This window comes from Nonomuraea aurantiaca, from assembly GCF_020215705.1.
GTDB classification, from domain to species: Bacteria; Actinomycetota; Actinomycetes; order Streptosporangiales; family Streptosporangiaceae; genus Nonomuraea; species Nonomuraea aurantiaca.
Genome location: NZ_JAIWNB010000030.1, coordinates 57,672 through 115,342, shown reverse-complemented (window position 1 = coordinate 115,342; position 57,671 = coordinate 57,672). Strand labels below are relative to the sequence as shown.

Sequence of the window (57,671 nt, the reverse complement as noted above, 5' to 3'; positions counted from 1 at the left end):
CAACCTCGCGCCGGACGGCGCGGTGATCAAGCCCGCCGCCGCCTCGCCCGAGCTGCTGAACCACCGCGGCCGGGCCGTCGTGTTCGACAGCGTCGAGGATCTCAACGCCCGGCTCGACTCGCCGGACCTGGACGTCGACGAGACGTCGGTCCTGGTGCTGCGCGGCTGCGGGCCCAAGGGCTACCCCGGCATGCCCGAGCTGGGCAACCTGCCACTGCCCGCGAAACTGCTGGCCAAGGGCGTGCGCGACATGGTCCGCATCAGCGACGCCCGGATGAGCGGCACCGCGTACGGCACGGTCGTGCTGCACACCGCGCCCGAGGCGGCGGCCGGCGGGCCGCTCGCGCGGGTGCGGACCGGCGACATCATCGTGCTGGACGTCGCGGCCAGACGGCTCGACGTCGACGTCCCCGCCGCCGAGCTGGCCGCCAGGGAGCTGGTCGTCAACGGGCACGCCGCCCCGTCCCGCGGCTGGGAGCGCCTGTACGTCGACCACGTCATGCAGGCCGACAAGGGGGCGGACCTGGACTTCCTCACAGGTTCGAGCGGCGATGCCGTGGGCAGGGAATCCCACTGACCTGGAGTCCCGCGCGATATCTTGCCCGGTACGGGATTAGTGTGATCGTTTGACGGCACGAGGAGGACGAGTGGGCGGCGACATCACCCAGAGCCAGGAGTGGGCGGCACTGGACAAGCACCACGGGGAGCTGGCGGGCAAGCAGCTGCGCGAGCTGTTCGCGGAGGATCCCGGCCGCGCCGAGCGGATGACGCTGACCGCCGGTGACCTCTACCTCGACTACGCCAAGCACCGCGCCACGGACGAGACGATCGACCTGCTCGTCCAGCTGGCCGAGCGGGCCGGGCTGCGCGACCGGATCGCCGCGATGTTCCGGGGCGAGCACATCAACGTCAGCGAGGACCGGGCCGTCCTGCACGTCGCGTTGCGCATGAGCCGCGAGGCCAAGCTGGAGGTCGACGGCCAGGACGTCATCGCCGACGTGCACGCCGTGCTCGACAAGATGAGCGCCTTCGCCGACCGGGTCCGCTCCCGGGACTGGACGGGCGCCACCGGGCAGCCGATCACCACCGTGGTCAACATCGGCATCGGCGGCTCCGACCTCGGCCCGGCCATGGCGTACGAGGCGCTGCGCGACTACGCCGACGCCGGTATCACGGCCAGGTTCGTCTCCAACATCGACCCGGCCGACATCACCGGCAACCTGGCCGGCCTGGACCCGGCCAGCACGCTGGTCGTGGTCAGCTCCAAGACGTTCACCACCCTGGAGACGCTGACCAACGCCAAGGTCGCCCGCCAGTGGCTCGTCGACGCGCTCGGCGAGGACGCCGTGTCCCAGCACTTCGTGGCCGTCTCGACCAACGCCGAGAAGGTCGCCGCGTTCGGCATCGACACCGCGAACATGTTCGGCTTCTGGGACTGGGTCGGCGGCCGCTATTCCTACGACGGCGCCATCGGCCTGTCCCTGATGATCGCGATCGGGCCCGAGCGCTTCCGCGAGATGCTGGCCGGGTTCCGCGCCATGGACCAGCACTTCCGCACCTCGCCGTTCAAGGCCAACATGCCGGTGCTGCTCGGCCTGCTCGGCGTCTGGTACAACGACTTCTTCGGCGCCCAGACCCGGGCCGTCCTGCCCTACAGCCAGCGGCTGCACCGCTTCCCCGCCTACCTGCAGCAGCTCACGATGGAGTCCAACGGCAAGTCCGTACGCGCCGACGGCACACCCGTCACCACCGACACGGGCGAGATCTTCTGGGGCGAGCCGGGCACCAACGGCCAGCACGCCTTCTACCAGCTGCTGCACCAGGGCACCCGGCTGGTGCCCGCCGACTTCATCGGGTTCGCCGAGCCGTTCGAGGACCGCGAGGGCATGCATGACCTGCTCAACGCGAACCTGTTCGCGCAGACCTCCGCGCTGGCGTTCGGCAAGACGGCCGAGGAGATCGCCGGCCAGGGCACGCCGCCCGAGATCGTGCCGCACAAGGTGATGCCCGGCAACCGGCCCACCTCCACGATCCTGGCCCCCAAGCTCACCCCGTCCACGCTCGGCCAGCTCGTGGCCCTGTACGAGCACGCGACGTTCGTCGAGGGCACCATCTGGGGCATCGACTCCTTCGACCAGTGGGGCGTCGAGCTGGGCAAGAAGATGGCGCTCGACCTGGCGCCCGCGCTCACCTCGGAGGAGCCGCCGGAGGCCTTCCCGGACGCCTCCACCGAAGGGCTCGTCCGGCGCTACCGCGAGCTGCGCGGAAGGCGGGTCTGACGTGGGAGCGACCAAGACCGCGGGCGCGCTCGTCCTGTTCGGCATCACCGGCGACCTCGCGCGCAAGATGGTCCTGCCCGCCCTCTACCAGCTCACCGTCAAGGGCGAGCTCGATCTGCCGATCATCGGCGTGGCCAAGACCGACCTGGACCTCGACGGGCTGCGCGAGCACGCCCACGCGGCCTGCGGCGGCGTGCGCGACGCGGCGTTCGAGAAGCTGGCGGGCAACCTGCGGCTGGTGTCGGGCGACTACCGCGACCCCACCACCTACACCCGGCTCCGCGAGGAGCTGGAGGGCAAGGGTTTCCTGGTCCACTACCTGGCCGTGCCGCCCGCGCTGTTCGCGGTCGTGGCCGAGGGGCTGGCCGCGGAGGGCCTCAACCGGGACGCCAGGCTCGTCGTGGAGAAGCCGTTCGGCAGCGACCTGGACTCGGCCCGGGAGCTCAACGCCGAGCTGCTGAAGTATTTCGACGAGGACCACCTGCGCCGGGTCGACCACTTCCTCGGCAAGGAGCCGGTCGAGGACCTTCTCGTGTTCCGGTTCGCCAACATGCTGGTCGAGCCCCTCTGGAACCGCAACTACGTCCGCAGCGTGCAGATCACCATGGCCGAGGACTTCGACGTGGCCGACCGGGGCGCCTTCTACGACGCCAACGGCGCCATCCGCGACGTCGTCCAGAACCACCTGCTGCAACTCCTCGCCATTCTGGCCATGGACCCGCCGCCGTCCAAGGACGCCCGCGCCCAGCTGGACGAGAAGTGGCGGGTGCTGCGCGCCGTCGAGGCCATCAAGCCCGTCGACGTGGTCCGCGGCCAGTACGAGGGCTACCTCGACACCGAGGGCGTCAAGGAGGGTTCGACCACCGAGACGTTCGTCGCGCTGCGCGCCTACATCGAGAACTGGCGATGGGCCGGGGTGCCGTTCTGCATCCGCGCCGGCAAGGCGCTGCCGGTGACCGACCTGGAGATCGTCGCCGAGCTGCGCAAACCTCCGATCTCGCTGTTCCCGCACGACCCGGACCTGAATCCCAACCTGATCAGGTTCCGGCTGCAGCCCGACGCCGGGGTGACCTTCGACGTGCTGGCCAAGGAGCCCGGCGAGCAACGCACCCGGCAGGTGCCGGTAAGCGTCGACTTCACCAAGGTGCTCGGCCCGATGGAGGCCGCCTACCAGCGGATCCTGGCCGACGCGGTGAGCGGCGATCCTCTGCGGTTCGCCAGGTTCGACCTGGTGGACGAGTCGTGGCGGATCGTCCAGCCGATCCTCGACCTGCCGGACCCGCCGCTGCCGTACGCGAAGGGCACCTGGGGGCCCAAGGAGGCCGAGAAGATCGCACCCGGCGGGTGGCACGAGATCTCGACCACCTTCGACTGATCCCGCGCGGGCGGGCACCGGTGGATGGCATTGACTGCGGGGCCGATAGGTCCGACGATCGCAGGCATGCCCCTCCTCCCTGTTCCCGCCCACGCGCACACATGGGCGGCAATCACCCGCGACACCTCCTATGTCTTCGGGGTCGAAACCGGCGACGACACTCGCGTCGTGCAGTGGTACTGGGGGCCCCGGTTACCCGCCGGGGCCCTCGGCCAGGTCGCCGAGCACGCCCCCGGCTGGATCGTCACCGGCTTCCTCGACCCAGACGACGCGACGGAAATGCTGCCTGTCGACGGCGGCCGCCGCTGGGGCGTCCCCTCGCTGCAGGCCGTCTACGAGGGTGAGGTCCGCTCCGTCGAGCTCGGCTTCGAGGACGCCGTCCTCGGGGAGAACGAGGTGGAGGTGGTCCTGCGCGACCACGCCTACGGCCTGCGGGTGGGCCTGCACGTGCGGGTCTTCGACGACTGCGACGTCATCGAGCGCTGGGTGAACGTCACCAACGAGTCGGCCGCGCCCCTGCGGCTGCGGCGGCTGGACTCGGGCAGCTGGGTGATCCCCGAACAGGCGGGCTTCCGCTACACCGGCGCCGCCGGCGGCTGGGGCCGTGAGACTCAGCTCCAGAGCGGCGAGCTGCCGGCGGGGGAGACCACGTTCGGCAGCAGGACCGGCACCACCTCGCACAAGGCCAACCCGTGGATCATGCTCGGCGACGCCACCGAGGACACCGGCGACGTCTGGACCGTCGCGCTCGCCTGGAGCGGCTCGTGGCGGCTCACCACGCAGCGCCGCCCCGAGGGCGACGTCGCGGTGAGCGCCGGATTCGGCCACGAGGGCCTGACCTGGCCACTCGGCCCCGGCGAGTCGCTGCGCACCCCCTCCGCGCTCGGCCTGCACACCTCCGGCGGCTACGGCGCGGCCAGCCGAGCCTGGCACGACTACGCCCGCAAGCACGTGCTGCCCAGGCCCGGCGAGGAACGGCCCGTCCTGTACAACTCGTGGGAGGCCACCGGGTTCGACGTCACCGAGGCCGGCCAGCTGGAGCTGGCCCGCCGGGCCGCCGACCTCGGCGTGGAGCTGTTCGTGGTGGACGACGGCTGGTTCGGCGCCCGCACCGACGACACGCGCGGGCTCGGCGACTGGTGGCCCAACCCCGAACGCTTCCCGCACGGCCTGCGCCCCCTCTTCCAGGGTGTACGCGATCTCGGCCTGCTCGCCGGGCTCTGGGTCGAGCCCGAGATGGTCAACCCCGACAGCGACCTGTACCGGAAGAACCCCGACTGGGTGCTGCACTACCCGGAACGCCGCCGCGACACCATGCGCAACCAGCTGGTGCTCAACTACGCCCGCGACGACGTGCGCGAGTGGGCGCTCGGCTGGCTGGACCGGCTCGTCCGCGAGTACGGCCTGGACTACCTCAAATGGGACATGAACCGCAGCTTCAGCCAGGCAGGCTGGGCCGAGGGCGGCGACCTGCTCTGGATCGAGCACACCAGGGGCGTCTACGCGGTCATGGACGAGCTGCGCGGGCGCCATCCGGGGCTCCGCATCGAGTCGTGCTCGGGCGGTGGCGGCCGGGCCGACTTCGGCATGCTCCGCCGTACGGACCAGGTGTGGACCTCCGACAACACCGACGCCCGCGACCGGCAGGTGATCCAGCGAGGCTTCTCCTACCTCTATCCGGCCGGGGCCATGTCGTGCTGGGTGACCGACAGCCCCAACCCGATCACCCACCGCGAGGTGCCGCTGCGCTACCGCTTCCACGTGGCCATGGCGGGCACGCTCGGCGTCGGCGGCGACCTCACCGGCTGGAGCGCGGCGGAGCTCGACGAGGCCAGGCAGCTCATCGCCGACTACAAGGCCGTCCGCCCGGTGATCCAGCACGGCGCACTGCACCGGCTGGCCGGCCGGCCCGGCGAGAGCGCCTCCGCCGTCCAGTACACGCTCGGCGACCAGGTGGTCGTGCTCGCCTACAACCCCTTCGCGCTGGACAAGCAGCCGCCCCGGCGGCTCCGGCTGGCCGGGCTCGACCCGTCGGCCGTCTACGAGGGGCCCGGCGGCTCCTGGTACGGGGCCACGCTGATGCACCACGGCCTCACCCTGTCCACGTGGTTCCACTCCGGCGCCGACTACCGCAGCGAGATGGTGGTGCTGCGCCGGGTCTAGGGCCAGCATGTGGGGATGGACATCATGGAATTAGTTGAACGCGCGAAGGACTCCGCCACCGTCAAGCGGGTCTTCGGCGACCCGATCCAGCAGGACGGCGTCACGGTCATCCCCGTCGCCCGGGTCGTCCAGGGCGGCGGCGGGGGCATGGGCAGGCAGGAGGTCTCCGTGGATCCGGACGCCGCGCCCGGCGGCGAAGGCAGCGGCGGCGGATTCGGCCTCAGCGCCACTCCCGCCGGGGTGTTCGTGGTCAAGGACGGCGACGTCCGCTGGCAGCCGGCGGTCGACGTCAACCGCATCGTCATCGGCGGCCAGATCGTGGCCGTCGTCCTGCTGCTGACCATCCGATCGATCCTCAAAAAGAGCCGCAAGCGGTGATTTTTACCTGTTTTTAGTAGCGTGAGCGTCATGACCTCTGTGACGCATGTGCTGGCTTTCGGCGGTGTGGTGATGCTCGGGGCCATGTCCCCCGGGCCCGACTTCGCCGTCGTGGTGCGGCGCTCGGCGATCTCCGGTCGCCTCTACGGCATGGCGGCGGCCCTGGGCATCTCGATCGGCGTGTTCGCCTGGGTGGTGGCCGCGGCGACCGGCGTCGCCGCGCTGCTGGCGGCCTCGGCGATGGCGTTCACCGTGGTCAAGGTCGTCGGGGCCGCCTACCTGCTGTACCTCGGCGTCAAGGCATGGCGCGCCGCCCTGCGCAAGGGCGGCGGGCCGGAGCCGGCGGCGCCGGACCCGGAGAAGCGGAGTGCGTGGGCGGCCTTCGTCGAGGGACTGCTGACGAACGCGCTCAACCCCAAGGCGGCGCTGTTCTTCGTGGCGCTCGTGCCGCAGTTCGTCAGGGAGGGCGCGTCCCTGGGCGACACGCTCACGCTGTCGGTCATCGCGCTGGCGGGGACCGTGCTGTGGTTCCTGCTGGTGGCCAACATCGTGGGGGCGCTGCGCAAGGTCTTCGCCAGGCCGGCGGTACGGAAGGCGGTCGACGGGCTGACCGGCGCGGCGCTCATCGCCCTCGGCGTCAACCTGGCCGCCGCCGGCCGCCCGTAGCTCGCCGGGATCTTCTACCCGGCCGCTCTATGAGACGGTGACGCCCAGCAGGTGGCCCAGGCCGAACGTCACGGCGGCGGCCCCGGCGCCCAGCGCGAGCTGGCGCAGGCCGCCCAGCCACCACGGGCGGGCCGTCATCCGCGCCACCGCCGCACCGAACACGAACAGCGCCACCAGGCTCAGCACCAGCGCCATCGCCAGCCCCGACGCCCCGAACAGGAACGGCGCCAGCGGCACCACCGCCCCGGCCGCGAACGCGCAGAACGACGACCCGGCCGCGACGTACGGCGACGGCAGATCGTCGGGATCGACGCCCAGCTCCTCACGCACATGCACCCGCAACGCCTGCTCCGGGTCCGCCGACAGCCCGGCCGCCACCCGCGCCGCCAGGTCGGCGTCCAGGCCACGGGCACGGTAGATCGCGGTCAGCTCGGCCAGCTCCCCTTCGGGGTCGCGGGCCAGCTCACGGCGCTCCACGGCGATCTCGGCGCGCATCAGCTCCGTCTGCGACTTCACGGACGTGTACTCGCCCGCCGCCATCGAGCACGCACCCGCGATCAACCCCGCGAACCCGGCGAGCACCGCCCCGCGCCCCGCACCGGCCGCTCCGACGACTCCGGCGATCAATGCGAAATTGGACACCAGCCCATCCATCGCCCCGAACACCGCCGGCCGCAGCCAGCCACCGGTCACGTCGCGGTGGCTGTGGTGCCTCTCGGGAGAGTACGGCCGGTCGAGCTCGATGGTCATGAACATCCTCCGCTTCAATAACGCCTTAATACGAAATTTAGGCAGATGTCACGATGATCCGCAACGAAGGGGAGGCTTCCCTGGCCTGCGACGGAGCAGCGGGTTGCGAACGTGTGTGCGGGCCCTCAGAAGGGAGCGGCGGTGAATCTCTCGAACTCCTGTTGTGGAAAGCCAGGGGAAGGTAATGTCATTCCGTCACTCGGTGTGATCGTACGGCTGCGTTATGGCTGGGGCCGGGTTGGCGTGCGAGACTCGGTCCTATGGAAGGCGGCGATGACATGAGCGCTCTGCCCGACGAAGGCTGGCTAGCCGCGCATCGCCCGCCCAGGCGTACGAGACTCTTCCCGCTGGCCCATGCCGCCGGTTACACCGTCGATGACTGGCTCAAGCTGCCCGACTCCGGGGAGCGCATCGAGTTGATCGACGGGAGCTTCGTCGTGAGCCCTGCGGCCATGGGCCTGCACGCATTGTGCGCGGGTGGTCTGCGGACGGTCCTTGCGTCGGCGGCGAAGGCGGCCGGATCCGAGCTCGTGGTGGTCGAGGCGGTCAACGTGGCCGTCGGGGGAGACGGCCTTATTCCCGACATCGTGGTGCTGCCCCGAGACCTGGTCATGTCCCGGATGGTGATTTTTCCCGCTTCGGAGGTCGCCGCCGTGGCGGAGATCGTGAGTCCCGGACCGGGCAATCGTCGGCGCGACTACGAGATCAAGCCGCTCAAGTACGCGGAAGCCGGCATACCGGTCTTCCTGCGGGTCGAGCTCGAAGGGGCGGGCGGTCCGTGGGTCGAGGTGCTGGAACTGGGAGCGGGCGGCTACGAGGTGACTGCTCGGGCCGGGGCGGGGGAGAAGGTGGCGATCTCTGATCCGTTCGCCGCGTCCTTCGACCCGGCGCACCTGCTCGACACCTGATCCGATGGACGGAGGCGCGGCGCCTCCCCAGGCCCCGGGCGGACAGAGACTCTAGGCCCGGGCAAGAGCCCCAGGCCGCACAGAGCCCCGGGCCGGACAGAGGCTCTAGGTCCGGACAGGGGCCCAGGTCGGACAGAGGGCGGGTCGGGTCAGATGCGGGCCGGGGTGATCGGTTCCGGGACCGCCTGGGTGTCGGTGCCGCGGATCAGGGCCGTGCAGTCCGCGATGGCGCCCGTCAGCAGGTCGCGCAGCAGGGTGTCCGGGTCCGGGATGCAGGCCTGGACGATGCCCACCACCGAGAGCTGCACCGCGTTCGGCGCCGCGTACCGGCGGAAGCCCTTCTCCGTGATCCGGGCCGCGCGGCTGAAGCGCCTGGCCTGCTCCGCCGCGTGCGGGACCAGCGCCATCGCGCGCTGGCTCGCCTCGCTCAGCGGGACCGAGGCGAACCGGCCCGCGCCCGGCTGGCCGGGCGGGATGCCGTCGAGCCTGGCCAGCATCTCCTCGGCCGCCAGCACCGACACCGCGAGCGCCAGCTGACGCTCGGCCGCCGAGACCGGCAGCGCGGTCGTCGCGCACCGCAGGGCGATCCGGGCGTCCACCCGCAGGTCGTCGGCGTTCAGGTCGATGATCGAGGGAACGAGGCCCACGAGGCGGGCCCGGTTCGCGTCACTGGTGTTGTCGTTGACCAAGCGGGCGAGTGCGGCCAGCAGCGGGTGCGTGCAGGCCGGGTGGTCGCTCCACCGCTCTCCGGCTAGGTAGGACGCCAGCTCCATGAAACAGGCGCCGCGCTTCGGGTTGCGATGCCTGCCGCGTGACAGAACCGGCATGTGATCAAGCTGATTGTCCACGGGGTGCTCCACTGCTCCACGGGATGCTGCTCTACGGGATCGCCGTCTTTCCAGTCTGCGCTGATAACAGCAACAACGCCAGTGATGGGGGATTTTGCCTCCCCAGCAGCCTGCCCGATGGTCGCGGACGCACACCTCAGGTAAGAGGGATGCCACCTTCGTGGATCAGTTCGGTCGCCGGAAGCCGCTGAAATTATTCTTTAGTTCATCGTCAAGTCTTGAAAGTTATAACCGCGAACGATTGAGTTCGGTCGTGCAGACCCTCCGCTACGCGGCCGTCGCGGCCGCGCTCGTCTTAGGGATCGCCGCCCCCGCGCAGGCCGATCCCCAACCCCCCGTCGAGGACGCGCTGAAGGCGTCGTCCTATCCGCCCCCCTCCACGCTGCTGACCCAGGCCGTCACCGGCAAGCAGCTGGAGACGGCCAAGAAGACCCGGCCGGTGGCCCCCGGCATCTCGCTGACCTCGTTCGACCGCTACGACGAGCTCGGCTGGCTGCGGGCCGACGCCGTCACCGCCGACCTGGGCGCCGCGAAGGCCGACTACGTCTACTCCGGCGAGGTGTCCAAGACCGAGCCGCTGTCCGGGCCCGCCAAGCGCGCCCACGCCGTCGCGGCCGTCAACGGCGACTTCTTCGACATCAACAGCTCCGGCGCCGCCCTGGGCATCGGCGTCCAGAACGGCACGCTCATCCAGTCGCCCGCCGCCGGCCATGACAAGGCCGTCGCGATCACCGGCGACGGCCTCGGGCGGGTGCTGCGGATGTACTTCGAGGGCACCGCCACCCCCGCGGGCGGCGCGCCGATCACCCTGACCCAGTTCAACCAGATCGTCCAGGCGGGCGGGGTCGGCCTGTTCACGCCGCTGTGGGGCTCCTACAACCGGGCCCGCGCCGTCGAGGGCGCCACCGCCGTGACCGAGGTCGAGCTGGTCGACGGCGTGGTCTCGGCGGTACGCCAGGCGCCGGGCACCGGCCCGATCCCCGCGGGCACCACGATCCTGCTCGGCCGGGACGCCGCGGCCGCCACGCTGGCCGGGCTCAAGCAGGGCGACAAGATCGATGTGAAGTACCAGCCGAAGTCGTCGGACGGCGACGCCGTCAAGGCGGCGGTCGGCGGCAACTACGTCCTGGTCAAGGACGGCGCTGTGCAGAGCTCCACCGACCCGGCCGCGCACCCGCGCACCGCGGTCGGCTTCTCCGCCGACGGCAGGAAGATGTACCTGCTGACCGTCGACGGCCGCCAGGCCGACAGCCGCGGCGTCACGCTCAACGAGCTGGCCGCCATGATGGTCGAGCTCGGCGCCGCGAACGCGCTCAACCTCGACGGCGGCGGCTCCTCCACGATGCTCGCCCGCGAGCCGGGCTCCGCCGACGTCCAGGTCGAGAACAGCCCGTCCGACGGCGGCGAGCGCCACGTGCCGAACGGCCTGGCCCTGTTCGCCCCCGAGGGCAGCGGCAGGCTCAAGGGCTTCTGGCTGGAGACGGCCGGCGACCCCGACAAGGCGCCCGGCGCGTCTCCCATCGCCGGCGGCCGCCCCGACCGGGTCTTCCCCGGCCTCACGCGGCGGCTGACCGCGGCCGGATACGACGAGACGTACGGCCCGGCCGCCGGCACCCCGTCCTGGCGCGCCGAGCCGATGGTGCACGGCGTCGTCCGCGACGGCAGGTTCCACGCCCTGGTCCCCGGCCAGACGACGGTCACCGCCTCCCGCGGCGCCGCCAAGGGCACGCTCCAGCTCACCGTGCTCCAGCCGCTGCAGCGGCTCGGCGCCACCGTGGACCGGGTCGGCCTGGCCGGCACGGACGCCACGGCCACCTTCGGCGTCGTCGGCTACGACCACAACGGCAACACCGCGCCCATCGAACCGGCCGACCTCACCCTCGACTACGACCACGACTCCTTCGAGGTGACGCCCGCCGACCAGGGCTACTTCACCGTCAAGTCCAAGAAGGCGACCACGTCCGGCCTGATCACCGCCAAGGTGGGCAAGATCAGCACCGCCGTGCCCGTCACCGTGGGCTTCGAGGACAAGCCGGTCGCCGACTTCGAGAACGCGGCCCAGTGGAGCTTCGCCGCCGCCCGCGCCACCGGCTCGCTGTCCGCCGCGCCCGGCCAGAGCGGGGGCGGCCTCAAGCTGTCGTACGACTTCACCCAGTCCACCGCGACCCGCGCCGCCTACGCCAGCCCGCCGCAGCAGATCGAGGTGGCGGGGCAGCCGCAGGCGTTCGGCCTGTGGATCAACTCAACCGGCAAGGGCGAGTGGCCCAGCCTGGAGTTCTACGACGGCCAGGGGCAGTCGCAGATCCTGCGCGGCCCGTACATGACCTGGACCGGCTGGAAGTACGTCGAGTTCGCCGTGCCGCCCGGCGTCAGCTACCCGCTCAAGCTGCGGCGTTTCTACGTGGCCGAGACCAAGGCCGACGCGAAGTACACCAACGAGATCCTCATCGACGGCCTCGTGGCCAAGGTGCCGCCGTCGGTGACGGCGCCGCCCGCCCAGAAGGTCGCCGACCCGGTCGTCAAGCCCGAGGTGGCCAAGATGCCGTGGCGGTTCGCCGTCATGTCGGACGCCCAGTTCGTGGCCCGCGACCCGGACAGCGACATCGTCAAGAACGCCCGCCGTACGCTCCAGGAGATCAAGGCCGCCAAGCCCGACTTCCTGCTGATCAACGGTGACCTGGTGGACGAGGCGTCGCCCGAGGACTTCGCGCTGGCCAAGAAGATCCTCGACGAGGAGCTCGGCGGGACGCTGCCGTACCACTACATCCCGGGCAACCACGAGGTGATGGGCGGCAAGATCGACAACTTCAAGGCCGTCTTCGGCGACACGTACCAGACCTTCGACCACAAGGGCACCCGGTTCGTCACGCTGGACACCTCGCGGCTGAACCTGCGGGGCGGCGGCTTCGACCAGGTCGCCCTGCTGCGGGCCCAGCTCGACGCGGCGGCTCGGGACGCGTCCGTCGGCTCGGTGGCGGTGCTGTTCCACGTGCCGCCGCGCGACCCCACCCCCGGCAAGGGCAGCCAGCTCGGCGACCGCAAGGAGGCCGCGCTGGTCGAGGGCTGGCTGGCGGACTTCCAGCGGACCACCGGCAAGGGCGCCGCCTACATCGGGGCCCACGTCGGCACGTTCAACGCCTCGCACGTCGACGCGGTGCCGTACTTCATCAACGGCAACTCCGGCAAGAACCCGGCCACCGCGCCCGACGACGGCGGCTTCACCGGTTGGTCGCTGTGGGGCGTGGACCCGGTCACCGCGCAGGAGGCGGAGCACGTCAAGCGCAACTGGTTCGCCGACGCGCCCAGCTGGCTCGGCGCCCAGGTCCGGCCGCACGTGGACGACCTCGCGCTCGCGGCCCCCGCGGCCGTAGGGGTCGGCAAGACGGCGGCCGTGTCGGCGACGGTCAAGCAGGGCCCCCGGGTGGTGCCCGCCGCCTACCCGGTGTCCGTGGTGTGGTCGGGCTCGCCGAACCTGCGCATCGGGTCGCGGCAGAGCGCCAAGCCCTGGGACGTCGCCGTGCTCGACCCCGCGACGGGGACGCTCACGGCGCTGCGGAAGGGCCAGGTGACCGTCGCGGTGACGGTCAGCGGCGTCACCCGCCAGGCGACGATCGCGCTGACGGCCAACGCGGCCGCCTGACATAACAGGCGCCGACACACGGCGGTGGGGGTCACCACACCCGGCCCCCGCCGCCGGACACAATGGGGTTCATGACGGACCTCGTCGAGACCATCGAACGGCTCGAGCTGGTCGACCACCACGTCCACGGAGCCACCGCGCACGACCTGACGCGCACCGCGTTCGAGGAGCTGATCACCGAGTCGGACCGGCCGGTGCCGCACTGGATGACCCAGTTCGACTCCCAGGTCGGCCACGCGATCCTGCGCCACTGCGCGCCCGTGCTCGGCCTCGACCCGCACCCCACGCCCGAGGAGTACCTGGCCAGGCGGGCCAGGCTGGGCGCGGCCGAGGTCAACATGCGGCTGCTGGCGGCCTCCGGTGTGGGGCGCTTCCTCGTCGAGACCGGCTACCGGGGCGAGGAGATCCTCAGCCCGGCGGGCATGGCCGAGGTCAGCGGCCGGCCCGCCGACGAGATCGTCCGCCTGGAGTCGGTGGCCGAACAGGTCGCCGAGGGTGACGCGGCCGGGTTCGCCGACCGGTTCGGCGCGGCGCTCCACGAGCGCACCCGTGCGGCCCGCGGCCTGAAGACCATCGCCGCCTACCGCCACGGCCTCGACTTCGACCCCGCGCGGCCCGGCCCGGCCGAGGTCGCCGAGGCGGCGGGCCGGTGGCAGGCGGAGGGCGGCCGGCTCCGGGACCCGGTGCTGCTGCGCCACGTCATCTGGGCCGGTCTCGACCGCGGGCTGCCCCTGCAGTTCCACACCGGGTTCGGCGATCCCGACCTCGATCTGCGCCGGTCGGACCCGCTGCTGCTGCGCGGGCTGATCGAGCTGGCCGAGCCGACGGGGGTGCCGCTGCTGTTGCTGCACTGCTACCCGTACCAGCGCCATGCCGGGTTCCTCGCCCAGGCCTATCCGAACGTCTACTTCGACGTCGGCCTCGGCGTCACCTACACGGGCGCGCGCGGCGCCGAGGTGGTCGCGGAGAGCCTGGAGCTGGCGCCGTTCGCCAAGATCCTCTTCTCGTCGGACGCGTGGGGGCCCGCCGAGCTGCACCATCTCGGGGCCGAGCTGTGGCGGCGGGCGATGGCGCGAGTGCTCGGCGACCTCGTGGCCGACGGCGAGTGGTCGGCCGCCCAGGCGGCGCGCGTGGCGGCCATGGTGGGGGCCGAGAACGCCCGCCGCGTGTACGACCTGGGCCCGGACGGGTGAGGACGGCGGCGAAATGGGCACCGGGGAAAGGAGGTTGACGAGAATGGAGTGACGAGAGGAGTAGGTGAGTGAGTCCGGGGGAACTGCTGCGCGAGGCACTGCTGGCCGAACTACCCGCCGCCATGAAGCTCAGGCGGGAGCTGCACGCGCAGCCGTGCGTGTCGGGGGAGGAGGGGCCGACGCTCAAACGGGTGCTCGACGCGCTGTCCGGCGGCCTCGTGGAGTACGTGGCGGGCACCGGCGCCGTGATCAGGATCGGCTCTCCCGGCCCCGCGGTCGCCGTACGCGGCGAGCTCGACGCGCTGCCCATCGCCGAGCGCACCAGCGTCCCGTGGGCCGCCACCAGCGGCGCCATGCACGCCTGCGGTCACGACGTGCACCTGGCCGCCGTCGTCGCGCTGGCCCGCGCGGTGGCCAGGGTCCGCGCCGTCGTGGACGCCGGGGTGGAGGAGGCCGGGGACCCGGGATCGACGGGGCTGTCCGCCTGGAGCTGGGACGAGATCGCGCCGCTGGTCGTGGTGCTGCAGCCGCGCGAGGAGAGCTACCCCTCCGGCGCCTTCGACGTGGTCGAGTCCGGCGTGCTCGACCGGCACCAGGTACGCGCCATGATCGGGGCGCACGTCCAGCCCGTGCTCGCCGCCGGCGTGGTGTCCTGCACGCCGGGGGCGGTCAACGCCTCGGCCGACGAGTTCGAGCTGACCGTCAGGGGCGCCGAGGGCCACGCCGCCTACCCCCACCTGGCCCGCGACCCCGTCGTGGCCATGTCCCAGATCATCGTGGCCGCCCAGCAGATGGTCAGCCGCGTCGCCGACCCCATGGTGCCCACCGTGGTCACGTTCGGCATGGTCAACGCGGGCACGGCACCGAACGCCATCCCCGGCGAGGCGGTGGCCAGGGGGACGCTGCGGACCATGTCCGAGTCGTGGCGCCGCGGCCTGCACGACCGGTTCACGCAGCTGGCCGAGGACGTGGCCAGGGCGCACGGCTGCCACGGCGAGGTGCGTGTCCTGCCGGGCGAGCCGGTGCTGGCCAACGACCCGGCGCTGGCCGTACAGACCGGGGAACTGCTGCGGCACCAGGGATGGACGGTCACCGAGGAGCTGCGCTCGTGCGGCGCGGACGACTTCGCGGCCTACGCGTCGGTGATGCCGTCGCTGATGATGTTCGTCGGCGTCGACACGGCCGCCGGGCTGCACAGCCCAGAGTTCCTGCCGGGAGACGACGACGTGGCGGCCACGGCGGAGGCGCTGCTGGCCGGATACCTCACGGCGGGGGGCCGGCCGGCGCGCGCGAGATGACGCCACCGGCCGATCGCACCGGGACGGACAAGAAACTCACCAATACTCATCAATGACGAAACCGCCCAGAACCTTTAGGCTCGGCGGCGATGGATCTCGAAAACTTCGCACCCGGTTCGGGCCGCCTCGAACCCAGGGCCGCACTACGTTCTGACGCCCCTTCCCTCGACCTGAACGGCGACTGGCGCTTCCGCCTCTCGCCGTCCGCCGGACTGGCGGACGACTTCGCCGATCCCGGCTACGACGACTCCGCCTGGGATTCCCTGCCGGTGCCCTCGCACTGGCAGCTGCACGGGCACGGCTCGCCCGCGTACACCAACGTCCTCTACCCCTTCCCCGTCGACCCGCCGCACGTGCCGAACGAGAACCCGACCGGCGACCACCGCCGCGTGTTCGACCTGCCCGAGGGCTGGACCGGCGGGCGGCTGCGGTTCGAGGGCGTCGAGTCCTTCGCCCGGGTCTGGCTGAACGGCCACGAGCTGGGCCACTCGACCGGCAGCCGCCTGCCCGTCGAGTTCGACGCCGGACCGTGGCTGGTGCCGGGCCGCAACGTGCTCGCCGTCCGCGTCCACCAGTGGTCGGCCGCCAGCTACCTGGAAGACCAGGACATGTGGTGGCTGCCCGGCATCTTCCGGGACGTGTCACTGACCCGCTCGGCCGCCGACGTCTTCGTCCACGCCGCCTATGCCGACGGCCGTGGCACGCTGAGCTTCGACGGCCCCGGACGGCTGGCCATCGCCGAGCTCGGCGTCGCCGACCTGGCGCCCGGCACCGAGATCAGCGTCGACGCCGAGCCGTGGACCGCCGAGACGCCCCGCCTGTACGAGGCCGTGGTCACGCTGCCTGATGAGTCCGTACGGGTGCGCGTCGGGTTCCGCACGATCTCCATCGAGGACGGAGTGCTCCTGGCCAACGGCCGTCCGCTGCTGCTCAAGGGCGTGAACCGGCACGAGTTCCACCCGGAGCACGGCCGCGCCGTCTCGTACGAGACCATGCGCGCCGACGTCCTGCTGATGAAGCGCCACAACGTCAACGCCGTCCGGACCAGCCACTACCCGCCGCATCCCGACTTCCTCGACCTCTGTGACGAGCTCGGCCTCTGGGTGATCGACGAGTGCGACCTGGAGACGCACGGCTTCGGCGAGGTCGGCTGGCGCGGCAACCCCACGGACGACCCGCGCTGGGAAGAGGCGTTGCTGGACCGGATGCGCCGCACGGTCGAACGGGACAAGAACCACCCGAGCGTGTTCATGTGGTCCCTCGGCAACGAGGCCGGAGTCGGCCGCAACCTGGCCGTCATGGCCGGCTGGACCCGGCAGCGCGACCCGTCGCGGCCGATCCACTACGAGGGCGACCGCTCGTGCGCCGACACCGACGTGTACTCGCGGATGTACGCCTCGCACGCCGAGGTGGAGGCCATCGGGCAGGGGGTGGAGGACCCGCTGCCCGACCCCGAGCTCGACGCGCGCCGGCGGGCGATGCCGTTCGTGCAGTGCGAGTACGCCCACGCGATGGGCAACGGGCCCGGCGGCCTGGCCGAGTACCAGGAGCTGTTCGAGCGCTACCCGCGGCTGGCCGGCGGGTTCATCTGGGAGTGGATCGATCACGGGCTGGCGCACCCGTCGTTCGAGTACGCCTACGGCGGCGACTACGGCGAGCCGGTGCACGACGGGAATTTCGTGATCGACGGGCTGGTCTTCCCCGACCGGACGCCCTCGCCGGGGCTGCTGGACCTGAAGAAGGTGTTCGAGCCGGTCCGGTTCGCCTTCGACGACCAGGCCCAGGTCGTGCGGGTAACCAACCACCACGGGTATCGCGACCTGTCGCACCTGGAGTTCGTCGCGGTGGTCGAGGAGGAGGGGGTGCCGGTCGCCGAGATCCCGCTCGACGTGCCCGCGACGGGTGGCGAGGTCAAGCTGCCCGACCTGCCCGGCGGGGAGGGGGAGCGCTGGCTGACGGTACGGGCGGTGCTCGCCGCCGACCAGCCGTGGGCCGCTGCCGGTCACGAGGTGGCGTGGGGCCAGACCCGCCTGTCATCCGGAGCCGGCCTGTCATCCGGCGTCCAGGACGGCCTGTCATCCGGCGTCCAGGACGGGGCTCGTCCGGCGTCCGGTGGCCGGGGCGTCGGTTCTGGGGCAGACCTGGAGTTCGATCCCGCCACCGGGCGGCTCACCCGCCTGCTCGGGGTCGAGGTCGAGGGGCCGCGGCTGGAGCTCTGGCGGGCGCCGATCGACAACGACACCTACGGCGGGCTGGCCGGCCGGTGGCGAGAGCTCGGCCTGCACCGGCTCACCCACCGAGTGGACGCCGTGGAGACCGTCGACGGGCTGACCGTCCGCGCGAGAGTCGCACCGGCGGCCACCGACCTGGGCCTGCACGTGGTCTACCGGTGGACCGCCACGGACGGCGGGCTGGAGCTGACCGTGGACGTCGAGCCGGACGGGGAGTGGACCTTGCCCCTGCCGAGGCTCGGCGTCGTGATGGCGCTGCCCGCGGCGTTCGGCGACGTCACCTGGTTCGGCCGGGGCCCCGGCGAGGCGTACCCCGACACCGGCATGGCCGCCAGGGTCGGCCGCTGGTCCGCCACCGTCGAGGACCTGCAGACGCCGTACGTCTACCCGCAGGAGAACGGCCACCGGGCGGATGTCCGCTGGGCCGAGCTGGCTGGCCCGTCCGGGGGCATCAGGGTGACGGGCGAGCCGGTCTTCGGCCTCACCGCCCGCCGCTGGACCACCGCGGAGCTGGAGGCGGCCCGCCACCGGCCCGACCTGAAGCCGGGTGACCGGGTGCACGTCAACCTGGACCTCGCCCAGCACGGCGTGGGCACCGCGGCATGTGGGTCGCCCACACTGCCGCAGTACGAGCTCCACGCGCGTCCGGCCACCTTCCGTCTCTGCTTCACCCCGACGGGAGCGCCCGGCGCCTGACGGCCGGAGATTCTGACGGCCCGGGGCCTTACGGCCTCGGGCCCGATGGCCGGCGCCCGCCGCGAACCCCTTTCTCACCGCAACTCCTCTCCCCCCTCCTCTGTCGCTAAGGAGTCGTCATGGATGCCAAGCAGTACATGGCCGGTGTGTTCGACCGTGCGTCCGGCACCTACGAACAGGTCGGCGTGCCGTTCTTCGGCCCGGTGGCCGCCGAACTGGTCCGGCAGGCCGCGCCGGAGCCGGGCGACCGGGTGCTGGACGTCGGATGCGGGACCGGTGCCTCGCTCGTCCCGGCGGCAGGGGCGGTGGGGCCGACGGGCCGGGTGGTCGGGCTGGACCTCGCGCCAGGGATGGTCGCCGCCACCACGGCCGAGATCGAGCGGCGCGGCCTGACGCACGCGACGGTCCTCCAGGGCGACGCGGAACGGGCCGAGGAGCTGCTGCCCGGAGAGCGGTTCGACGTCGTACTGGCCGGGATGATGCTGTACTTCCTGCCCGACCCGCTGGCCGCCGTACGCTCCATGACCGGCCTCCTCCGGCCCGGCGGGCGGCTGGCCGCCAGCCTGCTGGCCCAGGCGAGCCCGGCCGAGACCGAGCTGCTCGGCCTCGTGGCGCGGGCACTGGCCCCGTACACCGCCGACGCGGGCACCGCCCCCTTCCACCGCACCCTCAACACGGCCGAGGAGCTGACCGAGCTGCTCGTGGCGGGCGGCCTGGAGGGGGTCCGCTGCGAGGACGTGGTGTTCGAGGTCGTCGTCGAGGCCGGACAGGTATGGGACTGGCTGTGGTCGGCCGCCCGCCGCGCCTCCCTGGAGACGATCCCCGACGCCCTGCACCCGGAGGCCAGGGCGGCACTGGAAGACGCCCTGGCCTACGGAAGATTCGTCCTGCCCCGCACGGTCCGCTTCGCGACCGGGACCCGCCCCTGACGGGACCCGGCCGCGCGCCTCAAGCGGGCACGTCCAGTACGGTGCCCGCGCCGACCGTCAGGCCGCCCTCGCGGATCGCGAAGCCGAGGCCCGGCTCCAGAGCGACGGCCTTGCCCAGCTCGACCTCTACCTCGACCGTGTCACCCGGCTGGGCGAGGGCGTCCAGGAGGAGCTGCCCGGGTACGTCGGTGGTGCGCAGGTAGAACTGCGGCCGGTAGCCGGACGCGATCGGCCGGCGCCGCCCGCCCTCCTCCGGCGTGAGGAGGTAGATCCGGGCGGTGAACGACCGGCGGGCCCGCTGGCTGCCGGGCGCGGCCAGCACCATGCCCCGCCGCACCTGGTCGCGGCGGACACCGCGCAGCAGCACGGCGGCGTTGTCACCCGCCTCACCCCGCTCCATCGTCTTCCCGAACGTCTCCACCCCGGTCACCACCGCGGTGAAGCCGGGACCGGACCCGGACCCGTCGTCGAACCCGACGACGCCCACCGAGTCACCCACCCGGACCGCGCCACGCTCGATGGCGCCCGTGACGACCGTGCCCCGGCCGGTGACCGTGAGCACGTTCTCCACCGGCATCAGGAACGGCGCGTCCACGTACCGGACCGGCACCGGGATGTGGTCGTCGACCGCCTGGAGCAGCGCGCCGATGGACGCCGTCCACTCGGGGTCGCCTTCCAGCGCCCGCAGCCCGGAGACCCGGACCATCGGGACGTCCCGGTAGCCGTGCTCGGCGAGCAGGTCGTGCAGCTCCAGTTCGACCAGGTCGGTCAGCTCCGGGTCGGCGCCGTCGGCCTTGTTGACCGCGACGACCAGGTGCTCGACGCCGACCCGCCGGGCGAGCAGCACGTGCTCCCTGGTCTGCGGCATGATGCCGTCCTGCGCGGACACGACGAGGATCGCGCCGTCGAGCTGCGCCGCCCCCGTGATCATGTTCTTCACGTAGTCGGCGTGGCCCGGCATGTCCACGTGGGCGTAGTGCCTGGTGTCGGTCTCGTACTCGACGTGCGAGATGTTGATCGTAATGCCGCGCACGGCCTCCTCGGGCGTGCGGTCGATCCGCTCGAACGGCGTGTACGTCGCCTGGCCCCGCTGCGCGAGCACCTTGGTGATCGCGGCGGTCAGCGTGGTCTTGCCGTGGTCGACGTGGCCCATGGTGCCGATGTTGAGATGCGGCTTGTTGCGGATATAGGCCTGCTTGGCCATGATCTCTTCCTTTTGAGTCCTGGATGTGCTGTGACCCGCACGGGCCGACTACCTCCCCCCGCCGGGTCACATATGGACATCCGGGAAAAAGACTTACGGGAAGAGGTCAGCGCTCCAGGCCGTCGCAGGCACGCTCGAACGCGCCCGCGCTGGCGGGCGTCGCGAGGTGATCGTGCCTGAACATGAGGACCATAGTGAGGCCCTCAGCACCGCGGCGCAACGCGATATTCCCGGCAGGACCCGCGGGCACGGGAGGGCAGGAGGCCGTAAGGCCGCCTTACCTATGGTGACCAGGCAAAACACCTCATAGAGTGGGTGAGGTGAGCAGGCTCACCAGCTCTCGCCCGCCGGGCACGCGAAGGCCGACCACACCGATGGTCGACTATGCGGCGCTGTTCGCCGTGACGCCGTCCCCATGCCTGCTGCTCGACCCGGACCTGATGATCGTCGATGTGAACGAGGCCTACCTGCGGGCGACCGGCCGCACCGCCGAGGAGCTGATCGGCCAGCACATCTTCGCCGCCTTTCCCGACAACCCGGAGGATCCCCACGCCAGCGGCGTGAAGAACCTGAGCGCCTCGCTGCACCGCGTGCTGGCCTACCGGGAACCGGACACGATGGCGCTGCAGAAGTACGACATCCCGCTCGCCGGCTGTCCTGGAGCGTTCGAGGAGCGCTGGTGGTCCCCGATCAACACCCCCGTCCTGGCGCCGGACGGGACGCTGGCGTGGATCATCCACCGGGTCGAGGACGTGACGGAGTTCGTCCGCTCCTTCGGCCAGCGGCGCGCCACCGCCCGCCGCTCACCGAGGAGCGAGGAGATGGAGGCCGAACTGTACGGCAGGGCGCAGGAGCTCCAGCGGCTGAACGAGGAACTCCGCCTGGCCCACACCCGTGAACACCAGGTCGCGCTCGCCTTGCAGGAGGCCATGCTGCGCTGCCCGGACCTGGACCTGCACCCCGACATCGAGGTGCGTTATCTGCCCGCGGTGGAGACGCTGAACGTCTGCGGCGACTGGTACGACGTCGTCGACCTGCCGGACGGCTGCTTCGCCGTCGCGGTCGGCGACGTCGTGGGGCACGGCCTGGAAGCCGCCACCTCCATGGGGATGCTGCGCAGCGCGCTGAGCGCCGCGATCCGCGCCTTGAAGGAGCCGGCCGCCGCACTGGAAGTGCTCGGCTTGTACGCCCGTTCGCTCGAAGGGGCGCTGGCCACCACGGCGGTCAAGGCGGTGATCGACACCAGCAGGCACCGCATCACCTACAGCAGCGCCGGCCACCCGCCACCCGTCCTGCTCCACCGGGGCAACTCCTGCACGCTGCTGGACCAGGCCACCGACCCTCCGCTGGGTGCCCGCCCCGAACATGTCGCCCGTCCCCAGGCCGCACTGTCCTACGCGCCCGGCGACACCCTCGTCCTGTACACCGACGGTCTCATCGAACGCCGCGACCGGGACATCGACGTCGGCCTGGCCCTGCTGACCGACGTACTCGCTCGATCGGGCCGGCTCGACCCCGGGCACCTCGCCGACGCCCTCCTGGCCGGCATGGGCGTCAGCAGCGGCGCCCGTGACGACATCGCCCTCCTTGTCGTCCGCCTGTAGAAGCTCCGGTTTACCCGACTGGCTCACTAGATCTGACATTTCCCGCTATGGTGCCGAAGATCCCTTACGCATGTCACAGGAGCCCCATGTCGCACGTCGAGCCCCTCCGGGAGGGCGACCCCACGGCCGTGGGACCCTACCGGCTGTTCGGGCGGCTGGGCGCGGGCGGCCAAGGGGTGGTCTACCTGGGCCAGGGGCCCGACGGCAGGCCGGTCGCGGTCAAAGTGCTGCGCGAGGGGCTTGCCAATGAGCGCTTCGCCAAGGAGATCGACGCGGCGCGCCGGGTGGAGCCGTTCTGCATCGCTCAGGTGCTCGATGCCTCGCTGGGCGAGCGGCCGTACATCGTGACCGAGTACGTCGAGGGGCCCTCGCTCCAGCAGGCGGGCCGCCACGTCGGCGCCGACCTGCAGCGGCTCGCGGTGGCGACCGCGACCGCGCTGGCGGCCATTCATCAGGCGGGCATCGTTCACCGCGACTTCAAGCCCGCCAACGTGCTGCTCGGACAGGGCGGCCCCCGGGTGATCGACTTCGGGATCGCCCGGTCCGTCGAATCGGGGCTGACGGCTACCAGCAGCATCGTGGGGACGCCCGCGTACATGGCGCCCGAGCAGCTGGCCGGCGAGGGGATCGGGCCGGCCGTCGACGTGTTCGCGTGGGCGTCGGTGATCGTGTTCGCCGCCACCGGGGTGCCTCCGTTCGGTGAGGACTCACTGCCCGCGGTGATCAATCGGATCCTGCACAACGAGCCGCAGGTCGGCGACCTTCCGCAACCGTTACGCACGATCGTGCTGGGGTGCCTGGCCAAGGATCCGGCGCGTCGGCCGGCCATGCGGGACGTGTTGCTGCAGCTCCTGGGCGGACCCGCCGCCGCGCGTCCGGACGGGCCCGACGGCCGCGGTCCGGCCACGGTTCCCGGACGGCGGCGCGGGACCAGGACGGTGCTCGTCGCGGGCGTCTCCGGTGCGGGGGCGCTGGCTGTCGCGGGCGCCGTCGTCTGGGGGGCCACGAGCCTCTGGGATCTCCGGGAACCGCGGCCGAGTACGCAGTCACTGGCGTTCGCCACCACCGGGACGCCCACCTCGACGAAGACGAAAACACCTCAGCACCCGAAGACCAAGAGCCCGGCGACCACGACGAAGCCGACCGTGAAACAGACCCCTAAGCCGACGCGGACCGTGAAACCCACACCGACCGTGAAACCCACACAGCCCGTGAAATCAACACAGACCGCGAAACCCTCACAGACCGCTCCCAAACCCACGACCTCGTCGTCGAGATCCTCATCGGGCAGCGGTTCCTTCCGGATCGTGTGGGTGCGCGTCATCGGTCCCAGACACGCCGACTCCCCGGACTGCGTGTTCAACCATGGCAACATCTCCGGCCTGGTCGAGGGGACCAAACTGGCCACCGACTTCCGCTACGAATGGGTCCTGGACGGGCGGGTGGTCTCGCGCTCAGAGAGCGTCATCGCCGAAAGCCACACCCAGCAGGTCACCGGCCCGCTCGTGCAGTCGGAAGGCTCTCACCGGGTCACCTTCCGCCTCACCTCGCCCCAAGCGGTGTCGAAGGCTTTCTCGTTCACCATCTGCCCGAGCGACGATTGATGAACCCGCTCCTGCCAGAAGATCCCCCGGCCGTGGGGCCCTACCGGCTGTTCGGACGTCTGGGCGCGGGCGGCCAGGGGGTGGTCTACCTCGGCCAGGGTCCCGACGGGCGGCCGGTCGCGGTCAAGCTGCTGGCGGACGGCCTGGCCGGTGATCATCGCTTCGCCAAGGAGATCGACGCGGCGCGCCGGGTGGAGCCGTTCTGCATCGCTCAGGTGCTCGATGCCTCGCTGGGCGGCCGGCCGTACATCGTGACCGAGTACGTCGAGGGGCCCACCCTCCACGAGGCGGGCCGCCACGTCGGCGCCGACCTGCAGCGGCTCGCGGTGGCGACCGCGACCGCGCTGGCGGCGATCCACCGGGCCGGGGTGGTGCATCGCGATTTCAAACCCGCCAACGTGCTGCTCGGGCGGGACGGGCCGCGGGTCATCGACTTCGGCATCGCCCGCGCGGCCGGCCATTCGCTGACGGTGACGAGCAGCATCGTCGGCACGCCTGCCTACATGGCGCCCGAGCAGCTCGCGGGCGCCCCGCTCGGTCCCGCCGTGGACGTCTTCGCGTGGGCGTCGGTGATCGTGTTCGCCGCGACAGGAAGCCCGCCGTTCGGCGACGACTCGCTGCCCGCGGTGATCCGCCGCATACTCCACGACGAGCCGTATCTGGGCGACCTGCCGGCTCCGCTGCGCCCGATCGTGCTGTCCTGCCTGGCCAAGGACCCCGCCGCCCGGCCCGCCATGCAGGACGTCCTGCTCCGGCTCATCGGTGCCCCCGCCCCGCCCGCCGGTACGGCAGGCGACCTGACGGGCCGTCGAGCCGGTACGGCGGGGCCTGTCGTGAGCAGCCCCCGCTGGAAGGTGCTGCTGGCGGGCGCCGGGGCACTGGCGGTGTCCGGCGCCTTGGTGGCCGGGGCGATCATGTTGCTGCCCGACACGACGACGCCGACGGCCGCGCCCCTCCCGTCGGCCACGAAACAGCAGGCCACCACGACATCCAGCCCGCCGGCCAAGAAACAGGGCACCGACAAGACGCCCAGCACGCCGGCCAAGAAGCCGCGCCCCACCCGGACCGGCGGCTCGAACCCGACCAGCTCCGTCTCGAAGCAGCCGACGCCCAAGCCCACGGCCTCCCCGCGGAAAACCACGACCACGGCTGCAGCTGGGGGGACCGTACGCCTGGCGTCGCTGACCCTGGACGGGCAGCAGACCGGACCGAACTGCTACTCGCCCAGCCTCTTCCCCGTCGCCTTGCTGACGGGCCCGTCGGGCAAGCAGATCGAGTACGGCTACCGCTGGGTCGTGGACGGCCAGGACGAGGGATGGAAGACGGACTGGGTGACCGGTACGACCAAGAACCGGCGCAACCCCTTCGGCGCCTTCGAGCCGGGCCGGCACACGATCGTCTTCCACTTGCTGACCCCCTCGAAGGCCACCAAGGGAGTGACGTTCACCGTCTGCGAGCGGTAGCCCTGGGCGAGAGTCCCTGGACTGGTGGTTCGCGTTACGCGGTCGTTGGTGTTTCGCACAACGGCGGCGGTGGCCTTCGTCGGATGTGCCGAAGATGCCGTGGCCCGGCCGGGCCTACCGTACGGTCATGCCACGCCTCGTCCTCGACGACCTCTACCGCATCGCGGTCCCATCGGACCCGAGGCTGCGCCCCGATGGCGGCGCCGTCGCCTACACGCTCACCACGGCCGACCGCGACTCCGACCAGAACCAGGCCGAGGTCTGGCTGGCCGCCCCCGGATCCGAGCCGCGCCGTCTCGCCTCCGGGAGCGCGGCGCGCTGGTCGCCCGACGGCCGGCTGCTCGCCTTCCTGCGTCCTGTCGATGGGAAGGGGCAGATCCACCTGCTGCCGATGGAGGGCGGCGAGCCGCGCCGGCTCACCTCGGCGCCGCTCGGCGCCGGAGCGCCCGTGTGGTCGCCGGACGGCGGCCGGATCGCCTACAGCGGGTCGTACGGAGACCTCGACCCCCACGCGCCGGTCGTGGCCGACACCCTGGAGTACAAGGCCGACGGCGCCGGGCTGTTGCGCGGCCTGACCACGCATCTGTTCGTGGTGGACGTGGCGACGGGGGACACCGTCCAGGTGACCGAGGGCGGGTTCCATGCCGGCGAGCCGTCGTGGTCGCCGGACGGGCGGCGGCTGGCGTTCGCGGCGAGCATGGCGCCCGACCGTGACCTGGTGGTGGAGAGCGCGGTGTACGCGGTGGACGCCACCGGCCCGGCACCGGGCAAGCCGGAGCGGCTCACCGGGCCGGACGTCATCTGCACCGGCGCCTGGTGGCTCGCCGCCCCCGACGGCGCCCCCGACCGTGACGGCCAGGGCCAGGGCGACCGGCTGGTGGTGGCCGGGCTCCGCGAGGCCATCGGCCACACCCGCCTGTACACGCTCGGCCCTGACACCCTCGACGAGGTGGAGACCGGGCTCGACCGCAACGTCATGACCGGCGCCCCCGGCTACCCCGGCGCCGTCCCCGCGCTGCTGGGCGACGACCTGCTGTTCTGCGCCCGCGACCAAGGCCGCACGCATCTGTACCGCCTGCCGAGCGGGCCGGCAGCCGGGAGCGCCGGAAAGGCCGAGAAGATCGTCGGCAACGACTTCACGGTGTCCGGCGTGTCCGTAGCCGCCGGCCGGACCGCCTGGGTCGCCTCCTCTCCGCTCAGCGCCGGTGACGTCTATCTCGACGGCGAGCCCCTCACCCACCACGCCCTCCCGGACGTCGACCTGTTCACCCCGCGCCTCCGTACCTTCACCGCCCCCGACGGCACCACCATCGAGGGCTTCGTGCTGCGCGACGAGACGCGCGCCACCCCCGGCCCGCTGCTGCTCGACATGCACGGCGGCCCGCACAACGCGTGGTCGCCCGCCTTCGACGGCGCCCACCTCTACCACCAGCGGCTCGTCGCCAGCGGCTGGACCGTCCTGCTGGTCAACCCGCGCGCCAGCGACGGGTACGGCGAGGACTTCTTCACCGCCACGGTCGGCGCCTGGGGGCTGGCCGACGAGCAGGACTTCCTCGCGGCCGTGGACGACCTGGTGGCGGAGGGGGTCGCCGACCCTGATCGGCTGGCCGTCGCCGGCTACAGCTACGGTGGCTACATGGCGTGCTGGCTGTCGACCAGGACGGACCGGTTCAAGGCGGCCATCCCCGGCGGGTGTGTCAGCGACCTCGCCAGCATGGCGGGCACGTCCGACTTCGGGTCCCTCATCAAGGCGTACGAATGCCGGGGCGACCTCCAGGCCCAGTCACCGATCGCCCAGGTGGCCCGCGTCACCACGCCCACCCTGCTCCTGCACGGCGACAGCGATGACCGCTGTCCCGTCGGCCAGGCCGAGCAGTGGTTCGCCGCGCTGCGCGAGCAGGGGGTGCCGGTCCGGCTGGTCCGTTATCCGGACGCCTCGCACCTGTTCATTCTCAACGGGCGCCCCTCACACCGGTACGACTTCAACGAGAGGATCATCACGTGGCTGGAGCAATGGGTCACCGGCTCGCCGAGCTGATCGCCGAGCACGAGGTGCCGGGGGCCGCGCTGGCCTACCTGCACCGGGGCGAGGTGCACGAGTTCGCGGCGGGGACGCTCAACAAGGACACCGGCGTCGAGGCGACCCCCGACTCCCTGTTCCAGATCGGCTCCGTCACCAAGGTGTGGACCGCGACCCTGCTCATGCGGCAGATCGAGCGCGGCCGGCTGACGCTCGACACGCCGGTGGCCGAGGTGCTGCCCGAGTTCAGGGTGGCCGACGCGGAGGTCTCCAAGACCGTCACGGTCAGGCACCTGCTCTCCCACACCAGCGGCATCGACGGCGACCTCTTCCTCGAGACCGGGCGCGGCGACGACTGCGTGGAGAAGTACGTCGCGGCCTGCGCCGACCTGGCCCAGATCCACCCGCTCGGCGCCACCCAGTCCTACTGCAACTCCGGCTTCACCGTCGCCGGCCGGATCCTGGAGAAGCTCGAGGGCAAGCGCTGGGACGACGTGCTGCGCGAGCAGATCGTCGAACCGCTCGGCCTCACCCACACCTGGACCCTGCCGGAGGACGTGCTGCGCTTCCGCGCCGCCATGGGTCACGTCGACGGCGCGACCGCCCCCGTGTGGGGCCTCATGCGCTCGGCCGGGCCCGCCGGGCTCATCTGCGCCCGGCCCGCCGACGTCGTCGCGTTCGCCCGCGCCCACCTCGAAGGCGGCCTCCTGGACGACCCGCGCGCCATGTGGGAGCCGCAGGTCGACATCCCCAACCCGTACGCGCTGGGCAGGCAGTGGGGCATCGGCTGGATCCTCGACGAATGGGACGGGCACCGGGTCATCTCCCACGGCGGCAACACCATCGGCCAGCACGCCATGCTCTGGGCCGTACCGGACACCGGCACGATCGTGTGCGTCACCGCCAACGGCGGCCACAGCGGCGCGTTCACGCACGCCGTGGCCACCGAGCTGTTCGCCGAGCTGGACGGCCTGACCGTGCCGCGCAGGCTGGGGCCGCCCGAGACGCCCGTCCAGGTCGAGGTCGACGGCTACGCGGGCGTCTACGAGCGGGCCGGGTACCGCGCCACGCTGACCGTCCGCGACGGCGACCTGTGGATCTACAGCGAGGCCACCGGCGCTCTCGCCGCGCTCCAGGAGCCGATGGAGATGCGGCTCGTCCCCGTGGACGAGGTCACCTTCGTCTGCCGCCGGGAGGAGGATCCGGACTGGATGTCGGCGGTGTTCTACCGGCTCGAGGACGGTTCGCCGTACATCCACCTGGGCGCGCGCGCCACTCCGAAGATCAGCTGACCATGCCGGGCCACGGCCGTCCGCGCGCCGGCCTGGGCCCGGACTACGGTGAGTGGATGAACGACCGCCCGCGCGCCAGCCTAGGACGGATCCTGAACGACCTCGGCAGCACCGTGATCGACGTGGCCGCCTCGCCGGGCGACCTCGACGCCGAGGTGACCGGGGTGCACATCTTCGATCCGCTCGACGAGCTGATCGTCCCGCCGGGCGGCATCCTGCTGGCGGTCGGCGTGCAGGGGACGGCGGAGATCTGCGCGCTGCTCACGCGGGCCCCGGCGGCGGCCGGCGTGGTGGTCAAGCTGCCCGTGGACGCCGACGAGCAGGTGCGCGCGACCGTGCTGGAGACCGGGGTGGCCGTACTCGGCCTCACCAGGGCCGCCTCCTGGGCCCAGGTCGCCGCCCTGCTGCGCTCCCTGCTGGCGGAGGGCGACCTGGCCGGGCCGGGGGAGGGGCCGCAGGGCGACCTGTTCTCGCTGGCCAACGCGGTCTGCGCGCTGCTCGACGCGCCCATCACGATCGAGGACAGGTCCGCCCGGGTGCTGGCCTACTCCGAACGGCAGGACGAGGCCGACCAGGGCCGGATCGCCACCGTGCTCGGCCGCCAGGTGCCCGAGCGCTACCAGCGGATGCTCGACGAGAACGGCTTCTTCAAGCTGCTCTACCAGAGCCACGAGCCCGTCTACTTCGAACTCGACGGCGACAGTATCAACCGGGCGGCAGTCGCCGTGCGGACGGGTGACGAGATCCTCGGCTCCATCTGGGCCGCCGTCCGCGAGCCGCTCACGCCCCAGCGGCAGCGCGCGCTCGCCGACGCGGCCAAGATCGTCGCCCTGCAGCTGCTGCGCGAGCGGGCCGGCGCCGACACCCAGCGGCGGCTCCGCAGCGACCTGCTGTCCACCGTGCTCGCGGGCGGCGCCGACGCGCCCGAGGCCGCCGCGCGGCTCGGCATCGCCACCGCCCGGCTGTGCGTGCTCGCCGCGCAGCTCGCGCACCCCGCCGACGACCCGGCGCGCGCCGAGAGCGACCGGCAGCGCTTCGCCGACGCGCTCGCGCTGCACGTCGGCGCCATCCACCCCAAGGCGGCCGCCGCGCTCGTCGGCTCGGTGGCCTACGCGGTGCTGCCGCTGCAGGCGGGCGGTGAGGAGGAGGCGCGGGCCGTACGCGTCGCGGAGAGCTTCCTGGCCAGGGTCGGGCCGCGGCACTCGGCCAGCGTCGGCGTCGGCCGCCTGGCCGTCAGTCTCGCCCACGTCGCCAGGTCCCGCGCGGACGCCGACCGGGCGCTGCGGGTCCTGCTCGCCCGCGGCGCGACGGGCCAGGTCGCCGGCTACACCGCCGTGCACTTCGAGTCGCTGCTGCTCCAGGTCGCCGACGTGGCGGCGGCGGAGGACCAGGCGCCGACCGGCCCCTACCAGCGGCTGCTCGACCACGACGCCGAGCACGGCAGCGACCTGGTCGCCACGCTGCGGGCCTACCTGGACGCGTTCGGCGACGTCAACGCCGCCTCGGCCAGGGTCCACGTACACGCCAACACCTTCAGGTACCGGCTCAAGCGGCTCACCGAGATCAGCGGGCTCGACCTGTCCGACGCCGACGCCCGGCTCACGGTCATGCTCCAGATGCGCATCTTCGGGCGATAGCACCACGCCCGCCGCGCTTTTCGTTACAGCGCACGAAGAACGATCTACGGTCAGCGACGAGGGTGGTGCCTCAGATCCCACTCCCCTGGAGCGCCCCACATGAGAAAACCAGCCGCGCTCGTCGCGCTGGCCCTGCTCGCCGCGGCCTGCGGCGGCACTGCGGGCACAGAAACAGGCACCGGCTCGGGGACGGGCGCGCCGGTCACCGGCGGCACGTTCTCCTTCGCCATCAGCGCCGACCCCGGCGTGCTCGACCCCGCCATGGGCGTGCTGTCGGTCACCAACCAGGTGCTCGCGTTCGCGTACGACACCCTCGTCGGCGTCGGCGCCGACGGCCGGATCGTCCCGGGACTCGCCGAGAAGTGGCAGGTCAAGCCCGACTCGGTGACCTTCACCCTGCGCAAGGACGCGACCTGTTCCGATGGCGCCAAGCTCACCCCCTCCGACGTGGCCGAGAACGTCAACCACATCGCCGACCCCGCCACCAAATCGCCCATCTACGGCGTTCTCGTGCCCACCGGGATGAAGGCCAAGGCGGACGACGCGGCGGGCACCGTGACCCTGTCCACGCCCGAGCCCTTCAGCTTCATCCTGGAGAGTGCCGAGCAGATGTACATCGTGTGCGGCAAGGGCGTCGAGGACCGTTCGGCGCTCGCCCACGCCACCTCCGGCTCCGGCCCCTACCGGCTCACCGAGTCGGTCTCGGGCGACCACTACACCTTCAAGGTCCGCAGGGAGTACGTCTGGGGCCCCGGCGGGGCCACGGCCAAAAACCTGCCCGAGACGGTCACGCTGAAGGTCGTGCCCAACGAGCAGACCGCCGCCAACCTGCTCGTCGCCGGCACGCTCAACGGCGCCACCTTCTACGGCCCCGACCGCGCCCGCGTGGCGGCCACCCCGGGAGTCGTCAAGAACGTCCTGCCCTTCGGGAACGGCCAGTTCTTCTACCACCAGGGTGACGACCGGCCCGCCCACGACCCGGCCGTACGCAAGGCGCTCACCCAGGCCGTCAACCTCAAGGAGCTGGCCGGGATCGCCGCCAGCGGCACCGGCCGGCCCGCCACCGGGCTCGTCCTCGACCCGCGGCCCTGCCAGGGCGACACGGTCACCGGGCACGTGCCCGCCAACGACCCGGCCGCGGCCGCCGCCGCCCTGGACGCGGCGGGGTGGCGAGCCGGCGCCGACGGCGTCAGGGTCAAGGACGGCAAGCGGCTGACGCTGCGCTTCGTCTATCCCACCACCAGGGGATCCGGGGTGCAGGCGGCGGCCGAGTACCTGGGCGCCGCCTGGAAGAAGGCCGGCGTCGAGGTGAAGCTGAACGGCATCATCGACGCCAAGCTGGCGGAGTCGCTCAACGTCACCCAGGACTGGGACGCCATCTGGCTGCCGATCGCCGTCACCCTGCCGAGCCAGCTCGTCGGCTTCCTGTCGGGGCCGGCCGCGCCCAAGGGCGCCAACTTCGCCCACCTGACCAACTCCCGCTACACCTCGCTCGTCGCGCAGGCCTCGGGAAAGCCGGCGGCCGAAGGCTGCAAGCTGTGGCTGGAGGCCGAGTCGGCGCTGTTCGAGAACGCCGACCTGGTCCCGGTCGTGGAGAACACCGTGCTGGCCGCCGGCAAGGGCGGCACGTTCCGCATGATGGCCGGGGGCGTCGTGCCGACCTCGATCCGCCTCACGCGGGGAGGCTGAGTGCGCGAGCTCCACAAGAGCGGACCCGGCTCGCCGCGCCGGGTGCGGTCGCGCGGCCCGCGGTGGGTGGTGCGGCAGGTCGTGCGGTTCGCCGTCTCCCTCGCCGCGCTGCTCGTCGCGTCCTTCGCGATGATCCATTTCATCCCGGGTGACCCGGTACGTGCCTCGCTCGGGCCGGCCGCGCCGATCGAGCTCGTCCAGGCGCGTACGGCGGCGCTGGGGCTCGACCGGTCGATCCCCGAGCAGTTCCTCACCTACACGGGCCACGTGCTGTCCGGAAATTTCGGGACCTCGTTTCTTTCGGGGGAGCCGGTCGTCGAGATCGTCGCCGCCCGGCTGCCCAACACGCTGGCCCTGGCCCTGCTGGCGACCGTGGTGGCGCTGCTGGTGGCGGTGCCGCTCGGCATGTGGGCGGCCGTCCGCACCGAGAACGGCCGCAACCGTGGCACCGAGTACGCCTTCACCACCGTGACGGGCACGGCCGTCGCCGTGCCCGAGTTCCTGTACTCGATCGCGCTGGTGACCGTCTTCGCCATCGGTCTCGGCGCGTTCCCGCCCGCGGGCAAGGCGGGCGCCGCCTCGTACGTGCTGCCCGTCCTCGCGCTGGCGATCGGCCCGATCGCCATGATCGCCCGCATCTCCCGCGCTGAGACGCTGCGCGAGCTGGGCACCGACTACGTACGTTTGGCGCGCGCCAAACGCCTGCCCGCCGCCCGCCTCTACCTCAGGCACGTGCTGCCCAACACGCTCACCGCCACCCTCACCCTGGGCGGCCTGCTGCTCTCGGCGCTGATCGCGGGCAGCGTGCTGGTCGAGTACGTCTTCGCCTGGCCGGGGCTCGGCATGAAGATCGTCGAGTCGATCACGCAGAAGGACTATCCGGTCGCCCAGGGCGTCATCCTCGTCTACGGCGCGATCGTGCTCGTCGTGAACCTCGCCGTCGACCTGGCCCTGGCCGCGCTCGACCCTACCTCCAAGATCAGGGAGGCGTGAGTGACACCCCGCCCGCCGCACACACGCGCCGGGGGTTCCCGATGAAGCCCCGGCTGCCGCGCACGCCCGCGGCGGTCGCCGGAGCCGTGCTCGTCGCGGCCATGATCATGCTGGCCGTCGCCGGGCCGCCCATCTGGGGCGCGAGCGCCGAGCGCATCGACGCGGCGGCCATCCTCCAAGGGGCGTCCGCCGCCCACCCGCTCGGCACCGACAGCCTGGGCCGCGACCTGCTCGCCAGGGTGCTCGTGGCCGGCCGCTTCTCCCTGGCGCTGGCGCTGGCCGCCACACTCATCGGCGGTCTGGCCGGGATCGTGCTCGGCGCCCTCCCGTCCGTGCTGCCGGGCCGGCCCGCCCGGCTGATCACCGGGACGGTCAACGCCCTGGTCGCCTTCCCCGGGCTGCTGCTGGCCATGTTCACCGCCGTCGTCTCCGGGCTGGGCGCCCGCGGCGCGGTCCTCGGCATCGGGGTCGCCATCGCGCCCGGATTCGCCCGGCTCACCCAGACGCTGGCCGCGACCGTCGCCGGATCCGACTACGTGTCGGCCGCCCGGATGCTCGGCGTGTCCCGCCGCCGGATCCTGACCGGGCACGTGCTGCCCAACATCGCCGAGCCGCTCATCCTGCAGCTCACCCAGGCGCTCGGCGGCGCCCTGCTCGGCCTGGCCGGGATGTCGTTCCTGGGCCTGGGCGTGCAGCCGCCGTCGTTCGACTGGGGCAGGCTGCTGTACGACGGGTTCGCCCGCATCTACGTCACGCCCGAGGTCGCCCTCGGCCCGGCGGCGGCCATCGCGCTCGCCGGCATCGGGTTCAACCTGCTGGGCGACGCCATGGCCAAGGCCGCCGCCCGTACCGCCGCGGGCGGGAAGGCGTCGGACACGGCGGTTCCGCCCGATCCCGGCGAGCCGAACCCCGGAGCGGTGCTTGAGGTCAGGGATCTGACCGTCGCGTTCCCCGGCGGCGTGACACCCGTACGCGGGCTGTCGCTGACCATCGCGCCCGGCGAGATCGTCGGCCTGGTGGGGGAGTCGGGCAGCGGCAAGAGCCTGACCGCCGCCGCGATCGGCGGGCTCGTCCCCTATCCGGGCACGGTCGCCTACGGGCGGCTGCTGCTCGGCGGCCGGGACGTCGCCACGCTGTCGGGCAAGGCGCTCGGCACGACGCTGGCCATGGTGTTCCAGGACCCCATGGCCTCGCTCAACCCGGCGCTGCGGGTGGGCGGGCAGCTCGCCGAGGTGGCGAGGGTGCACCAGGGCGCCGGGCGGGCCGAGGCGAACCGGCGGGCCGTGGACCGGCTCGGGCACGTCCACCTGCCCGACCCGGCCGCGCGCGCCCGGCAGCACCCGCACGAGCTGTCCGGCGGCATGCGGCAGCGCGCGGTGATCGCGATGGGCCTCATGGCCACGCCGCGGCTGATCATCGCCGACGAGCCGACCACGGCGCTCGACGTGACCGTGCAACGGCAGATCCTGCGGCTGCTGCGCGAGGTCACCGAGGAGAGCGGCGCGGCCGCGCTGTTCATCACGCACGACATCGCCGTGGTGGGCGAGCTGTGCGACCGGGTCATGGTCATGTACGCGGGCCGGGTCGTGGAGGAGCTGCCTGTCTCCAGGCTGGCCGCCGAGGCCGCGCACCCGTACACGCGGGCGCTCATCGCCTCCCTGCCCGACATGGCCACCGACCGGGACAAGCCCCTCGCGAGCATCCCCGGCCGCCAGCCCGCCCCCTCGGAGGTGGGCCCCGGCTGCGCCTTCGCGGACCGGTGCGCCCTGGCGACCGCCCGCTGCTCCGCCGAACGTCCCCCGCTCATCCCGTACGGCGAGGCGGGCCGCGTGGCCTGCTGGGAGGTCAAATGATCATCGAAGACCTGACCGTGCGCTTCGGCGCGTTCACCGCGGTCGACCGGGTCACGCTGGAGATCCCCCCTGGCCGGATCGTCGGGCTCGTCGGCGAGTCGGGGTCGGGCAAGTCGTCGCTGGCCAGGGCGGTGAGCGGCCTGGTGCCGTACACGGGCCGGATCGACGGGGCACGCAACGTCCAGATGGTCTTCCAGGACCCGTACGCCTCGCTGGACCCGCGCATGACGGTCGGCGAGTCGGTGGGGGAGGGGGTAAGGCGTGACCGGGCGGGGCGGCGGGCCGAGGTGGAGCGGTTGCTGGGGCTCGTCTCGCTCCCCGCTGGCCTGGCCGGGCGCTATCCGCGCGAGCTGTCCGGCGGCCAGCGGCAGCGGGTCGCCATCGCCCGGGCGCTCGGCGCCGCGCCCGACCTGCTGGTCGCCGACGAGATCACCAGCGCGCTCGACGTGTCCGTCCAGGGCGCGGTGCTCAACCTCGTGCGCTCGCTCCGCGACGAACTGGGCCTGTCGATGCTGTTCATCTCGCACAACCTGGCAGTCGTCCGGTACGTCTCCGACGTCGTCGCGGTCATGCACCAGGGCCGCGTCGTCGAGTCCGGGCCCACGGAGCGGGTGGTCGGCGAGCCCGCCCACGACTACACGCGCGCCCTCCTGGAGGCGGTGCCCCGGCTCACCTGAGGGCTTATCGGGGGGCTCGTCGGAGGGCGGACCGGAGGGCTCAGAGAGTGATCCACTCGGTGGCGGTGGTGACCTCGTCGAGCAGGGCCGGGATGGGCGCGACGCCCAGCCCCGGCCCGGTCGGCACCGCCAGGTGGCCGTCGCTCAGCTCGAACGGCTCGGTGATGTCGGTGGCGAAGTAGCGGCGCGAGGCCGAGGTGTCGCCCGGCAGCGTGAACCCGGGCAGCGCGGCCAGCGCCACGTTCGCGGCCCGGCCGAGCCCGGTCTCCAGCATGCCGCCGCACCACACCGCGATCCCGTTCGCCCGGCACAGGTCGTGGATGCGGCGGGCCTCCAGGTAGCCGCCGATCCGGCCGGGCTTGATGTTGACGATCGAGCAGGAGCCCAGCGCGATCGCGGCGGCGGCGTGCTCGACCGACTCGATCGACTCGTCCAGGCAGATCGGCGTCCGCAGCTGCTTGGCCAGCTTGGCGTGCTGGACGAAGTCGTCGTTGGCCAGGGGCTGCTCGATGAGCAGCAGGCCGAAGTCGTCCAGCTTGGCCAGCTGGCGGGCGTCCACGAGCGTGTAGGCGGCGTTCGCGTCGACCTGGAGGAGAATGTCGTCGCCGAACCGCTCGCGCACCGCCCTGACCGGCTCCACGTCCCAGCCGGGCTCGATCTTCAGCTTGATCCGCACGTACCCCTCGCCGAGGTAGCCCTCGACGGCGTCGAGCAGCTGCGGGATCGAGTCCATGATGCCGACGGAGACCCCGCTCGGCACCCGGTCGCGGGCCGCGCCGAGGAAGCGGCCGAACGACTCGCCCGACGCCCTGAGCTGGGCGTCCAGCACGGCCGTCTCCAGGGCGGCCTTGGCCATCCGGTGCCCCTTGATCGGCTCCAGGGCCCGGCCGACGGCGTTCGCGTCGAGGGTGCGGGGCAGGGCGGGCAGCAGGAAGCGCCGGATCACCTCGGCCGCGCCGTCGACGTACTCGGGGGAGTAGAGCGGCTCCGACATGGCCACGCACTCGCCCCAGCCCTCGGCGTCGGGCGTCACCACCCGGACCAGCAGCACGTCGCGGGCCGTCTCGGTGCCGAACGAGGTGCGGAACGGCGCCACCAGCGGCATCGCGATCCGCCGCAGCTCAACTCCGGTGATCTTCACGCTTTCTCCACTACGTAAAAGGACTTCTGATGGAACCCGGTGACGACGCGGCCTTCGGCGATCAGGCCGCCCAGGACGTCCCGCATGGCGTGACGCCATGCCTTGGCCGTTCCCGGGTCGGCCCGGCGCAACCCCTCGATGTCCGGCGGCGCGGCCACCAGCACCGTCGCGGCGTCCGTACGGCCCGGCACCGGCCGGCCCCCGTCGTCGGCCAGGCCCACCACCGCGTCGCCCGGCACGTGGACCGGCCACGGTTCCCGTCTGGCGAGGGCCTCGACATGCGGCGCGGACAGCTCCCAGACGGCCAGCATCCGGTCGGACTCGTCGCCCTGGTTGATCTCGTCGTCCATGATGCCGTAGAAGCCGGGCAGGTATTCGCGCGGGCGCGCGCCCAGCTTGGCCAGGTTGAAGTGGGCGTTGCGGCGTACCAGCGGATCGTAGGTCCAGGTGACCCGGCCCAGCTCGCGCTCCAGCGCCCACCGGCGCTGGTGCAGCTTGAGCTCGAACCCGATGCCGCGTCCGGCGGAGGCGCCGGTGATGTGGGAGTGCAGCGCGTTGCCCGCCGCGAGGAATCCGACGGACCCGCCGGCCATCCGGTCGCCGTCGAAGGCGCCCGCGACGTAGCCGCCGGCGTGCGACAGCGCCCGCATCAGCTCGACCGTGATCGGCTGCCCGCCCTGGTCGAACCGCCAGATGCCGTCGAACAGCGCGAACAGTCTCTCGAACTCCGCGATCTCGTGTAGTTCTCTGACCGCGATCAACCTGCCGGCCCTCCGAGTAGTCGATGTCACCCGCGACCGTACGCCAGAGTGAGGGGCCGGGATTCGTGCCGGTTCACAAGAGGATGAGCGTTCTTCGTCGCCGAGCCCTACGGGGAGCAGGGCGACGGCTCGGCGAGCGTGACTTCCCGAGCCAGGGCCGGCTGAAGCCGGGTGTGCAGGCCCAGGGCGGAGAAGACGGCCTCACGGCCGTGGACGGGGCCAAGGGACGTTCCAGCGCGGCAGGCGTCTTCGAGCAAGCCGTCGTCGCCCATGCTGTCGATCTCGCGGGTGATGGCGAGGGCTTGATGGAGGTGGTCGGTGGCTTCGGTGTGCCGGTCGGTGGCCAGGTGGGTGAAGCCGATGGCGATGAGGGCGAGGCTTTCGCCCCAGCGGTCACCGGTCTCCCTGGTGATGGCGAGCGCTTGGCGGAGGTGGTCGGTGGCTTCGGTGTGCCGGCCGGTGGCCAGGTGGGTGAAGCCGATGGCGATGAGGGCGAGGCTTTCGCCCCAGCGGTCACCGATCTCGCGGGTGATGGCGAGCGCTTGGTGGAAGTGGTCGGTGGCTTCGGTGTATCGGCCGGTGGCCAGGTGGGTGAAGCCGATGGCGATGAGGGCGAGGCTCTCGCCCCAGCGATCGCCGATGTCGCGGGTGATGGCGAGCGCCCTTTCCAGCGGGGGCACACTCGCGGCGTGCTGATCGAGCTGACGGTAGGCGTTGCCGATGCCGATGAGCGCCCGGCCTTGGCCACACCGGTCATCCACCTCCGCATAGAGGGCAAGTGACCGGTGTTGCTGGTCGAGCGCCTCGGCGAATCGGCCCGAGCGGTCATAGATGAAGCCCAGATGGTTGCGCGTCTTGGCTTCGCCCCAGCGATCGCCGCTCTCCTGGTCCAGGACGAGCGCCCGGCCGTGGTGCCTGAGCGCCTCGGAGAGGTGCCCGGATCGCCAGTAGGCGAAGCCGAGATTCTTCGTCGTCTCGGCCAGCGCGCGAGGATCGCCGGCACCCCTCGCGGCGTCGAGAGCCAGGAGATGCGTGTCGATCCAGTCGCGGACATGGCCGCGGACGAAGAAGAACCGCCACAGGGCATGGGGAAGCCGCCAGGTATGGGCATCCCATCGGTGCTCGGCCGACAACCTGGTGGCCGCGATGAGGTTGGCGCGCTGGTCGTCCAGCCACGCCATCGCGTCCGCGGGCCCGGCCAGGACGGGCGGGTCGGCGGGCACGTGGGTGATCGTCAGGGGGAACCGCCTCCTGGTGGGTTCGAGGAGGTCGGCGGCGCGATCAGCGGTGTGGAGATACCAGTCCAGAACGCGGCGGACCGCGGTCCGCCGCTCGGTCCCGCTGTCCTCCCGGCGGGACCGCTCGACGGCGTAGACGTGGAGCAGGTCGTGGAATCGGTGACGATCCCGGCCGGTCCCTCCCAGCAGGGACCGGCCGGTGAGGAGGTCGAGCAGCCGCCGTGCCTCGGAGGTGGTGACGCCGGCCAGCGCCGCCGCCTCGGGCGGGCTGACGTCGGCTCCCGGATGCAGGCTCAACATGCGGAACATGCGCGCGGCCGATGGTTCCAGCGCCCGGTACGACCAGGAGAACACCGCCCGGAGGCTGGCCTCATGGTCGTCGGCGGTGTCGAGCGTGTCCAAGGCGGTCCGCTGGTCCCGCACCTCTTCCGCCAGATCCCGCAGCGAGCTGCCGGGCCGGCAGGTGGCGTGTTCGGCGGCGATGGTCAGCGCCAGGGGAAGGTGAACACACGATCGGGCCAGCTCCTCGGTGGCCTGTGCCTGGGCGCCGATCCGTTCGGGCCCGAGGATCCTGGTCAGCAGGGCGGCCGATTCGGCGGGGGAGAACTGCTCGAGCAGGACATGGTGTGCCCCTTCGCGTACGGCCAGCCCGCGCAGCTGACTGCGGCTGGTGACCAGCACGACAGCGTGCGAACCCGGCAGCAACGGCCGCACCTGCGCCGAGTCGCGGGCGTTGTCGAGCAGCATCAGCACCCGGCGGCCGGCCAGTACGCTGCGCAGCATCGACGAGCGAGCGTCTGTCCGCGCGGGGATCCGCCCGGGCGGCACGGCCAGCGCGTGGAGGAGCTGCTCCAGCGCGGTGCCGGGGTCGACGTGGCCGCCCGGCCCGAAGCCGCGCAGGTCGAGGTAGAGGAGTCCGTCCGGAAAGCGGTCCATCGCACGGTGGGCCCAGTGCACCGCCAGCGCGGTCTTGCCCACACCGCCCATTCCGCTGATCGTGGCGATCACGATGGGCGGCGACGTTTCGTGGTCGCTGGCCATGAGGAGATCATCGAGAGCCTTCAGCTCATCCTCCCGCCCGGTGAAAGAGGCGATGCCGGATGGCAGCTGCTGAGGAACGCCGTCGCCGGTGAATGGCTCCAGCGATTTCTCCCTTGGCTCCGGCTCCTCGTCGGCGCCGAGCGGGAGCGCTGGAGGCATGTGCCGGGAAACCGGCGGCGTGCCCGGATGCGTCTCGTCGAGTATTCGGGCGGAATCGGGATCGTCATTCAGTATGGCGGCGTGGACGCGGACCAGTTCCTGAGTCGGATCGATGCCGAGCTCTTTCCGCAGCAGTCCGTCGATGGTCCGGTAGGTTTCCAGCGCTTCCGCCCGGCGGCCGGCCTTGTGCAGCGCGATCATCAACTGGGCCCACAGCCGCTCATGGTAGGGATGGTCCGCCGTCGCCTCCTTGAGAGTGATGATCGTCTCGTCGTGACGGGCGAGCTGAAGGCCGAGTTGAAACCACCGTTCTATGGCCCGGAGTCGTTCCTCCATGACCCAGGGCACCTCTTCGCGGTGCAACGACTCCGACGGGACATCGGCCAGCACGGGTCCCCGCCACAGCGCCAGCGCCCGCCGGAGAAGATCGGCTTTACCGGCGGCATCGTGGGCACCCGCCGCTCGCACGGTCAGCTCCCGGAACGTCGACAGATCGAGGCTGCCGGGCGGGAGCTCGATGGAATAGCTGTCGTTGAAGGTATGGATCAGGCGGTGGGCGTCATGATGGCCGTCGCCCAGCGCGCGTCGCAGCCGCGCGACGTGGGTGTGCAGCGCGCCGCGGGCGTCGTTCGGCGGCCTGCCATTCCAGATCCGCTCGATCAGCTGGTCGTGCGAGACCTTCTGACCGGCCTGGAGGAGGAGGGTGGCCAGAACGCCCCGTTGTTTGGCGGCCGGCAGGGAAACCGGTCGGCCGGCCCGCGAGATCTCGAGTGTGCCCAACACCCCGAAATGGAAGAGAGGTTCTGGTTCAATATCCACAATTATCCTGACGTCGCACGCCTGGCTGCCCTGACCCGAATTTCTTCGGCCTGCTCGGCGTAGTTGTTTCTGAGCGTAATGAGCGGGCCTCGCGTACCACTCACACTCTTCTTTCAGCCTCCTCACGCCGTCGGCCCATCGTGTGCCCGGCGATCGACGGTCGCCAGGTGGCGGGCCAGGGGCGCGATGACAGCGGCGCGACAGCCGGACGTGTGCAGGGCTGCGCGCGCATTGCCGGGGAGCTGATCGCCGCGTCTACGGCGACGTTTTGGCGCACCCGGAGAAAGTCCCGAGTCAGCACGAGGTCAGGGGCGCGACAGCCGAAGACGACAGAGTGCGTCCATCAGCCGAAGAAGGGAGAAGTGGTGGTCAAGAGACTGATCAACACCGTTGTCGATGGCATGCTGAGCGCCTTCCTGCCTGAATCTCAGGCGCACGCCATCGATTGCTGGGAAGAATATTGGGGCGACAGGGATTCGCAAGGGTCGGTCTACTATCACCGGTCCTGCTGCCAGATGAGGCTGTGAACGATAGATAACCACTGGGAGCGATAGATGGCCAATCTGGGAGCTCATGTTGGCCCGGCCTGGTAACGGTCTGCCGGACCGAAGCGTGGATACGCCGACCAGGCGGCGCTCACGATGAGGCACGACAGGGCGCGTAGTGATCTGGGGCCCGGTGTGTCACAGGCCTTGGGGTTCCCATGTCGCGACATGAGCCGCTTTTGAACGTGTTCAGCTAGCCGCGCTAGGCTTGTCCCACTCACCTTGGGGGAAGCCGGATGAAGATCGTGATACCCGGGGGAACCGGGCAGGTAGGCACCATCCTCAGTCGCGCACTGACCGCCGCGGGCCATGATGTTGTGATCCTGACCAGGCGGCCGGTGCGCGATCGCGACGTCCGCTGGGATGCCGAGACACTTGGCCCATGGGCGAAGGAGATCGACGGCAGCGACGTCGTGATCAATCTGGCCGGACGCAGCGTCAACTGTCGCTACACGCCGGACAATCTGCGAGCCATGATGGATTCACGGGTGCATTCCGCCCGGGTGGTGGGTGAGGCGGTCGCGGCCGCCGTACGGCCTCCTCGGGTCTGGTTGCAGATGAGCACCGCCACCATTTACGCCCACCGCTTCGACGCCCCCAACGACGAGGTGACCGGCGTGCTCGGCGGCACCGAACCGGGCGTGCCAGGCTACTGGGCCTACAGCGTGGAGATCGCGAAAGCGTGGGAGCAGGCGCAGGAGCAAGCCGAAACCCCGCGCACGCGCAAGGTCAGCATGCGCGCTGCCATGGTGATGAGCCCCGACCGTGGCGGCGTCTTCGACGTTTTGCTGCGGCTGGCGCGCCTCGGACTAGGCGGCCCGGTCGCCGGCGGCGCCCAGTACGTGTCCTGGATCCATGACCGCGACTTCGTCCGCGCCGTCGAGTTCCTGGTCGACCGGGACGACCTCGCCGGACCGGTGAACCTCGCCGCTCCTGTCCCTTTACCGCAACGCACATTCATGCGGGTGCTGCGCGCCGCCTTGGGTGTTCCGGTGGGCCTGCCCGCAACAAAGTGGATGGCCGAACTCGGCGCGTTCGCGCTGCGCTCGGACACCGAGCTCCTGTTGAAAAGCCGCCGCGTCGTCCCCGGCCGCCTGCTCGAAGCGGGCTTCGCCTTCGACTACCCGCAGTGGCCGGAGGCCGCCGACGACCTCGTGCGACGCCTGCGCGGCGGGCATGGCTCCACCATGTGAGCCTTCGGCTCCTCCAGCGACTTCATGGCCGCCGGCCGCCCGCTCCCAGATTGGCCATCTATCGCTCCCAGTGGCCATCTATCGTTCACAGCCTCAGACAGGATGACCCGCGTCATGACAGGCGTGTTTCTAGATTGTTATCAAAGGCAACAAATTAGCCCGGAAATAGGGCTAGACCCGTCTGGCCTCCCGGGATTACGTTGCCGCAAACAACATTCAACGAAATGGTGAGGCCGGGACCCGGCGTACTCGAAGCGCGATCAGACGGTCGGAGGCGCTGCCCATGACCATGACCACAGCAACGATGGCAAGCCCGTCCAGGCAACCGGATCCCGCACGGTCGGTGGCCAGCCGGGTGCTCAGCGTTCTGGACGCGTTCTCCGGTGAACGCCGCCGGCTGACCCTGTCCGACATCAGCCGGCGGACCAGGATGCCGCTGACGACGGCGCACCGCCTGGTCGGCGAGCTGGTCGCGTGGGGCGCGCTCGAACGGGACCGGAATGGCCGCTACCAGATCGGCCTGCACCTGTGGGAGGTCGCGGCACTGGCACCTCGCGGCCTGGGGCTGCGCGAGGTGGCCATGCCCTACCTCGAGGACCTCTTCGTGGCGACCCGTCAGCACGTCCAGCTCGCCGTCCTCGACGGCCTGGACGTCGTGTACATCGAGCGGATCTCCAGCCACGACGCCGTCGGCGTGCACAGCCGGGTCGGCGGACGGTGGCCCGCGCATGCCACCGGCGTCGGGCTGGTGCTGCTCGCGTACGCGCCCCGGGCGTTCCAGGAGCGCTACCTGGACAGGCCGCTGGCGGCCTTCACCAGCAAGACCATCGTGGACCCGGACGCTTTACGGCGCGTACTGGCCGAAGTGCGGCGCACTGGCTTCGCCGTCAGCGACCGGCAGGTCACCCTCGACGCGGTGTCGGTGGCCGCCCCCGTGAGCGACGCGGCCGACGAGGTGGTGGCCGCGCTCTCCGTCGTCGTACGCGCCGGCGATCCCCTGCCGGGCCTGCCCATGCCCGGCGTGGTGCCCCCTGTACTGGCCGCCGCCCGCGGCATCAGCCGGCAACTCCTCCGGCATCCCGAAACGCCGTAGTGGCGGAAAGTTGCCGGCCCCCTAGTCGTTCTTGGTCACGGTGCCGGTCTTGGCGTCGATCTTGAGCCCCTGCCAGGTGCCGTCCGGACTGACGACATCGACATCCCAGACCAGAAGGTCGTTGTTGTACTTGTCCAGGCTCATGTGGGTGATCTTGCCGTGCGACACCGAGGAGGAAACCTTCTCCAACGCGTCCTTGAAGGTCACCTTGGCGTCCTTGACCAGCCCCATGACCCTGGCCTTCTCACCTTTGCCGGTGTCCTTGGACCTGCCTTCCGAGACCACCTTTCCCGACGCGTCCACTTCCAGCAGCCGCTCGGTGCCGTCGGGTCCGGCCAGCTGGACCTCCCAGATCTTGCCGTCGTTCTCTGACTGGACCGAGAGGACATGGGAGCCCTCGGCGGAGTCCGTGGCCGCGGCGGCCGCCTTCTCGAGGCTCGCCGTGCCGCCGGATTCCTGCTCGGGATCGCCCGGCGTCGACATGGGCAGAGGGATGACACCCCGCGCGGGGTCGGCCTTGATGGTGCCGGACTGAGTGTGGGCACTTCCGCAGGCCCCGGCCGCGAGCAAGGCCGAGCCCGCGAAGATGGTGCCAATGATGGTCTTTGACCGGTTTCTCCCATTCATGCTGAAGACGCTGCCCGGAACTCCATAAAGGCACGCCCAGGCGCTGGGCAACACGCTCCAGCGCTAGATCACTTCGCGGAGCACGTCGTCGACCGGGGTGGCACTCACGCCGAGGATCTTCTCGGTTTCGGAGTAGTCGACGACGAACGGGTGGCCGGGCTTGGTGAGCACCTCGTGCATCTCCCCCCAGAGCGGGTCGGTGTACGCGAGCAGGGTCCGCTCGCGTTCGGTCATCTCTTCCATCCGTGGTTCCGGCGCCCCCGCGAGTTCGGCGAGTCGCCCGGCCAGCTCCCGTACCGACAGGGTCGAGGTGGGCGCGTGCCACGCCCGGCCGTACGCCTGATCGTCGCGGCTCGCGGCGACCAGCGTGCGCGCGGCGTCGCCGATCGCCGTGTAGCTGTGCGGCACATCGAGCTCCTGCGGCACCAGGACGAGCCTGCCCTCCAGTACGTGCCGCTGCACCATGAGACTGAACACCGAGAAGGCTCCGGCGCCGTAGAACTGGCCGGCCCGCACCTCGGTGACCCTTACCCCTGAGGAGGCGGCCTCCTCCCATACCCGCGCCCTGGCCCGCCCTTTGGGCCCGGCCGCGGCCAGCGGGAAGTCCGGGGTGATCGGCCCGTCCACCGGCCCGTAGGCGTACAGATTGCCGAGCATGACGTAGGCGACCCCGGTCCGCTTCACCGCGGTGAGCAGCGACGCCGACAGGATCGGGAACAGCTCGGGCCAGGTGTGGTACGGCGGCGCGGCGGTGGTGAACAGCGTGTCCGCCCCCTCGGTCAGCTCGGTGAGCCGATCGGTGTCGGTCGCGTCCGCGGCGACCTTGTCGATGAGCGGGTGCTCGGGCCCGCCGCCGGTGCGGCTGATCATCCGTACCCGCTCGCCGTCCTCGGCCAGCAGCAGAGCGGTCTTCGACGCGGTAGCCCCACGACCCACGATCACATGAACTTTTGTGTCGGCAACTTTTGTGTCGGCAACTTTTGTGTCGGCAAATTTCATGATGACAACGGTGCCGAACCGCGGCCTCCTGGCATAGTGGCCGGAATGCCAACTATCCGGAGGATCTGGCCCTGCACCGCGTCGCCGCAGTCGTCGTGCCCCCCGTGCTGAGTTTCGACATCTCGATCCCCTTCATGGTTTTCAACAGCGTCCCGCACTATGACGTGCGCGTTTGTACGGCGCGGCCCGGCCCGCTGCCGACCGTCGGGGGTCCCGACGTCGTGGTGGCGGACGGTCTGGGGGCGCTGGACGGCGCGGACACGGTGCTCGCCGTCGGCAGCGGCGGCGAGCAGGCGCCCCCGGAGGTTCTCGACGCCTTGAGGAGAGCAGCGGCCGGCGGCGCCCGGATCGCCTCACTGTGTACGGGCGCGTTCGTGCTGGCCCAGGCCGGCCTGCTCGATGGGCGCCGCGCCACCACGCACTGGGGGCTGGCCGACGACCTCGCCACCCGCTTCCCGTCGATCGAGGTGCGGCCCGACGTCCTCTTCGTCGAGGACGGCGGCATCTTCACCTCGGCGGGCGCCGCGGCCGCCATTGACCTGTGCCTGCATCTGGTCAGGCTCGACTATGGCGCGGCGGTGGCCAACGCGGCCGCGCGGCTCGCGGTCGTCTCTCCCGTACGGCCAGGCGGCCAGTCCCAGTTCATCGAGACGCCACTGCCTCCCGAGCGCGGCACCTCACTCGCTCCCACCCGGGCCTGGGCGCTCGAACACCTCGATCGCCCGCTCACCCTGGCCGACCTGGCCGGACACGCCAAGATCAGCGTGCGCACCCTGACCAGGCGCTTCCACGCGGAGACCGGGCTGAGCCCACTCCAGTGGCTGCTGCACCGGCGCGTCGACCGGGCCAGGGAACTTCTGGAGACCACCGAACTGCCCATGGATCAGGTGGCCGGGAAGAGCGGTCTGGGCAGCGCGGACTCCCTGCGCAAACACCTGTCGAGCCGGGTCGGGCTCACTCCAACGACCTATCGCGCGAGCTTCAGCCGAAGAGGGTGAAACCGCACCAAACAGCCGGATGGTCGAAGCGGGGGTCGGAGCGGAGTACGGTGCGGGCCGTGGCGAAGGCGCGTCCGGGTGGGACTCCGCGGCTCAGCTCGGCGAGGTAGCGGGAGGTGAGCAGGGCACCTGCTTCCAGGGTCACCGGCCACAGGGAGGCGACGACTGCCTCGACGCCGGAGGCCAGCAGCGAGACGGCCAAGCCCTCGACCTCCATGTGGGAGAGGTCCTGGTCGATGTGGGCCGACCAGCAGCCCAGCAGGACGACCGTGCGCGGCTGCGTGGTGAAATCGTGCAGCGCGTGCGTGAGGCCGCGGCCGCGGCGGCCGTGACCCAGGAGCACGAGGGCGTCGGCCGAGCTCACCCGGTGGAGATCCGCCTGGAGGCGGACCCCGACGTCGGCCTCGTCCGAGGGCTGCTCCGAGTAGATCAGCTCGGCCAGGTCGCCGCCTGCCTCCAGCAGTTGCGCGTTCGCGCGCTCCGACCGGTCGTCCTGAACGGCGACGACGATCGTCGGAGCCGGCTCGGCCGGCCGCTGAGGCCGTCCGACCAGCGCTGTGGTCGCCACGACCCGCACCACGGCCGCTTTTCCCGCCGAGACCAGGGCGGCCGCCGACCACGGCAGCTGGAGCGCGTAGCCCTCGGTGCTGAGGTGCAGCTCGCCGAAGCGTCCGGCACCTGCCCCCAGTGCCTGCCAGAGCGTGGCGAGGCGCTCGTGGACGTCCGCTGCCGGGACGAACCGTTCGAGGATGCCGGCGTACTCCTCCATGGTGGCGATCCGTGCCTCGCGTACCGCCTGTGCCGCCTCCTGCATCCGGTCGGAGAACCAGACGTGGACCTCGAAGAGCAGCTCGGGCGGGGTGGTCTGCTCCGCCCACCCGCCGACTCCGCCGGCGGGGAGCCCGACCGTCATCCACCGGCCCTCGACGCGAACCGTGTGGGGGTGCATGCCGACGCAGATGACGGCGTGCCCGTCCGGCAGCGTGGCCGCGGCCGACGTGAGCGGCGAGACCAGCCACCGGGACGGCTCCGTCCCGGTCAGGACGATGCCCCGCTGCCTGAGCTCCCGCGCGCGATGCCGTTCGAGCGCGTCGCCCGCGAGGAGGGCGTCCTGGAAGTCTCCACCGGACACGTAGCGGGCGAAAAGGCAGCGCGAGAGCCGGGTGTAGGGCGGGGTCATCGTGGCCTGGGCCCAGAGCGTGAGCGTCCGGTTGAGGAAGACCGAACGCCGCTTCTCGGCGCGGGGTATCAGCTCCTGGTAGAGGTCGATGGCCTGGTCGAGCTCTCCCGCGGTCTCCAGGGCCAGCGCGTAGCCGGTGAGGACCGCCTCGGTCAACCATCCGTGTGCGGTCATGGTGTTGCGGCGCCGTTCGTCCAGGATGCGGTCGAGCGCGTAGGCCACCTTGCCGGTGAGCAGCGCCGACCCCCACAACCGGACCGACAGGTCGCCTGTCGCGTCGCCACGGGCATTGGGCTCGTACCGCACCACCGCCCTGGCTGACCGCGCAGGAGGTGGCGGAGAAGGGTGGCCTGCGGGCTCGGGAGATCAACATAGACGCCGGCTGGTACGGCGGCCACGGCTTCCGCGTCGTCGTCCTCGACCCCGACTGGGACCATGAGCGGGCCTCCTACACCACTTCCGACCTGGGCGAGTTCGTCGCCACCTTGGAGGGATGGATGTGGATGATCGCCCAGCGAGGAGAGCTCCCCAAGCCCGGCCCTTGAAACCTCCCAGGGCCCCCTAGGACCGTTCTTGAAACTGCTGGACTGAGGTTGACGGAATCCCGTCCGATCATCTGAATCGGACGGAATTTCGTGTTCTTGGTGTCCCGTCGCAGCGAAGGTTGAGCATTCTCACCGAAGGTTGAGTGACTGACGGGCAGCGGGGCCGAAATGCAGGTGCCCAAGACTGGGGTATGCAGGCAAGATCTCAGCATGTCTACCGACGTCAGTGGGATGATCGAGTGCCGACCGGGCGCCCGCCTTTGGGGTCCGGACGATGAGGACTCTGTGTGGCAGGCCGCCATCGACCTCTTCTTGCTCAACCGCGGCAACGCTTACGACGGACTCGCCTGTCTCTTCGGGATTCGCAACACCTTCGGCTTTCGCCCTGTGGCTGAAGGCCGTGGCTTTCCCCACGATGCCTCGGAGGGGCTGACCGGTGAGTTCGCCGTCTATGGCGGACCTGCCGACGTATTCGGAACGACTTGGCTCACTTGGGCTGAGGTCGCCTCTGTCGACTGGACGGAGACGGACAGCTCCGGCAGGCGAAACCGCGGCATGGTCGCAGGCGATGAGAGCGACTGGGGCCGGGTGTGGAGCGTGATGCGCACGCCCAGCGAAGTGCACGGCGCGCAGAACGTACGGCTCGTCGTCTGGTTCCACTGATCACACGGGCCGGTCAGCCACGGCGCCGAGTTACAACTTGGCCTTGCGGTAGCCCACATGACCGCCAGGCTGAATGGATGTTCAGGTTCAAGACGGCGTACACGCCCGAGGACAAAGATCTTGAGGACGTTCGTGCCCTCGGCGAAAGGTATGGGTTCGAGGTCCCGGCCACACATCGCCGCCCTGCGCCCCGGCTCTGAACCGCGCGCGTACGCTCCGTTTGGCCGACGCCCGTTCCGTCATGAGCAAGCGAAAGCGGGCGCCGGACGGTCTTCGCGCCGCGACGCCGACCTGAGCGGGGGCCAGGGGGCGCGGGCACAGCGGAGGCCGCTCATCGTCCAGGGATCTCTCTTCGCAAGATCTCCTCCAGTACGGGGAGCGCGCTGCTGAGCGCCTCGCGTTCCTCGGCCGTGAGCTCGCCCATTGCGGCGGCGAGAGGTGCGGTGCGGCGCGCATGGCCGTCGTGGATGGTGGCGCGTCCGATGGGGGTGGCTGACAGGATGGCGCTGCGGCCGTCATGAGTCGACGCGATGCGTTGAATCATGGACAGCTTCTCGAGTTGTGACACGGTGCGCGCCATCGTCGGCCGCGCCACCTCCTCCAAGGCGGCCAGCTGGGACGGCGTGATCTCTCCCGCGTGCACGATGACGGCCAAGGCGGAGGCTTGAGCCCTGGTGAGCACTGGGTTCGGATCCGCCGCCCGCAACCAGCGGACCAGTGTGGCAGCAGCCATCGTCCAGCGTTGAGCCTCGTCATGGACCTTGTGACCGCTCATATGATTAGCATAGGCTAACTATATGCCCGACGCAGCCTTAACCACCGGACCAGCTGTCCCGCGTCTCGCCGCAGCCGCCGCCCCAGCAGCGGCGGTCATGTTCCTGGGCAGTCTCGCGGTGTTCGCCTCGTTGCGCGATGACGGCTATTCGCACGCCCACAAGGCGGTCAGCGAATTGGGCGCCTCAGGGGCGCCGCACGCGTTCGCGTTCAACGCGCTGGGTTTCGTCGCACCCGGACTGCTGGTGATCGCGTTCGCAGCGGGGTTCGCCCCGCTGATCCGGGTCGGCGGCTCCGCGGTCGGGCCGGCGCTGCTGGCCCTGTCCGGGGCGTCTCTGGTGATCGCCGGCGTCTTTCCCGTGGACATGGCGGCACGCGAGTCCGGCACGTCCCTCGCGCATCTGGCCGGCGCCACCGCCTCTGGCATCTTCTGGGCCGCCTCCCTGTTCTGGATGGGCCGGCTGTTGACGCGCCTGCCCTCCGTCGCGGGCTTGGCACGGATCACGCCGTGGTTTGTGCTGTTCCTGGTGGCGAATCTGGCCTGGCAGGCGATGTGGCAGGCCACGGGGTGGCCGCCGCCTGGCTGGGGCCAACGCATCGCTTTCGTCGGCTACTTCCTCTGGATCGCTTTACCGGCGTGATGCTGTTGCGCGGGTCAAGCCCGGCCAATGGCCGGCCGGTGCGCGGCGTAAGTCCTCCGTCTTCCCCTCACAACGGTGTCATCGGTCCGTAATCCACGTACGGATCAGGCCGCCTGGGGAAAGCGGCGCTGATCGGCCTCGGCCTGGTCGCGGTGGTCTCCGCCATCGCCCTGCGGGTCACCGAGCACCGCCGAACGCGGCGAAAAGCGCGAAGAGCCGTTGAACGCGGAAGCCCAACGTGGCAAGCGCTTGCCCGGCTGAGGTTTCTGATCTTAGGGTGCCGCCGAAGTACCCCTGCAGCCCCGACGCGGCGGGTCGGTGAAAGCCGGATGCGGTGCGCGAGCGGCAAGCTGGCCCAGCAAACCTGCTGTGCTGTAAAAGGGGGCGTACCTTCATGTCTGCTGTCGTGATCGCCGTGGTGGCGATTTTCTTCCTCGGGATGGGCGTCTACGGACTCGTCGCGCCTGCCGCGCTGATCAGGCCGTTCCGGATCGTGGCCGACTCGGCCGAGGCGCGCACCGAGGTTCGCGCCGTGTACGGCGGTTTCGGCGTGGCCGTCGGGGGTCTGTTGCTGGCAGCGGCGGCCGACGTGGGCGGGATGCGGACGGGCGTGGTCGTGACCATCGCCATTTCCCTGCTGGGCATGGCCGTCGGACGGCTGGTGGCGCGGTTGGTCGAGCGGCCGTCGGCGTTCTACCCCTGCTGGCTGTACTTCTGGGTGGAGGTCGTTGGCGGTGGCGCGCTGCTGGCCGCCATCACTTGGTGAGCCGTCCCGTTACACGACGGGATCCAGGTACCGGATCGTGAGATGCCCGGAGAGTAGCGCGCTGGGGGAAGGCCGAAGAGCGGTCCGCGCCCGCAACTCGCCGCTGGGTGCGCTCCGTACGGTGAAGGGTGCGTCCACGCTGGCGGCCGCGCACGCTACCGCGCTGGAGCGCGAAGCTCGCCGCGGACGCACCCTCTACGTGCTGGACGAGCCCACCAACGGCCTCCACGCCGTCGACGTGGACCGACTGCTGATCGAGCTCCACCGCCTGGTCGACGGCGGCGACACCGCCGTCGTCATCGAGCGCGACCTCGACGTGATCAAGACGGCCGACTGGCTGATCGACATAGGGCGGCGGTCAGCGGGGCGGCCAGATCATCGCCGAGGGCACCCAGAACAGATCGCGGCCGATCCCGGCTCGCACACCGGACGGTTCCTGCACCCCTTGCTGGAACCGCGATGAACGCCGCGGACGTGCAGAACTTGGAGAAACGGCTGTTCAGCTCGTTGCGACCGCCGGGAGAGCAGGGCGGAGGAGGCTCAACCGGGTAAGGATTACTGCTGGGCGTTCGGGTTCGCCGCTCGCTCCTCTGAGGTAGTCGGGAACGACCCGACGCCTTGCGAGGTCACGATCCATCCCTGGTCGCGGAGGACTTTCATGGCCTTGCGGACGGTCGGCCTGGAGACCTGGAACTCTTCCTCCATCGCGACTTCGGAGAGCAGGCGGTCTTGAGCGGGATATCTACCGTGTGGCTCCAACCGGCGCCCGCGATGGGTGCGTTGGCGGAGCCGTCGGCGCAGTGCGTCAGATCAACTCGAACGGTAACGGTGGTTGGTGTTTCAACCGCTTCGGCTCGACTGACTCTGGTGCAAGGAACGCCCCCTGGAATCCCCGCCACGCCCATGACCTCCGGGCGCTCGGGACTGTACGGTGGTGGTTTTCGGCGTTAACTGGACGTACCCGCAGTTTTTTTGCTACGGAGGCGGCGGTGTAATCGATTGGTCCGACGGCATGATCGGCGGCTGTCTCGCCTGTGTCAGCGCAGGCGAAGTGAGTTTGGACTTCTCTGAACCAGGCGCCGCCGAATGGTACTTCGAAAACTACGTCCTGCGGGGCAATCCCCTTTTCAGTGATGAAGAAGCAAGACGCGCCGGTAAGATGCCGAACGGAATGACGGCTCCCGACGGCTTCTGGAACATGAGTGTCAAAGAGCGCGCGGACTTCACGAAGCTAGCCTCGTGGATGAATTTCACCAACCCTTCGATCACGCAAGAGGAGTTGCTCGGCGCCGGAGGAAAGTCGGCCGCTGGGGGTAAGAATGGGCCGCCGCCCTCATACTATAGTTCCTTCAAGCAACTGCTTAAATATAGTAAGTTCATAGAAAACTCGGCAGCGCAATGGCATGTGGACAAGAATACCCTGACAGCTGTTCTCATCTACGAGATGATGGATCCGGAAGCGAAGTTTAGTGAGTTGACCGGAGGGTTTGAAGCGCCTGCGCTTTATGCCAAGCGTGGAGCAACTGGCTCTTATGGCATAGCGCAACTCGAAGTATATAAGGCAAGGATGGTGCTGCAGAAATACAAAGGTAAAGTGTTCAGTGAAGGCCTAAGGGGAAACGTGCAGATTGTAGCGCTGCCCATAAAGCCTAAATACGCAACTGATATCGCTGCAATGTATCTAAAGTATTTGAAAGATAGCATTAAAGTAAAAGCGACCAGGGACGAAGGAGGGTACTACACCCGTGACATATCGTGGGCGGAAGCGGCCGTAACGTACTGTGGATGTGCTGGTGTCACGATGAGTGCAAGTACTGGGACATTTGGCTGGAGTAGATTTTCCACTTGAATGGGAGGCGGGCCTCTGGTAACTGATGATCCGGACAACAGAAAAGAAGCGATAAATCGTTTTAATGCTATGATGTCTAATGGGTGGGCAATGCAAGCCGCGTCGGAGTACTGGAATTGTGTTTCCAACAATTGTTGAGTTATGCGCTGCAAGCGCCCGCAACAACGAAAGAGGTGTTGCTGCGATGTTCCGTGGTCGCGTCGATGGTCTGAGACGCATCCTTCCGACGACCAAGCTATTTCTTGCCGCCTTGTGTGTGCCTCTAGCTCTTGCTGGGTGCGGCACGCAATGGTTCACTCGAAGAATCGAGGTGGATACAGCCGCTGTTGATGAGGTGCGCGGTATCGGTGGCGTCGTGGCGCAGACTGTTGCTGACCCTGTCTATGAGGGGACTGTCGAGGTTACGGCTATCTTAATAATGGATGTGGGGGCGGGACGCTTCAAAGAAGCGCATGACGTGGCGCTCGGTCGCCTGCGACAGCGTGGTTGGACGATAGCCTCTGGCGGGGACGCCGATTCGGCGCTGATGAAATCAGCCAAATGGAAGGACGTGATATTAAGGATTGGAAGATTCAGGGATTTTGAGGAATACGGTGCAACTCTTGAACCGAAGATCGACAAAGTCCTCCACAGCGACTCGTCTAAGTCCGATACATATGTTATCGTCGCCTTGTCTCCTAATAAAGAATGAGGCGATCCCTGCAGGGCGGATCGGGATAATCGGGCGGAGTGCGGTGTTGGGGCGTAGCAAACCACACCGGCGATGTCGACCCGGCCGGTCCGCCTGGCCCGCACGGTCATCACCGGGCGGGCGACCCGCGGCGCCCATGTGCGTGCTTTCGGCGGCCTCAGCCCCTGACCTGCCTCATCCAAGCAGATGGAAACGCCCAGGTCCCCGCAGTGGCTTTACGGCCAGCCACACCTCCTGCCGCTCGGCATCGATGGGCGTCCCATCAATGATATCGAAGCCGCATATGCTTATTGCGGATGTTCTGGAGTCACGGTATGGGATGGGACGAACTGGTTTTATCCTGTGCCGAAACATGACAGATTCGATACGTGGATGAAAACCGGTGTTCTCGACGGGACTCAAGAGAATGTGGCTAACGCAAAAATAGGCGGAGAGATTTGGATGCGATGCTGAACATGGGCGGCGGTGACGGCGTCGTTTGGGCATTATGGGTGTGCGTTGAGGATGGGGGGAAGAAATGTGGATAAGGGCAGTTATGGCAGGGGGCCTTTTAGGTGTCGTGCTTATCGTAATTCTCCTTGCTTTCCGAGGCGGGTTGTTTTCTGCGCCGGTTCCTCGGGTGCCCCCCGCTGCTCTCGATGATGTACGCCGCATCGGCATAGTTCAGGCGGAGGACAGCATCGAAGACAGTTACGATGATGATGTAGAGATTACTAATACGTTCGTCATTGATGTCGGAAGCGCGAGCAATAACGAGGCGATAGACAAAGCTGCCAATCTTCTTGGCGGGCGCGGATGGGAGATTCTCGGCAAGAGTCAAACGGGGGCGGCGATGAAATCCGCTAAATGGAATGCATCCTTGTCGGTGGATCCATTCGATCCCGCATCTCTCCGGTATCATCCCAATATTCTGAAAGCGCTACAGGGCAAATCGGCCAGGGCGGAAGCCTTTGCCATCGTCAGGGTCAACGTTTATCAGGGCGGATAATGCGATCCCAATTCCAAACTTTCGCGATCTACTCTATGGTCAGCGGTTGAGCTGATGATCACGATGGCATGAGGACGTGCCGGTGGTTGTACGGGACCCCGAACCTCTGCGACGCTGGCACGTCCGCAGCAGCACGCGGGAATGGTCCCGACAGTTCGCGGGTGGGACGCTGTGGTAAAGGCTAGTCGCCAATGGAGGTGTGGTCCCTTACGACGCCCTGGATGCCGCGCAGTGAGGTCATCGGCCACGACGACCTCTACAAGGTTGGCAGGGAGAGCTGGGGCGGATACGGCTTGGGCACGCTCATCGGTGAGTACTGGCGATAGGCTGGTGGGTGGCTCGGCGAGCGCGTGCCCGTCAAGACGATGCCCCCAGGGCATGTCACCGTCTTTACCTTGGACGTAGACGAGGTGGAGAAGCTGGTCCCGGACTCGATCGTCGTCAAGAAGGTATGAGGGGCTCGCTACGCTGGTATTCGATCAACTCATTCATCACGGTCCGATGGCAGCGAACGGCACATGCTCGGGGTAAGCGGGTTAGGCGTTCGCCTGGTAGGTCAGTGCATGCTCCGGGCGTCGAGTTGGCGTAGTACCCGGGTGACCACCTCGGGGTCGGCGGTTGAGTCGCGGCGGGCGTCGAGTACGGCCTGGCGGGCGGCGGACATCATCTCCGACTCGACCCGCCTGACCGTCCGCACCCGCTCGGCGCGTTTCTCGTAGGCCGCGCGCCGCTCCTCGTCGGCGGCCTCGGCGCTGATGCGCATGCCGATGTCCGTCATCCGTTTGGCGAGCAGTTCCACCACCTCTTCGGGCAGGTCCTCGGCCTCGTCGATCTCCTTGAGCCGTTTCCTGGCGGCCTTGGCGGCGCTGATGGCCAGGCGGCGTTCCAGGTCTCGTTCGGCTGCGGTGTCGGTTTTGACGCCCAGCTTGCTCACCAGCCAGGGCAGTGTCAGCCCTTGGAGGACCAGTGTGACCAGGATGACGGCGAACGCGATGAACACCAGCACAGCCCGCTCCGGGAAGGGCGACCCGTCCTCCGTCTTCAGGGGGAGGGCCAGGGCGAGTGCCACCGAGGCGACGCCGCGCATGCCCGCCCACCACATGACGACCGTCTCGCGCCAGCTCAGCGGCACCTCGGAGTCGTCGTCGCCGGCCCGGCGGGTCTTCCTGGCCAGCCAGGCGGCGGGCAGCAGCCAGACCAGCCGTACCACCACCACGACGCCCACCACGGCGGCGCTCCAGCCGAGCACCTCGGTCAGCCGGCCGCCGACCGTACCGAACACGCTGTGCAGCTCCAGCCCGATCAGCCCGAACGCCACCCCCGTCACGAGCGTGTCGACGATCTGCCAGAACGTCGCGGACGCGAACCTGCCGTGTACGTCGTCGGCGTCCGACATGCGGTCGCTCAGGTAGAACGCGCTGGTCAGTACGGCCAGCACCCCCGAGCCGTGCCACTTGTCGGCCACCGCGTAGCTGACGAACGGCACCAGCAGCGACAGCCCCACCTGCAGCGTGGCGTCGCCCAGCAGGGCCATCAGCCGGCCGGCGAGCCAGCCGAGCCCGAGTCCCACCGCGACCGCCACCACCGCCGACAGCACGAACTCGCCCAGCGCGCCCGGCCACCAGAAGACGCCGGTGACCGCCGCCGTGATCGCCACCTTGTACAGCACGATCGCCGTGACGTCGTTGAACAGGCCCTCGCCCTCCAGCAGCGACACCAGCCGCCTGGGCAGCCCGAGCCGGCCCGCCACCGCCGTGGCCGCCACCGGGTCGGGCGGCGCCACCAGCGCGCCGAGCGCCGCCGCGGCAGCGATCGGCAGGCCGGGGATGAGCGCGTGCGCCGTCACCGCGACGGCCGCCGTCGTCACGAACACCAGCGCCACGGCGAGGAGGAAGATCGGCTGCCAGTTCTTCGCGAACTGCCGCCACGACGTCCGCCGTACCGCCGCGTACAGCAGGGGAGGGAGAAGGAGCGGCAGGACGATGTCGGGGGGTACGTCCACGTTCGGCACGAACGGCAGCAGGGCCAGGACGATGCCGAGCAAGGTCATCAGCACGGGCGGCGGCAGCCCGAGCCGGTCACCGAGCGGCACCGTGATCAGGGCGCCCAGCAGGATGAGCATGAGCAGCACGAACTGGTCCACGACGCCCTCCGATGATCGTCTCAATCAGCCTAGACGGGTCGTTGGCCGAGGCCGCAGAGGGGCGGGGTGCGGCGTCAGCGGTCGAGGACCTGCAGGGTGTGGTGGGCGGAGCCGAGGGGGGTCGGGCCCGCCGCCGTGATGGCGACCACGTCTGCCACCCGGGCGCCGAACAGGTCCGGCACGTAGATCGCGGGCTCCAGGCACAGGGTCATCCCCGGTTCCAGCGGCGTGCCGTCGCCGGGCTGGACGCGCGGGCCCTCGTCGTGGCCCAGTCCCACGCCCCGGCCGAAGTGGGCGGCGGCGAAACGGCCGTACCCGCTGCCGTCGATCACGTCCCCGACCGCCTTGGCCACGCTCTCGGCGACGGCCGACGGCCGGGCCGCCGAGCGTAGAGCGGCGGCCCGTGCGGCGAGTACCACGGAGTACATGGCCTCGAAGTCCTCTGGGGGCTCGGCGACGGCGAACACCCGCGCCACCTCCGCGCAGTAGCCGTCCCACCGGCCGCAGAGCGACACCAGCAGTGCGTCGCCGGGGTTGATCACCCGGCCGCCGGGGCGGTGCGCGGGGCGCGCGGTGTGCTCGCCCGCGGCGACCCGCAGCGACAGGACCTCCTCGCAGCCGGTCTCCATCAGCAGTAGCCGCAACCGGGCCGCCATCGCGCGCTCGGTGGCGCCGAACCAGGACAGCTCGCGCGCCTGGCCGAGCACCGATTCCACGGCCACGACGGCGCGCTGGACCGCCTCGATCTCGGGCGGCCGCTTGCGCAGCCGCAGCGGCGCCAGCACGGCCGTGGCGGGCACCAGCTCGGCCTCGATCGCAAGGCCGAACAGCTCGCGGACCCGCATCTCCGGGTCCACGCCGACACGCCGCGCGGTCCGGGGTACGAGCGGGACCGGGTCGGCGGTCTCGGCGGCCGTGTCCAGGGTGACGACGAGAAACCCCTCGCCCCGCCCGCCCAGGAACCTGAAGTCGGGCGAGGGCCGCAACACCAGGGCGTCGACCTCCGCCTCGGCCATGGCCGCCCGCACGACCTCCAGGACCGGCTCCGGGCCGGGCCGCTCCAGGACGGGAACTGCGATGGGTTCCGTGGTGGGCTCCATGGTGAGCTCCAGGGCGGGGTCCGTGGTGGGTTTCAGGGTCGGATCCGGGGTGGGCTCCAGGACCGGTCCCTGGGTGGGTTCCGTCACGTCGGGGTCCGTCACTTGGGCTCGTGCAGCCAGCAGGCGACCGGTCCGAAGTCGGGCTCCTTGTCCCGGCACACGTCCATGACCTGCGGGCAGCGCGGGTTGAACCGGCAGCCCGCCGGCGGGTCGGCCGGGTCCGGCACGTCGCCGGGCAGTTCGGCGGGCAGCACGCCCATCCCGTCGGGCTTGGGGATGGCGCGCAGGAGCGCCTGCGTGTACGGGTGGCGGGGATTGGCCCACACC

48 protein-coding genes (2 of these 48 cut by a window edge) are annotated in these 57,671 nt (G+C 70.4%); 34 read left to right on the top strand and 14 right to left on the bottom strand.

Features of this window, described 5'->3' with window-relative positions; all coding sequences use genetic code 11:
- The 6 genes from LDL49_RS45665 to LDL49_RS45640 all read left to right on the top strand — a co-directional run.
- Positions 1 to 577, top strand: partial view of an IlvD/Edd family dehydratase gene (locus LDL49_RS45665; RefSeq protein ID WP_263656352.1) — the end only. Its footprint begins 1,130 nt before the window's first position; 577 of the gene's 1,707 nt are visible here — the last part of the coding sequence; its start codon lies off the left edge, out of view; the stop codon is at positions 575 to 577.
- Between the two features lie 70 nt (positions 578 to 647).
- On the top strand, positions 648 to 2,279 hold the full coding sequence (gene pgi, locus LDL49_RS45660; RefSeq protein ID WP_225301193.1) for a glucose-6-phosphate isomerase: 1,632 nt from the start codon (positions 648 to 650) through the stop codon (positions 2,277 to 2,279).
- A gap of 1 nt (position 2,280) precedes the next feature.
- A complete protein-coding gene (zwf, locus tag LDL49_RS45655) occupies positions 2,281 to 3,654 on the top strand; it encodes a glucose-6-phosphate dehydrogenase (protein ID WP_225301192.1) in 1,374 nt (457 codons plus the stop codon).
- A 66-nt stretch (positions 3,655 to 3,720) separates the two neighbouring features.
- On the top strand, positions 3,721 to 5,817 hold the full coding sequence (locus tag LDL49_RS45650; protein ID WP_225301191.1) for an alpha-galactosidase: 2,097 nt from the start codon (positions 3,721 to 3,723) through the stop codon (positions 5,815 to 5,817).
- Positions 5,818 to 5,841: 24 nt separating this feature from the next.
- Complete coding sequence (locus tag LDL49_RS45645; RefSeq protein ID WP_225301190.1) at positions 5,842 to 6,195, top strand: spore germination protein GerW family protein; 354 nt, start codon at positions 5,842 to 5,844, stop codon at positions 6,193 to 6,195.
- Between the two features lie 30 nt (positions 6,196 to 6,225).
- Positions 6,226 to 6,861, top strand: coding sequence for a LysE family translocator (locus LDL49_RS45640; protein ID WP_225301189.1), 636 nt, complete (start codon positions 6,226 to 6,228; stop codon positions 6,859 to 6,861).
- 27 nt (positions 6,862 to 6,888) lie between these two features.
- On the opposite strand, the gene LDL49_RS45635 is transcribed toward LDL49_RS45640, so the two are convergent.
- The gene (locus LDL49_RS45635) at positions 6,889 to 7,611 is read right to left on the bottom strand and encodes a VIT1/CCC1 transporter family protein (protein ID WP_225301188.1); all 723 of its coding nucleotides are present in this window, start codon (positions 7,609 to 7,611) and stop codon (positions 6,889 to 6,891) included.
- A 278-nt stretch (positions 7,612 to 7,889) separates the two neighbouring features.
- Between LDL49_RS45635 and LDL49_RS45630 the strand changes: the two genes are divergently transcribed.
- Positions 7,890 to 8,519, top strand: coding sequence for a Uma2 family endonuclease (locus LDL49_RS45630; protein ID WP_225301187.1), 630 nt, complete (start codon positions 7,890 to 7,892; stop codon positions 8,517 to 8,519).
- 149 nt (positions 8,520 to 8,668) lie between these two features.
- On the opposite strand, the gene LDL49_RS45625 is transcribed toward LDL49_RS45630, so the two are convergent.
- Positions 8,669 to 9,346: a hypothetical protein gene (locus LDL49_RS45625; protein ID WP_225301186.1), complete on the bottom strand. Its 678-nt coding sequence runs from the start codon at positions 9,344 to 9,346 to the stop codon at positions 8,669 to 8,671.
- Between the two features lie 274 nt (positions 9,347 to 9,620).
- Between LDL49_RS45625 and LDL49_RS45615 the strand changes: the two genes are divergently transcribed.
- From LDL49_RS45615 to LDL49_RS45595, 5 genes are all read left to right on the top strand, one after another.
- Entirely contained in the window at positions 9,621 to 13,007 is a 3,387-nt protein-coding gene (locus LDL49_RS45615) for a phosphodiester glycosidase family protein (RefSeq protein ID WP_308016273.1), read from the top strand.
- A gap of 71 nt (positions 13,008 to 13,078) precedes the next feature.
- On the top strand, positions 13,079 to 14,200 hold the full coding sequence (locus LDL49_RS45610; RefSeq protein ID WP_225301185.1) for an amidohydrolase family protein: 1,122 nt from the start codon (positions 13,079 to 13,081) through the stop codon (positions 14,198 to 14,200).
- A gap of 68 nt (positions 14,201 to 14,268) precedes the next feature.
- Positions 14,269 to 15,498 carry a M20 metallopeptidase family protein gene (locus tag LDL49_RS45605; protein WP_225301184.1) on the top strand — a complete coding sequence of 410 codons (1,230 nt, stop codon included), beginning with the start codon at positions 14,269 to 14,271 and terminating at the stop codon, positions 15,496 to 15,498.
- Between the two features lie 89 nt (positions 15,499 to 15,587).
- Positions 15,588 to 18,425, top strand: a complete 2,838-nt coding sequence (locus tag LDL49_RS45600) for a glycoside hydrolase family 2 TIM barrel-domain containing protein (protein ID WP_225301183.1) — start codon at positions 15,588 to 15,590, stop codon at positions 18,423 to 18,425.
- A 119-nt stretch (positions 18,426 to 18,544) separates the two neighbouring features.
- Positions 18,545 to 19,354, top strand: coding sequence for a class I SAM-dependent methyltransferase (locus tag LDL49_RS45595; protein WP_225301182.1), 810 nt, complete (start codon positions 18,545 to 18,547; stop codon positions 19,352 to 19,354).
- 19 nt (positions 19,355 to 19,373) lie between these two features.
- On the opposite strand, the gene tuf is transcribed toward LDL49_RS45595, so the two are convergent.
- Positions 19,374 to 20,558: an elongation factor Tu gene (gene tuf / locus LDL49_RS45590; RefSeq protein ID WP_225301181.1), complete on the bottom strand. Its 1,185-nt coding sequence runs from the start codon at positions 20,556 to 20,558 to the stop codon at positions 19,374 to 19,376.
- Positions 20,559 to 20,878: 320 nt separating this feature from the next.
- On the opposite strand from tuf, the gene LDL49_RS45585 reads away from it, so the two are divergent.
- The 10 genes from LDL49_RS45585 (at position 20,879) to LDL49_RS45540 (ending at position 35,390) form a co-directional block, all read left to right on the top strand.
- A complete protein-coding gene (locus LDL49_RS45585) occupies positions 20,879 to 22,162 on the top strand; it encodes a PP2C family protein-serine/threonine phosphatase (RefSeq protein WP_225301180.1) in 1,284 nt (427 codons plus the stop codon).
- A gap of 86 nt (positions 22,163 to 22,248) precedes the next feature.
- Positions 22,249 to 23,766 carry a serine/threonine-protein kinase gene (locus LDL49_RS45580; RefSeq protein ID WP_225301179.1) on the top strand — a complete coding sequence of 506 codons (1,518 nt, stop codon included), beginning with the start codon at positions 22,249 to 22,251 and terminating at the stop codon, positions 23,764 to 23,766.
- Complete coding sequence (locus tag LDL49_RS45575) at positions 23,766 to 25,229, top strand: serine/threonine-protein kinase (protein WP_225301178.1); 1,464 nt, start codon at positions 23,766 to 23,768, stop codon at positions 25,227 to 25,229. Before LDL49_RS45580 ends, LDL49_RS45575 begins: the two co-directional genes overlap by 1 nt.
- 127 nt (positions 25,230 to 25,356) lie before the next feature.
- Entirely contained in the window at positions 25,357 to 27,267 is a 1,911-nt protein-coding gene (locus LDL49_RS45570) for a S9 family peptidase (RefSeq protein WP_225301177.1), read from the top strand.
- Positions 27,231 to 28,541, top strand: a complete 1,311-nt coding sequence (locus tag LDL49_RS45565) for a serine hydrolase (RefSeq protein WP_225301176.1) — start codon at positions 27,231 to 27,233, stop codon at positions 28,539 to 28,541. Before LDL49_RS45570 ends, LDL49_RS45565 begins: the two co-directional genes overlap by 37 nt.
- A 56-nt stretch (positions 28,542 to 28,597) precedes the next feature.
- Positions 28,598 to 30,178: a PucR family transcriptional regulator gene (locus LDL49_RS45560; RefSeq protein ID WP_225301175.1), complete on the top strand. Its 1,581-nt coding sequence runs from the start codon at positions 28,598 to 28,600 to the stop codon at positions 30,176 to 30,178.
- 99 nt (positions 30,179 to 30,277) lie between these two features.
- Positions 30,278 to 31,867 carry an ABC transporter substrate-binding protein gene (locus LDL49_RS45555; protein ID WP_225301174.1) on the top strand — a complete coding sequence of 530 codons (1,590 nt, stop codon included), beginning with the start codon at positions 30,278 to 30,280 and terminating at the stop codon, positions 31,865 to 31,867.
- Complete coding sequence (locus LDL49_RS45550; protein ID WP_225301173.1) at positions 31,868 to 32,860, top strand: ABC transporter permease; 993 nt, start codon at positions 31,868 to 31,870, stop codon at positions 32,858 to 32,860. It begins immediately after the preceding gene.
- Positions 32,857 to 34,713, top strand: a complete 1,857-nt coding sequence (locus LDL49_RS45545) for a dipeptide/oligopeptide/nickel ABC transporter permease/ATP-binding protein (RefSeq protein ID WP_225301172.1) — start codon at positions 32,857 to 32,859, stop codon at positions 34,711 to 34,713. The genes LDL49_RS45550 and LDL49_RS45545 overlap by 4 nt, the downstream gene beginning before the upstream one ends.
- Complete coding sequence (locus LDL49_RS45540; RefSeq protein ID WP_225301171.1) at positions 34,710 to 35,390, top strand: ABC transporter ATP-binding protein; 681 nt, start codon at positions 34,710 to 34,712, stop codon at positions 35,388 to 35,390. The genes LDL49_RS45545 and LDL49_RS45540 overlap by 4 nt, the downstream gene beginning before the upstream one ends.
- Positions 35,391 to 35,430: 40 nt before the next feature.
- Here the strand turns inward: LDL49_RS45540 and menC are convergent, their stop codons facing one another.
- The 3 genes from menC to LDL49_RS45525 form a co-directional block, all read right to left on the bottom strand.
- Positions 35,431 to 36,531: an o-succinylbenzoate synthase gene (menC, locus tag LDL49_RS45535; RefSeq protein ID WP_225301170.1), complete on the bottom strand. Its 1,101-nt coding sequence runs from the start codon at positions 36,529 to 36,531 to the stop codon at positions 35,431 to 35,433.
- On the bottom strand, positions 36,528 to 37,292 hold the full coding sequence (locus LDL49_RS45530) for a GNAT family N-acetyltransferase (protein ID WP_225301169.1): 765 nt from the start codon (positions 37,290 to 37,292) through the stop codon (positions 36,528 to 36,530). Before LDL49_RS45530 ends, menC begins: the two co-directional genes overlap by 4 nt.
- A gap of 107 nt (positions 37,293 to 37,399) precedes the next feature.
- The gene (locus LDL49_RS45525; RefSeq protein ID WP_225301168.1) at positions 37,400 to 40,513 is read right to left on the bottom strand and encodes an AfsR/SARP family transcriptional regulator; all 3,114 of its coding nucleotides are present in this window, start codon (positions 40,511 to 40,513) and stop codon (positions 37,400 to 37,402) included.
- 401 nt (positions 40,514 to 40,914) lie between these two features.
- Between LDL49_RS45525 and LDL49_RS45520 the strand changes: the two genes are divergently transcribed.
- From LDL49_RS45520 to LDL49_RS45510, 3 genes are all read left to right on the top strand, one after another.
- Positions 40,915 to 41,076: a hypothetical protein gene (locus LDL49_RS45520; protein ID WP_225301167.1), complete on the top strand. Its 162-nt coding sequence runs from the start codon at positions 40,915 to 40,917 to the stop codon at positions 41,074 to 41,076.
- Between the two features lie 254 nt (positions 41,077 to 41,330).
- On the top strand, positions 41,331 to 42,287 hold the full coding sequence (locus tag LDL49_RS45515) for a TIGR01777 family oxidoreductase (protein WP_225301166.1): 957 nt from the start codon (positions 41,331 to 41,333) through the stop codon (positions 42,285 to 42,287).
- Between the two features lie 304 nt (positions 42,288 to 42,591).
- A complete protein-coding gene (locus tag LDL49_RS45510) occupies positions 42,592 to 43,380 on the top strand; it encodes an IclR family transcriptional regulator (protein ID WP_225301165.1) in 789 nt (262 codons plus the stop codon).
- 21 nt (positions 43,381 to 43,401) lie between these two features.
- Here LDL49_RS45510 and LDL49_RS45505 read toward each other — a convergent pair whose 3' ends face one another.
- Complete coding sequence (locus LDL49_RS45505) at positions 43,402 to 44,007, bottom strand: PepSY domain-containing protein (RefSeq protein ID WP_225301164.1); 606 nt, start codon at positions 44,005 to 44,007, stop codon at positions 43,402 to 43,404.
- A gap of 63 nt (positions 44,008 to 44,070) precedes the next feature.
- The gene (locus LDL49_RS45500; protein WP_225301163.1) at positions 44,071 to 44,943 is read right to left on the bottom strand and encodes an NAD-dependent epimerase/dehydratase family protein; all 873 of its coding nucleotides are present in this window, start codon (positions 44,941 to 44,943) and stop codon (positions 44,071 to 44,073) included.
- 134 nt (positions 44,944 to 45,077) lie between these two features.
- Here LDL49_RS45500 and LDL49_RS45495 point away from each other — a divergent pair, with 134 nt between their 5' ends.
- Positions 45,078 to 46,004 carry a GlxA family transcriptional regulator gene (locus LDL49_RS45495; protein ID WP_225301197.1) on the top strand — a complete coding sequence of 309 codons (927 nt, stop codon included), beginning with the start codon at positions 45,078 to 45,080 and terminating at the stop codon, positions 46,002 to 46,004.
- Here the strand turns inward: LDL49_RS45495 and LDL49_RS58775 are convergent.
- Positions 45,988 to 47,490 carry a CHAT domain-containing protein gene (locus LDL49_RS58775; protein WP_225301162.1) on the bottom strand — a complete coding sequence of 501 codons (1,503 nt, stop codon included), beginning with the start codon at positions 47,488 to 47,490 and terminating at the stop codon, positions 45,988 to 45,990. The two genes, LDL49_RS45495 and LDL49_RS58775, sit on opposite strands and share 17 nt — an antisense overlap.
- A gap of 26 nt (positions 47,491 to 47,516) precedes the next feature.
- On the opposite strand from LDL49_RS58775, the gene LDL49_RS45485 reads away from it, so the two are divergent.
- Both LDL49_RS45485 and LDL49_RS45480 read left to right on the top strand, forming a co-directional pair.
- Positions 47,517 to 47,729: a hypothetical protein gene (locus LDL49_RS45485; RefSeq protein ID WP_225301161.1), complete on the top strand. Its 213-nt coding sequence runs from the start codon at positions 47,517 to 47,519 to the stop codon at positions 47,727 to 47,729.
- A gap of 210 nt (positions 47,730 to 47,939) precedes the next feature.
- Entirely contained in the window at positions 47,940 to 48,392 is a 453-nt protein-coding gene (locus tag LDL49_RS45480; protein ID WP_225301160.1) for a hypothetical protein, read from the top strand.
- Between the two features lie 331 nt (positions 48,393 to 48,723).
- On the opposite strand, the gene LDL49_RS45475 is transcribed toward LDL49_RS45480, so the two are convergent.
- Complete coding sequence (locus tag LDL49_RS45475; protein ID WP_225301159.1) at positions 48,724 to 49,167, bottom strand: MarR family winged helix-turn-helix transcriptional regulator; 444 nt, start codon at positions 49,165 to 49,167, stop codon at positions 48,724 to 48,726.
- Between the two features lie 97 nt (positions 49,168 to 49,264).
- On the opposite strand from LDL49_RS45475, the gene LDL49_RS45470 reads away from it, so the two are divergent.
- The 3 genes from LDL49_RS45470 (at position 49,265) to LDL49_RS45460 (ending at position 51,036) form a co-directional block, all read left to right on the top strand.
- Positions 49,265 to 49,807, top strand: coding sequence for a DUF998 domain-containing protein (locus tag LDL49_RS45470; RefSeq protein ID WP_263656351.1), 543 nt, complete (start codon positions 49,265 to 49,267; stop codon positions 49,805 to 49,807).
- 394 nt (positions 49,808 to 50,201) lie between these two features.
- The gene (locus LDL49_RS45465) at positions 50,202 to 50,573 is read left to right on the top strand and encodes a DUF4345 family protein (protein ID WP_225301157.1); all 372 of its coding nucleotides are present in this window, start codon (positions 50,202 to 50,204) and stop codon (positions 50,571 to 50,573) included.
- Between the two features lie 121 nt (positions 50,574 to 50,694).
- The gene (locus LDL49_RS45460; RefSeq protein ID WP_225301156.1) at positions 50,695 to 51,036 is read left to right on the top strand and encodes a hypothetical protein; all 342 of its coding nucleotides are present in this window, start codon (positions 50,695 to 50,697) and stop codon (positions 51,034 to 51,036) included.
- Between the two features lie 92 nt (positions 51,037 to 51,128).
- Here LDL49_RS45460 and LDL49_RS45455 read toward each other — a convergent pair whose 3' ends face one another.
- Positions 51,129 to 51,332: a GntR family transcriptional regulator gene (locus LDL49_RS45455; RefSeq protein WP_225301155.1), complete on the bottom strand. Its 204-nt coding sequence runs from the start codon at positions 51,330 to 51,332 to the stop codon at positions 51,129 to 51,131.
- 172 nt (positions 51,333 to 51,504) lie between these two features.
- Here LDL49_RS45455 and LDL49_RS45450 point away from each other — a divergent pair, with 172 nt between their 5' ends.
- The 3 genes from LDL49_RS45450 to LDL49_RS45440 all read left to right on the top strand — a co-directional run bounded on the left by LDL49_RS45450 (position 51,505) and on the right by LDL49_RS45440 (position 54,101).
- Positions 51,505 to 52,422 (top strand): hypothetical protein, encoded by a 918-nt coding sequence (locus LDL49_RS45450; protein ID WP_225301154.1) that lies wholly within the window; start codon positions 51,505 to 51,507, stop codon positions 52,420 to 52,422.
- 184 nt (positions 52,423 to 52,606) lie between these two features.
- The gene (locus tag LDL49_RS45445; RefSeq protein WP_225301153.1) at positions 52,607 to 53,113 is read left to right on the top strand and encodes a hypothetical protein; all 507 of its coding nucleotides are present in this window, start codon (positions 52,607 to 52,609) and stop codon (positions 53,111 to 53,113) included.
- A gap of 559 nt (positions 53,114 to 53,672) precedes the next feature.
- Complete coding sequence (locus LDL49_RS45440) at positions 53,673 to 54,101, top strand: hypothetical protein (RefSeq protein ID WP_225301152.1); 429 nt, start codon at positions 53,673 to 53,675, stop codon at positions 54,099 to 54,101.
- Positions 54,102 to 54,657: 556 nt separating this feature from the next.
- Here the strand turns inward: LDL49_RS45440 and LDL49_RS45435 are convergent.
- From LDL49_RS45435 to LDL49_RS45425, 3 genes are all read right to left on the bottom strand, one after another.
- Complete coding sequence (locus LDL49_RS45435; protein WP_225301151.1) at positions 54,658 to 56,244, bottom strand: Na+/H+ antiporter; 1,587 nt, start codon at positions 56,242 to 56,244, stop codon at positions 54,658 to 54,660.
- 74 nt (positions 56,245 to 56,318) lie between these two features.
- Complete coding sequence (locus LDL49_RS45430) at positions 56,319 to 57,431, bottom strand: M24 family metallopeptidase (RefSeq protein WP_225301150.1); 1,113 nt, start codon at positions 57,429 to 57,431, stop codon at positions 56,319 to 56,321.
- Positions 57,432 to 57,442: 11 nt separating this feature from the next.
- A protein-coding gene (locus LDL49_RS45425; RefSeq protein WP_225301149.1) for an ABC transporter ATP-binding protein crosses the window boundary here: on the bottom strand, positions 57,443 to 57,671 show its end. 680 nt of this gene lie beyond the right edge of the window; 229 of the gene's 909 nt are visible here — the last part of the coding sequence; the start codon falls outside the window, past its right edge — the gene reads right to left on this strand; the stop codon is at positions 57,443 to 57,445.

Excerpts from the sequence above, each read along its gene's own strand:
- LDL49_RS45650 (WP_225301191.1), top strand. The coding sequence starts at position 3,721 with ATGCCCCTCCTCCCTGTTCCCGCCCACGCGCACACATGGGCGGCAATC.
- LDL49_RS45645 (WP_225301190.1), top strand. The coding sequence starts at position 5,842 with ATGGAATTAGTTGAACGCGCGAAGGACTCCGCCACCGTCAAGCGGGTC.
- LDL49_RS45640 (WP_225301189.1), top strand. The coding sequence starts at position 6,226 with ATGACCTCTGTGACGCATGTGCTGGCTTTCGGCGGTGTGGTGATGCTC.
- LDL49_RS45635 (WP_225301188.1), bottom strand. The coding sequence starts at position 7,611 with ATGACCATCGAGCTCGACCGGCCGTACTCTCCCGAGAGGCACCACAGC.
- LDL49_RS45630 (WP_225301187.1), top strand. The coding sequence starts at position 7,890 with ATGAGCGCTCTGCCCGACGAAGGCTGGCTAGCCGCGCATCGCCCGCCC.
- LDL49_RS45625 (WP_225301186.1), bottom strand. The coding sequence starts at position 9,346 with ATGCCGGTTCTGTCACGCGGCAGGCATCGCAACCCGAAGCGCGGCGCC.
- LDL49_RS45610 (WP_225301185.1), top strand. The coding sequence starts at position 13,079 with ATGACGGACCTCGTCGAGACCATCGAACGGCTCGAGCTGGTCGACCAC.
- LDL49_RS45600 (WP_225301183.1), top strand. The coding sequence starts at position 15,588 with ATGGATCTCGAAAACTTCGCACCCGGTTCGGGCCGCCTCGAACCCAGG.
- LDL49_RS45595 (WP_225301182.1), top strand. The coding sequence starts at position 18,545 with ATGGATGCCAAGCAGTACATGGCCGGTGTGTTCGACCGTGCGTCCGGC.
- tuf (WP_225301181.1), bottom strand. The coding sequence starts at position 20,558 with ATGGCCAAGCAGGCCTATATCCGCAACAAGCCGCATCTCAACATCGGC.
- LDL49_RS45580 (WP_225301179.1), top strand. The coding sequence starts at position 22,249 with ATGTCGCACGTCGAGCCCCTCCGGGAGGGCGACCCCACGGCCGTGGGA.
- LDL49_RS45575 (WP_225301178.1), top strand. The coding sequence starts at position 23,766 with ATGAACCCGCTCCTGCCAGAAGATCCCCCGGCCGTGGGGCCCTACCGG.
- LDL49_RS45570 (WP_225301177.1), top strand. The coding sequence starts at position 25,357 with ATGCCACGCCTCGTCCTCGACGACCTCTACCGCATCGCGGTCCCATCG.
- LDL49_RS45560 (WP_225301175.1), top strand. The coding sequence starts at position 28,598 with ATGAACGACCGCCCGCGCGCCAGCCTAGGACGGATCCTGAACGACCTC.
- LDL49_RS45555 (WP_225301174.1), top strand. The coding sequence starts at position 30,278 with ATGAGAAAACCAGCCGCGCTCGTCGCGCTGGCCCTGCTCGCCGCGGCC.
- LDL49_RS45540 (WP_225301171.1), top strand. The coding sequence starts at position 34,710 with ATGATCATCGAAGACCTGACCGTGCGCTTCGGCGCGTTCACCGCGGTC.
- LDL49_RS45515 (WP_225301166.1), top strand. The coding sequence starts at position 41,331 with ATGAAGATCGTGATACCCGGGGGAACCGGGCAGGTAGGCACCATCCTC.
- LDL49_RS45510 (WP_225301165.1), top strand. The coding sequence starts at position 42,592 with ATGGCAAGCCCGTCCAGGCAACCGGATCCCGCACGGTCGGTGGCCAGC.
- LDL49_RS45505 (WP_225301164.1), bottom strand. The coding sequence starts at position 44,007 with ATGAATGGGAGAAACCGGTCAAAGACCATCATTGGCACCATCTTCGCG.
- LDL49_RS45480 (WP_225301160.1), top strand. The coding sequence starts at position 47,940 with ATGTCTACCGACGTCAGTGGGATGATCGAGTGCCGACCGGGCGCCCGC.
- LDL49_RS45475 (WP_225301159.1), bottom strand. The coding sequence starts at position 49,167 with ATGAGCGGTCACAAGGTCCATGACGAGGCTCAACGCTGGACGATGGCT.
- LDL49_RS45470 (WP_263656351.1), top strand. The coding sequence starts at position 49,265 with ATGTTCCTGGGCAGTCTCGCGGTGTTCGCCTCGTTGCGCGATGACGGC.
- LDL49_RS45465 (WP_225301157.1), top strand. The coding sequence starts at position 50,202 with ATGTCTGCTGTCGTGATCGCCGTGGTGGCGATTTTCTTCCTCGGGATG.
- LDL49_RS45445 (WP_225301153.1), top strand. The coding sequence starts at position 52,607 with ATGTTCCGTGGTCGCGTCGATGGTCTGAGACGCATCCTTCCGACGACC.